This window comes from Streptomyces marokkonensis (assembly GCF_039539045.1).
Taxonomy (GTDB): Bacteria; Actinomycetota; Actinomycetes; order Streptomycetales; family Streptomycetaceae; genus Streptomyces; species Streptomyces marokkonensis.
On record NZ_BAABCQ010000049.1, the window covers coordinates 1 to 44932 of the forward strand.

The window sequence follows — 44932 nt, forward strand, 5'->3', positions numbered from 1 at the left end:
CGTCGACGGCGGAGAACTGCCCGGTGACTCCGATCGCGGCGCGTACGGCCTGGGGATCGGCGGCGAGGTCGTGACCGCCGACGTGCAGGTCGCCGGCGTCGGCGGTGATGAGGGTGGAGAGGATCTTGACGGCGGTGGTCTTGCCGGCGCCGTTCGGGCCGAGCAGGGAGAAGACGGTGCCGGCCGGTACCTCCACGTCGATGCCGTCGAGGACCGTCTTGTCGCCGTAGGCCTTGCGCAGTCCCCTGGCCGCGATGGCGAGTGTGCGCGATGTTCGTGTCGTCATGCCGCAGATGGTGCGGCAGGGCGCATTCAGCGCGGTTTCACCGTGGTTTCAGAGCCCTGAAGCTGCTTCGAGGGGGGTCACTTGCTGGTCGACGACTGAGTGCCGGTACCGGTGGCGGTGTCGGCGCCTGTGTCGGTGCCTGTGCCGGTGCGGGACCACGCGAGTCCCTCCAGATGCTCGACGCCCTGATTGAGCTCGATCAGCAGGTCGAGGAACTGCTGGGTCTGACCGCCCGCCCACCCGGACGCCTCGACGAGCCGCGCGGTCCCCGCGCGGCTGACGGCCCGATCGGCCTGCAGGCGCTCCAGGCCGAGCGCGGTGGGCCGGAACTTGCGTGCCATGCCCCCGTCGGGGTCGAAGATTCGCTCGACGAGGCCGTTGCGGAGCATGGCGCTGACCTGCCGGTTGATGGTGGAGACATCCACCTGGAAGGTGTGCGCCAGCTCCTTGAGCGTGAGCGGTTCACCGGTCTCCAGCCGCGTCAGCAGCACGTAGGCCGAGCGTTCCAGGCTCTGACCGATGCGGGGGCCCCGCGAAGCGACGAAGTGCCGGGACAGCAGCGTCAGTTCCCGTTCCAGATCACTCAGCCGGCGCTCTTGCTCGCTCATGTCCTGGTCCTGTCCCGCCGTCGATTCCCGCTCGCCATCGCGCATGACCGCTGAGTACGAGGAGCCACACCGGATCATGGCTGCGCATGGTGCATATCATGTGAATGATACACATCCTCCATGTGACGTCGTTCTCGTTCGGCCGTGACGGTTACCGAGAGGGCGACGTCGGTGTGGGAGGGGCAGTGAGGGCGGCGAGCAGGAGGTCCGCCGACAGCGCGGGTACGGTCCGGCCGCCGAAGCCCGTGGTCGTGGTCGCCGCGAGCAGGGAGTTGAGCACCGCTTCCTCGACCCCGTCCAGGACGGCTTCGAACAGCGGGCCGAGTTCGGCGTCCGCCACGGGGGCGCCGTCCGGTCGCGTACCGAAGGCGATGGCGTAGTCGCCGCTCCCGTGGCTGTAGGCCGCGCCCGTGCGGGCCAGGGCGAACACCGCGCGCCGTGCGACACGGGTGAGCTGCCGGGCGTCGAGAGGGGCGTCCGTGGCCACCACGATCATGCACGAGCCGGTGTCCGCGGCCGGCACCGCACCGTCGGCCCCGGCGCCCACGGACCACGGAGTCGGGGTGCGGCCGAGCACTCGCAGCGTGCCGCCGAAGTTCGCCTGCACCAGGACGCCGGCCGTGAAGGGTCGGCCCGCCAGGACGGGGGTGCGTGAGGCGGTCCCGATACCGGCCTTGAAACCCAGTGCGACGGTGCCGGTCCCCGCGCCGACGCACCCCTCGGCCACCGTTCCGCCGGATGCCGTGTCGAGGGCCGCCCGGACGTGCTCCTCGTGCACGGGTCGCGCACGGATGTCGGACAGCAGGCCGTCGTTGCACTCGCCCACCACGGGGTTGAGGCTGCGCACCTCCTCGCATCCGGGCCGCTCGAGCACCCAGCCGACGAGGGCGTCCGCGACGCGGAACGCGGACAGGGTGGAGGTGAGCAGGACCGGGGTCTCCAGCGTGCCGAGTTCGGTGATCTGGGTGGTTCCGATGAGTTTGCCGTAGCCGTTGCCGGTGAAGACCCCGGCCGGCAGGGGGGTCCGAGGGCTGACGAGGTCGGGCACGACGGCGGTGACTCCGCTGTGCACGTCGGGCTGCCGGCGAACGGTGGTGTGTCCGACGCGGACGCCCGGCACATCGGTGATCGCGTCGAAGGGCCCGGTGCCGGCCGGTCCGATCACGATGCCGAGATCACGGGCCCGGCGCCGGGTGGTGTCGGGCGGGGACTGGGGATGCGGCTGCGCTTCCATGCGGCCGCACGTTACGCGTCGGGCCGACGACAGATACGGGGAACAGGGCGCCCCGGTGGTGACCGGCGCCGATCGACGGGCCTGGGGGCACGGTCGGCTTCCCGGCCACTCCGCCCGGGCCGTCAGTCCGGCGGTGCGGGACGTGGCGGCGCGAGGCTCCGCTCGAGTTCCTCCACGGCATCCGTCCACAGGTCGGGCAGCCGCTCACCGAGAGGGAGCGCGTGGTCGACCGTGAAGGAGACCTCGGCCCGGTCACCGAAGAAGGCCAGACCCGCGCCGAAGAGGTGGCCCGGTAGGAGCAGCGGCAGCAGGGCGGCTCCCGTGACGCCGGTGGTGCCCAGCGCGCCGCTCTCGGCGAGCGGGACGGACGTGGCCACCATCGCCGTGACCTCCGGGGAAGTGATCTGCCGCATGTACCAGGCCGTGGGCCCGGCGGGCATGAATCTGACCAGGTCGTCGATGGCCTGTCGCCGTGACCTCCGCTTCACGCCGGAGGTCTGCGCGGCCACGAGCTCCAGCCGTCGTGACGGCGAGTCCTCGGACAGGGGGAGCCGCACGGGGACGGCGAAGGTGCGGTTCCCCCAGGTCTGCTCCTCGTCGGGCCGGCGTGCGTCCACGGGCAGCAGCGCCGACACGCGCCGCAGACCGACGCCCGCCTCCCGTGACCACCTGCCCAGAGCACCTGCCAGCGCCGTGAGATGGGCGTCGTGCGCCGAAGCCCCCCGTGGCGTGCCGATGTTCCGCAGCCTCTCCAGGGGCACCCGGGCCCGCAGCAGCCGCCGTCGTCCACTGGGCACGAAGGACGCCGCGGGCCGCCGGCCGGGGACGGGCAGGACGCCGAACGCGAACCTCGCCCCGAGCCCCAGCGCCATGACCGTCCTGCGCAGGTGGTCTCCCCTGCCGTGCGGAGCGGGGGGCGGCCTGCGGGCGGGCTCACCGGTGCCGAGCAGGGTACGGAAGGCGAGGGCGGCGGCGACGCCGTCCTGGCACACGTGGTCGAACCGGTAGCAGACGGCGTACTCGTCGGGCGCCGGACCGTGTACCAGCCACACGCCCCAGGGAGCGTCACGGGGGAGTGGTGCGCCCAGGGCCGCCTCCAGGGGCGACCGGGGCGCGTCCGGGCCGGCCGACACCACTTCGTGGACATGGCGTTCCAGCGTGAAGGTCTCGTCCGGTCGCCACACAGGGGGCCGCGCGGTCCGCTCCAACCGGTAGGTCATCATGGGGAGACGCCGCAGGCGCCCTCCGACGTAGGCCCGGAAATCCTCCAGCCGCGGGGGCCGGCCGTTGAGATACGCGATGCCACCGGTGTCCCAGTGGGCTTCTGGATGGGCCCGCTCCAAACTGAGGTACGCCCGGTCGATGGGGTGGGTACGCACATCCGCGGCCATGGTCATCATGCTTCCGTTCGCTCGAACGGCCTACATCGGGACTGAAAGCACAAGCTAGACGCCGCTCGCGCCGGGAGTCGTGATCTCCGGAGGGCCATTCATCCATTCGGATGAAGAGTTCGAGCGTCAGTTCGTCAACTCTCGTACGGGTGTAATCCCTACGAGGATGAGTATGGGCGGATGTGGTCTCGCCTTCCCCCGCCACCTGTCACTGTGCTCGATGTGCGTGCGGCGCGTCCGAGGGGGAGGGGTCGGGATGTGGGTGGGTGAGTCGGTGGTGCGGAAGCGAATACTTCCGTCCGCTTCCGCGTGGCGTGACCCGGGGGAGCCGCGGTCGTGAACGTCGCCCTCACCGGTGCCACCGGCTTCCTCGGCCTCCGCCTGCTGCGGCGCCTCCTGGAGCGGCACGGATCACTGACCGTGCTCACCCACGCGGCGTCACCGGACGCCCTCGGCCGCATCGCCCGATTCCTCGAGCTGACCGGCGCACCGGAACGACTGACCGCGCGACTCCCCACGACGGTCCGGGTGGTGCCCACCGACCTGGGCCGGCCGCGCATGGGGATCCCGGCGGTGCGGTTCGGGGAGCTGGCCGACAAGCTGGACGCCATCTGGCACAGCGCCGGCTCCATCAACCTGGAAGGCGATCTCCCCTCGCTGCGCCGCGTGAACGTCGAAGGCACGCGGTCCGTCCTGGAGTTGGCCGCCGCCGGACGCCGTCGGCCGGTGGTCTACCACGTCAGCACCGCGTTCGTGGCCGGAGCACGACGCGAGGGTGTCGTCTATGAGGACGAACTCGACGAAGGCTTCGGCTTCGAGAACTCCTACGAGCGGTCCAAGTACGAGGCCGAGGCCCTGGTGCACGCCTGGGCGCGGAGGCACCGCCGACCCGCCGTCGTCCTGCGGCCGAGCATCCTGGTCACCGACCATCCACCGCACCCGGAGCTGCCCCGGCATCCGCTGCAGGTCATGGACCAGCTCGTGCGGGACGCCCTGCGCGCCGCCGGCCTCGCCGGCTCACGCCCCCGCGGCACCGGCCTCCCCGTGGTACGACTGGTCGGCCGACGCTACGGCCACCTGAACGTGATGCCCGTCGAGGACGCGGCAACCGCCATGGCACGCCTGGCCGACCGGGAACCCTCCGGCAGGGTCGACACCTATCACGTCGTCCACGACCACGACGTGCCCGTGTCGGCGGTCACCGAACTCATGGAGCGGCTCGCCCCCCTTCGGGCCCGCCTGGTCGCCAGGAGACCCGACGACGTGTCCGCCCTCGAGGCGTCCATGGACTTCTACCCCGGCATCACGCCGTACCTGAGCCACCTCCGCCGCTACGACGACACCCGGGTGCGCACCCTGCTCGGACCTCCCCGACCGACCGCCCGGGTGGACGTCGACTACCTGCTGTCCGGTCTTCGCCCGACGCTCCCGGAATGTCCGACAGGCGCGCGTGCGACGGGCCCGCACTGAGGGCGGCCCCCGCCCCTGCCTCTCTCCCGCCCCTGACCCCGCCCCCGCCGGGACCCCGCCCTCGTACGCACGCCTTTCCTTGGAGCCCGCCCTTGTCCGTTCCCACCCGGCCCGACACGACCGGCGCGCATCCACCCGACTTCTCACCCGAAGCGGTCACCGCCTGCACCCGGCGGATCCGGGAGCACGTCCACATCGTCACCGACAGCACCCGCCAGGCACTCGGCCTGACGCTCGGCCCCAGGCCGGCCGGCGAGGTCGTCGGCATGCTGCCGCCGCTGTACCCGGAGTGGCTCGGCGGACGCACCTTCTGCGAGGCGCACGGTGTCCGCTTCCCCTACGTGGCGGGCGAGATGGCGAACGGCATCGCGACCACCCGGATGGTCACCGAGATGGCCCGCGCCGACATGCTCGGGTTCTTCGGTGCCGCGGGACTCGGACTTCCGGAGGTCGAGCGTGCCGTGCGCGAGCTGGCCGGCCGGCTCGCGGACAGGACCAACTGGGGTGTGAACCTCATCCACTCGCCGGCCGAACCGGAGCTCGAACTCCGGGTCGCCAAGCTGCTGCTGGACCACCGTGTGCCCTGTGTGTCGCTGTCGGCGTACATGGAACTCACCCCCGCCGCGGTGCTGTGCGCGACCCGCGGACTGCGCCGGGACGGCGACGGACGGATCCGGCGCCCCACCCGGATCCTCGCCAAGATCTCCCGGCCCGAGGTGGCCGAGAAGTTCCTCACGCCCGCGCCGCCCGACCTGCTGCGCCGGCTCGTGGAGCAGAGCGAGCTCAGCGCCGAGGAGGCCGAACTGGCCGCACACCTCCCGGTGGCCGAGGACATCACGGTGGAGGCCGACAGCGGTGGGCACACCGACAACCGGCCGCTGGGCTCGACGCTGCCCCGCGTGCTGGCCCTGCGCGACGACATCACCCGACGCCTCGGCTACCGGCGCCCGGTCGGGATCGGCGCCGCGGGAGGGCTCGGCACGCCCGCCGGGGTGGCGGCCGCGTTCGCGCTCGGGGCCACCTACGTGGTGACGGGGTCGGTGAACCAGACGGCCACGGAGGCCGGTATCTCCGACGACGCCAAGGCCATGCTCGCCCAGGCGGACGTCGCCGACGTGGCCATGGCCCCCGCGGCCGACATGTTCGAGCTGGGCGTCACCCTCCAGGTGCTCCGCCGGGGCAGCATGTTCGCCCCCAGGGCCGCACAGCTGTACGCCGCCTACCGGGCGTACCCGTCACTGGAGGAACTCCCGACCGCGGTACGGACGAAACTGGAACGGGACATCCTGCGGGCCTCCGTCGACGAGGTGTGGGAGAGGACCGAACGGTTCTGGGCGGCTCGCGACCCGGAGCAGATCACCCGGGCGCGCAGCGATCCCAGGCACCGGATGGCGCTGGTCTTCCGCTGGTACCTCGGCAGCTCCAGCCGCTGGGCCATCGAGGGGGACACCACCCGGCGCGCCGACTACCAGATCTGGTGCGGCCCGGCGATGGGCGCGTTCAACCGGTGGACCGCCGGCGGCTTCCTCGCCGAGCGGGCGAACCGCACCGTGGTGCAGATCGCGCTCAACCTCCTCGAAGGCGCGGCGGTCCTCACCCGGGCCCACCAGCTGCGGACCTACGGCGTCCCGGTCCCGGCCCCGGCGTTCGACTACACACCGCGCAGGCTCGCGTGACGGCGGCCCACCCCCCGGACCCGGAAGACGGCGTCCCACGACAGGAGGAACCCGTGACCGCCCCCCACTCCCCGCAGGTCCCCGTCGCCGTGGTCGGCATCGGCGCACTGGCCCCGGGCGCGACGAGTACTACCGAGTTCTGGCGGAACGTCCTCTCCGGCCGGGACATGATCACGGACGTGCCGCCGTCGCGCTGGCTCGTCGAGGACCACTACGACCCCGACCCCGCCACGCCGGACAAGACCTACGCGCGCAGAGGGGCGTTCCTGCCCGAGATCGGCTTCGACCCGCTCGCCCACGGGATCCCGCCGGCCACCCTCCCCGCCACCGACACCAGCCAGTTGCTCGCCCTGATGGTGGCCGACCAGGTCCTCGCCGACGCCGGCGGGCTGTCGGGTGTGGACCGTGAACGGGTCGGCGTCGTCCTCGGAGCGACGTCACTGGAACTGCTGGGCCACATGCAGGGACGGACGCAACGCCCCGTGTGGCTGAAGGCGCTGCGGGAGCACGGTGTCCCCGAGGCCGAGGCCGAGGCCGTGTGCGACACCATCCGGGACCACTACACACCCTGGCAGGAGTCGACCTTCCCCGGGCTGCTGGGCAACGTCGTCGCCGGACGGATCGCCAACAGGTTCGACCTGCACGGCACCAACCACACCACGGACGCCGCGTGCGCCAGTTCCTTCGCCGCGCTCTCGACCGCGGTCGCGGAACTCTCGCTGGGCCGTGCCGACCTGGTCGTCAGCGGTGGTGTCGACACCCTGAACGACATCGGCATGTTCATGTGCTTCTCGAAGACGCCCGCGCTGTCGCCGACCGGGGACTGCCGGCCCTTCTCCGAAGCGGCCGACGGCACGATGCTCGGTGAGGCCGTCGTGATGTACGCGCTCAAGCGGCTGTCCGACGCGGAACGCGACGGAGACCGGATCCACGCGGTGATCCGCGGGATCGGCGCATCGTCCGACGGCAGGGGGACGGCGATCTACGCGCCCCTGCCCGAGGGCCAGGCCCGGGCGCTGCGGCGCGCGTACGAGCAGGCGGGGTACGACCCCGGCACCGTGGAACTGGTCGAGGCCCACGGCACCGGTACCAGGGCCGGAGACGCCGCCGAACTCGCCGCGCTGCGGACCGTGTTCGAGGAGAGCGGACGCTCCCAGCGGCAGTGGTGCGCGATCGGCTCGGTGAAGTCGCAGATCGGCCACACCAAATGCGCCGCGGGCGCCGCCGGCCTGCTCAAGGCGGTCATGGCCCTGCACCACAAGGTTCTGCCGCCGACCATCAAGGTCGAGCGGCCCAACTCCGCCATACGGACGGGTGACAACCCCTTCTACGTCAACACCGAGGCACGCCCCTGGGTGCGCGCGCCCGGCCACCTGCGCCGGGCCTCGGTGTCCAGCTTCGGCTTCGGCGGCAGCAACTTCCACATCGCCCTGGAGGAGTACGTACCGTCCGAAGGGCGGCCGGGCCGCCGCGCGTGGCGCAGCAGGAGCGCGCCCACGGAGCTCGTCCTGTTCAGCGCCCCCTCGCCGGACGCCCTGCTGGAGCGGACCATCGACAGGGGCCGCCCACTCGCCGAGACGGCGCGGGAGAGCCAGGCCGGGTTCAGGCCCACCGACGACGTACGCCTGGCCGTGTCCGCCGCCGACACCGACGACCTGTGCGACAGGTTCGCGCGGGCCGCCGCGGCCATCCGGCAGCGACCGCGCACCGCGTTCTCCGCCCCGGGGACGCACTACGCCACCGGAGCCCCCGCCCTCGGCAAGGTGGCCTTCCTCTTTCCGGGGCAAGGCTCCCAGTACGTCGGTATGGGCGCCGACCTTGCCATGTTCGCGCCCACCGCCCAGGCCGTCTGGGACCGCCTGGGCGGCGCCCGGTACGAGGATCGAGCCCTGCACCGCGTGGTGTTCCCCCCTCCGGCCTTCACCGACGAGGAGCGGAAAGTCCGGGCCGACCAGCTGAACGCCACCGAGTGGGCCCAGCCCGCGCTCGCCGCGCACAGCGTGGCCCTGCTCGAGGTGGTGAGCGGTCTCGGGCTGCGGCCCGACTGCGTAGGCGGCCACAGCTTCGGCGAGCTGGTCGCCCTGCACGCCGCGGGAGCCCTGGACGCCGAATCCCTGGTCGCCCTCGCCCGCACACGGGGGGAGCTGATGCGGGCGGCGGCCGGCACACCCGGGGCCATGCTGGCGGTGTCGGCGGGCCCGGACCAGGTGACGGCCGTCCTCGACGAGGCAGGCGTGAGGAGGGTCTGGCCGGCGAACCACAACGCGCCGGACCAGGTCGTGGTGTCCGGAGAGACGGGGGAGATCGAGGCCGCCGAGCGGGAGTTCCTCGCCAGAGGCCTCTCCTCTCGCCGACTGGACACCTCCCACGCCTTCCACAGTCCGCTGGTCGCCTCCGCGACCGAGCCACTCCTCGGCTTCCTGCGCGGCATGCCGCTCACGGCGCCCGTGACGGACGTGTACGGCAACGCGGACGCGTCGCCGTATCCGAGGGACCCCGACGAGGTGCGCCGCAGGATCGCCGAGCATCTGGCCTCGCCCGTGCTGTTCAACGAGCAGGTCGAAGCGATGTACGCCGCGGGAGTGCGGACGTTCGTCGAGGTCGGCGCGGGGGCCGCACTCACCGGCCTGGTCGGGCGGATTCTCGGTGACCGCGAGCACACGGCGGCCGCCCTGGACCGCCGGGGCCAGAACACAGTCAGCACCCTGCACAGTGCGCTCGGTGAACTCTCCGTGCGCGGCGCGCAGTTGGACTACGCACCCCTCTGGGCGCCGTACGGGCCGTCAGGAACAGCAGCGAAGGAGCGCGAGCCGCGCATGACCGTGCAGATCAGCGGTGCCAATTACGATCAGCCCTATCCCCCCTCGGGCGGGGCGTCCGAACTGCCCCCACCCAATCCGCCGCGGAGCCTGCCGACGCCCGCGCCGGCCCCCGTGTTCGTACCGGCCGCGGAGCCCGTACCGGATCCGGCCGACACCGACACCGACACCGACACCGACACCGACACCGACACGGAAACCAGTACTGATCCCGATGCGGCGCCGGCGCTCCGGGCGGACCCTCACTGGGCGGCCATGGTGGAGAGTGTGCAGCGGCAGGCGGCGGAGGCCCACGTCGCCTGCCACCGCATGCTGGCCGACAGCCATATGGCGTTCCTCAAGATGACGGAGACGACGCTGGCCGCGCTCCTGGGCTCTGGACGCGAGGACGATCCGGCACGGCCCACGCCGCCCCGGTCGTCCACCGTCGCACCGGCACCGCCGACCCCGTTCACGCCTCCCGTTCCCGGTCCCGAGCCCCGGACCACCGCCCCGGCTCCCCACCCCCTGCCCCGGACCTTCGTTCCCCCCACGGCCCCCGGCGTACCGCCCGCTCGCGCACCCGAGTCCGCCGTCCGCTCCGCTCCGGCCCCTTCCGACGCGCCGGCCGCCGCGACCCCGGACCGGTTCGAGGAACTGCTCCTGACCGTGGTGGCCGAACGCACCGGATACCCGGTCTCCATGCTCAACGCGGACATGGAGCTGGCGACGGACCTGGGGATCGACTCGATCAAGCGGGTGGAGATCCTGTCCGCCGTCCGGCAGCGGGTGGGCGACCTGCCCACCGGGGATGTGGCCGAGCTGGGCAGGCTCAGCACCCTGCGCGAGATCGTCGACGCCCTCGCCTCGGCCGCCGCGCCCGTCGCCGAACCGACCGCCCCGACCGAGGCGCCCGTCACGAAGGAGGAACCGGCAAAGCCGGTGGAACTCAGGCGGCTGGCCCTTCGAACGGTGACCGTGCCCGCGCCCGGCCTGGAGATGGCCGGACTCGACGACGGGCCCGTGTCGGTGGTCGGGGGGCCCTCACGGATCGCCGCTCTGGTGGCCGGGAAACTGACCCGTCGCGGCGTCCGGGCGGAGCCCGCGACCCGGGTCCCCGACGGCGCACGCGCTGTCGTCCACCTCGGTGGAATGGCCGACGTCGGCACCCCCGAGGAGGCCGGGCGGATCCTGCGGGAAGCCCTGGGCGCGGCGCGCTCGGTCGCGCCGCGCATGGAGGCGACCGGAGGGGCCTTCGTGACGGTGCAGGACACGGGGGGCGACTTCGGTCTCGACGGCAGAGAGCCCGGTCGCGCATGGCTCGGCGGTCTCGCCGCCCTGGCCAGGACCGCGGCGAGGGAGTGGCCGGCCGCGTCCGTCAAGGCGATCGACTGCGAACGCGGCGGCCGGGACGCCGAAGCCGTCGCCGAGGCGATCGTGGGAGAACTCCTGGAAGGCGGACCGGCTCCGGAGGCCGGCCTGCGCGCGGACGGCACCCGCCTCGTCCCGCGCGCCGTCGCGGCGCCGCTGGAACCGGGCACGCCGACGGGCATCGGCCCGGAGTCGGTGATCGTGGCCACCGGGGGAGCGCGGGGGGTGACCGCGGCCGCCCTCGCGGACCTCGCCCGGACCCACCGGCCCCGTATCGCCCTGCTGGGCCGCACGGAACTGCCGGCCGAGCCCCCCGGGGCGGCCGAGGCCACCGACGAGGCCGCACTCGTGCGGCAACTCGGCGCCCACCGCGCCGACGGCACGAGCCCCGCCGAGATCAGCGCACGGGCGAGGGCGATCCTCGCCGCTCGAGAGGTCCGGGCGACGCTCGCCACGCTGGAGGAGGCCGGCTGCCCGGTCCGATACCTGCCGGTGGACATCAGGGACGGCGAGGCCCTCGCGGCCGGACTGCACGAGGTGCGTGCGGCCTGGGGCCCCGTCACCGGGATCGTGCACGGCGCCGGAGTGCTGGCCGACAAGCGGATCTCCGACAAGACGGACGAGCAGTTCGACCGGGTGATGTCCACCAAGGTCGACGGCCTGCGTACGCTGCTCGCGGCGACGGCCGACGACCCGATCGAGCTGATCTGCCTGTTCTCCTCGGTGGCCGGGGTCTTCGGCAACGCGGGGCAGAGCGACTACGCGATGGCCAACGACGTACTCGACCACGTGGCGTCGGCCGAGCGGGCCAGACGGCCGGACTGCCTGGTGCGCTCCATCGCCTGGGGGCCCTGGCGCGGGGGCATGGTGACCCCGGCGCTGGCCGAGCACTTCGGCCGGTCGGGCATCGAGCTGATCCCCGTGGACCGGGGCGCGGCCGCGTTCACCGCCGAACTCGGCGCCCCGGCCCGTGACACCAGGATCGCGCTGGTCGCCGGCGCCGAAGACGCGACACCGGACGGCGCGGGTGATCCGTCCCCCGCCCGGATCAGGATCACGTCCACCACGCACCCCTACCTGGCCGACCACCGGGTCACCGAGGAGCCGGTACTGCCCGTGGTCATGGCCCTCGAGTGGTTCGTCCGCGCGGCGGGAGCCTGGCGTCCCACAGCCGGCGGGCCGGTCCTGCGCGACGTGCGGGTGCTCGACAAGGTCACCCTGCCCCGGCTGGCACACGAGGGCCACCGGCTCACCGTGCACGGCCGCCGCCGGATCGTCGGCCCCCCGTCCGGCCTGGAGGCCGAACTGCGGGACGAGAACGGGACGTCGCACTTCCGTGCCGTACTGGACTTCGAAGCGGCACCCACGGAAGGGGAGCCGTGGGCGACCGTCCCCGAGCCGACGGGCCCTGCGGACACGACCGACCGTGCCGTGCTCTACGACGGGCGGACCCTCTTCCACGGGCCACGGTTCCAGGCACTGCGTGCCCTGCGGGGCGTCGGGTCCCACGGAGCGGAGGCGACCGTCGTGGGCGTCACCGAGCTGGGCTGGGGCGACGACGCCTGGGCGACCGACCCGGCGGCGGTGGACGGCGCGCTGCAACTCGCCCTGCTGTGGACGGAACACGCCCTGGCGGGCGATTCCCTGCCGATGGCCGTCGCGGAGTGCCGCGTCCACCGGCGCGGCCCCGCTCCGGACAGCCTGCGGTGCGTGGTGCGGGCCCGGAAGGTGCACGACACCGGCGCACGGTGCGACGTGGCCCTCTTCGACCCGGACGGCGCCCTGCGCACGGAACTGCTCGGGGTGGAGCTCGTACGACGTCCCGACTGAACGAGCGTGCCCCGCGCCCCCGTTCATCCGTACGCGTGCGACTCGTGGAGTGAGACAGTATGGGATTCGAACCGATCGCCGTCGTCGGACGGGGCTGTGTACTGCCCGACGCGCTGGACCCGGACACGTTCTGGGACAACATCGCCGCACGCCGTCGCAGCCTGTCGTCGGTCCCCGGGGAGCGGTGGCGGCTGCCGCACCGCTGGGCCATGGGCACCGTCGACGACCACCGCGACCGCACCTGGACCGACATCGGAGGCTACGTCCGGGGTTTCGAGCAGGTCTTCGACCCGACCGGCTTCCTCGTCGTACCGGAACGGATCCTGACACTGGACCCGCTCTTCCACTGGGTACTGCACGGCGCCCGGCAGGCCCTGGCGGAGTCCGGACACCAGGGGCCACGGGAACGCACCGGCCTCGTACTGGGAAACCTCTCCTACCCCACGAGCGCCGGGTCGGCCTACGCGGAACACGTCTGGCTGTCCGCCCAGGAACCGCACGTACGGGACGCCCTGCTGACCGGCACCCGCCGCTTCCGCCCCGACGCGCGCAACCGCTTCTCCGCCGGACTGCCCGCCCACCTCGCCGCGAACGCCCTCGGACTCGGCGCGGGCGCCTTCGCCCTCGACGCCGCCTGCGCCTCCTCGCTGTACGCGATCAAGCTCGCCTGCGACCGACTGCACGACGGCACGGCCGACATGATGCTCGCCGGCGCGGTGAACCGGGTCGACAACCTGTTCCTTCACATGGGGTTCTGCGGCCTGTCGGCGGTGAGCAGGTCCGGTCGCAGCCGCCCCTTCCACCGGGACGCCGACGGTCTGCTGCACGGCGAGGGCGCCGGGTTCGTGGCCCTGATGCGGCTGCCCGACGCACTGGCGGCCGGCGCGTCCGTCCTCGGGGTGATCCGGGGCATCGGGCTGTCCAACGACGGACGCGGCAGCGGCCTGCTCAGCCCGGCCCAGGAGGGGCAGGAACGAGCGATGGCTCTGGCGTACTCCACGGCGGGCATCGCGCCGGAGACGGTCTCGCTCGTCGAGTGCCACGCCACGGGCACCCCGCTCGGAGACGCCGTGGAGGCCCGGAGCATGGCGCGGACCTTCGCGGCGGGACACGACGTCCCCATCGGTTCCGTGAAGTCCAACGTCGGTCACCTGCTGGCGTCGGCGGGGGTGAGCGGGCTGCTCAAAGTGCTCGGCGCGATGCGCGCGGGCCTCCGTCCGGCGACACTCGGAGCCGACCGGCCCCTCGCCGGACTGGAGGGCACACCGCTGCGTGTGCTGAGCGAGCCGGAGCCGTGGCCGGGGTGCCGCAGGGCCGCCGTCAGCGCCTTCGGTTTCGGTGGCACCAACGCCCATCTGGTCGTCGACGCCTGGGAGGGAGACAGGGAGCCGTCCCGCGCGGGCGGAGCCCCCGGCCCGTTCCGAGCGGTCCGGGACGTCACCGCTCCGGGTTCCGCCGCTTCGGGGCCCGACGCCCCGGCGGCGGATTCGGCGATCGCGATCGTGGCCGTCGGGGCGCGAGCCGGCGACGGGGCCGGCACCGAGGACTTCCGTCGCGCCGTCCTCGACGGTGAGCGGTGCGGCCCCACCACGAAGATCGACGTCGCACTGCCGGACCTGTGCTTTCCGCCCGTGTCGCTGGAGAGCACCTCGCCCCATCAGCTCCTGGTGCTGGAAGCCGCCCGTGAGGCCGTGCGGGGGGTGTCGCTGCCCCGTCGGCGGACCATGGTGCTCATCGGGGCGGGAGTGGACCTCGACGTGGCACGCGGCGGCGCGCGCTGGAGACTGCCGCACTGGGTGGAGCGGTCCGGGTTCGACGTCGGCCCCGGCCTCCTCGCGCGCGCCCAGGACGCGTTTGTGCCCTCCATGGGAGCGGAGCGGGTGGTCGGCACCCTTCCCAACCTCGTGGCCAACCGGATCAACACCCAACTCGACCTGGCGGGGCCCGGCTTCGCGGTGTCGGCGGAGGAGGCGTCCGGCCTGGTGGCGCTGCGACTCGCGGCCCGGGCCATCAGGGCCGGCGAGGCCGATGCCGCGCTGGTCGGCGCCACCGATCTCGCCTGCGGAGCGGTGCACCGCACCGCCCTGCGCGAACTCGGCCACGAGACGGAGACCGGGGACGCGGCCGTCGTCCTGGTGCTGAAACCGCTCGCCGCCGCCCGCAGGGACGGCGACACCGTGCTCGCCCTCCTCGACCAGGAGAGCGAGGGAGCGGGTGAGGGCGAGCCGGATCTGCTGGTCGGGGACGCCGAAAGCGAGTCGGAACCGTTGGCCGGAGACGGCGAGACGGCCACGTTCGACCCGGCGTCGCTCTTCGGCCGGGTCCACGCCGCCCAGGGACTGCTGTCCGTCGCGGTCGCCGCGACCGCCCTGCTGCATCGCGCGGTGCCCCGGCCGGGTGAGCCCGCCGAGCCGCGCGCCGACCTGCGCACCGCTGAGGCGGTCGTCACGCCGCTGGAAGCCCCCACCACGCGCGTCCGGTTGCGTGCGGGTGACGTCCGGCCCCGGGTCCGGGGAGCCGTGCCGCGGCTGCACGTGTTCTCCGGGGGCGACCGGCAGGAGGTGCTGGCCGCGCTGGACCGGGGGGCGGAGTCCTGGGACGGTCCCGCCCGCCTGGCTCTCGTCGAGGGCGACGCCGACTTCGACGCGTGCGTGCGGGGCGCCCGGCGCTGGCTCGCCGAGGGAGGGGTCAAACCCGGCGGTGTGGGGTACCGGGACGCGCCGGTGGCCGGGGAGACCGTGTTCGTGTACACCAACGGCTCGGCCGCCTACCCGGGCATGGGACGAGAGCTGCTGCTCGCCCTCCCTTCACTCGGTGAGACCGTTCTGGCCAGGCACGGTGCGGTCGCCGAACCCGTGGACCCCGGGGCCGAGTCCGGGCCGACGACGCTCGACCGCATCCGCGGTGCCGCCCGGCTCGCCACGGTCCACACCGAGCTGTGCCGCGGGCTGCTCGGCCTGCGACCGGACGCCGCCATCGGCTACTCCTCCGGCGAGACCGCCGCCCTGGTGGCCCTGGGGGCCTGGCCGGACGCCGAGGGCCTGTACACGGCCGCCCGGGAGAGCGGCCTGTTCACCGTGGAGCTGACCGGAGAACTCCGCGCGGTACGGCGGGCGTGGGCACGCGCCGGTGTGCGGGGGACCCGGTGGTCCAGCTATCTGGTCACCGCGCCCCTCGAACGGGTCAGGCACGAAATCGCGGAACACCGGGCCGTTCACCTGATGGCGGTCAACGCTCCCGGCATCTGTGTCGTCGGCGGAGAGTCACGGGCCTGCGCCGCTGTCGTGGGCCGACTCGGAGCCGGCAACGCCATCGCGATCGACTACGACCTCGCCGCCCACGCACCGGAGTTGGCCGAGATCCGCGAAGAATGGAGGAACCTCCACCTGCGGCCCACCGCCGAGGTGCCCGGCGTGCGGTTCTACAGCGAGGCCGACCGGCAGGCCTACCTTCCGACGGCCGAGCGGGCCGCCGATGCGATCACCGCCCAGGGCCTCGGCACGATCGATTTCGCCGGCACGGTGGAAAGGGCCTGGGCCGACGGCGTCCGGATCTTCGTGGAGCAGGGGCCGGGTGGACTGTGCACCGGGTGGATCAAACGGGTGCTCGGCGCCCGTGAGCATGTCGCCGTCGCCCTGGACGCTCCGCACGGCAGGGGCCTGCGGCAGCTGTACCTGGCCGTGGCCGAACTCGCGGCAGCCGGTGTGCCCGTACGGGCGGACGCGCTGTCCGCCGCACTGCGGAGCGCTGCGGAGGCGGACGTGCGCACCGGTCGGTCCCTGGAGGTGCGGGTGCTGGGGGAGCCCCGGCTGCCGTCGTCGATCGGCCTGGCCGTGGAGACCCTGCCCGTGGCGCCTCGGCTGGTTCCCGTGCCCATGCCGGAGCCCGGCCAGTGCGTCCCGTCCGGTCGGCACGTCCCGACGGCTGTGCCGGCTACGGCCGCCGCCGTGCCCGGCGTATCCGGTGTGCCCGGCGTACCCGATGTGACCGGTGTGCCCGCCGTGCCCGGTGTACCCGCTGGACCCGCCGTACCCGGCGCGACCGGCGGGCCGGACGCCCTGCCGGCGGACCGGCGCGTTCTGGCCGCCCGGCACGCCCTGCGCGTGGCGGCGATCCACCAGGACGTCATGGCCGGACAGACGCGGCTGCACACGCAGTTCCTGCGGATCACCGAGCGGGCCGTCGCCGCCCTGCGACACGCCCCACCCGTGGCAGTCGCGCCTCTCCCACCGCTACCGGCGGCGCCCCGGCCCGGACCCCGCTTCGACCGGGCCCAGTTGGAACACCTGGCCTCGGGCCGGATCTCCGCCCTCTTCGGGCCCGAGTTCGCCGCACAGGACGCCTACGCGGTGCAGACCCGGATGCCCGAACCACCGATGCTGCTGGCCGACCGCGTCACCGGCATCGACGCCGAACCGGCGGCACTGCTCGCACCCGGCCCGGCGAACCACCGGGGCACCATCTGGACGGAGACCGACGTCCGTCTCGACAGCTGGTACCTCGACTCCACCGGCCGGATGCCCTGCGGCCTGATGGTAGAGGCGGGTCAGGCGGACCTCCTGCTCATCAGCTGGCTGGGCATCGACCTGCTGACCCGTGGCGAGCGGGCCTACCGGCTGCTGGGCTGCGAACTGACGTACCACGGAAGCCCTCCGCGCGCGGGGGAGACGCTGTCGTACGAGATCCACATCGACGGACACGCCGAGCACGACGGCGTCCGGCTGTTCTTCTTCCACTACGACTGCCACGTCGACGGCAGGCTCCGGCTCAGCGTTCGCGACGGCCGGGCGGGGTTCTTCACCCAGGACGAACTCGGCCGGAGCGCCGGAGTGCGGGCGGACTCCGCCGAGAGCCCGCCCGGCCATGACCTCCCCACCGACCCCCCTGCCGTCCGCTGCGAGTACGGCGCCTTCACGGCGGAGCAGGTGCGGGCCTTCACGCAAGGGCGGCCCACGGACTGCTTCGGGCCCGGATGGGAGCGGGCCGCGGCCCACGTCAGGTCACCGCGTACCGACGGGGGAAGGCTCCGGCTGCTGCACGAGGTCACCGCGTTCGACCCGGCAGGCGGGCCGTGGGGCCGCGGCTACCTGCGCGCCGAGACCCCCGTCGCGCGGGACGACTGGTTCTTCGACGGGCACTTCAAGAACGACCCCTGTATGCCGGGGACCCTGATGCTCCAGGGCGGCACGCAGGCGATGGCCTTCTACCTGGCAGCCATGGGCTTCACCATCGACCGGGACGGCTGGCGCTTCGAGCCGGTCGACGACGCCCCCAGCACGGCCGAGTGCCGGGGCCAGGCCACGCCGAACAGCCGACGCATCGTGTATGAGGTGTTCGTGCGCGGGGTGTCGGCCGGACCGGTGCCGACCCTGTACGCCGACGTGCTGGGCACCGTCGACGGGTGCCGGGCCTTCCACGGCCGGCATGTCGGGCTCCGGCTGGTGCCGGACTGGCCACTGGCCCACTGGCGCGAGCTCGCCCCGCCGGCCGGGCAGCCCCGCGGCACCCCGGTACCGGTCGCCTCGCCCGGTGGCCTGGTGGGGCACCGCGAGCCCACGGCGGTGGCAGTGGTGGACGGCTTCGCTTTCGACTACGCCTCGCTGCTGGCGTGCGCGTGGGGCAGGCCCAGTGAGGCGTTCGGCCCGGCCTACGAGCGCTTCGACGGCACTCGGAGGGCCGCACGACTGCCCGGCCCTCCCTACCACTTCATGAGCCGCGTCGTCGCGGTGGAAGGGCCGCCGAACGGGATGCGCGAAGGCAGCGGGGTGACAGCCGAGTACGACGTTCCCGACCAGGCCTGGTTCTTCGAGCAGAACGACGGCGGGACGATGCCCTTCGCCGTCCTCATGGAGATCGCCCTGCAACCGTGCGGCTGGCTGGCCACCTACGTGGGCAGCGCCCTGACCAGCCACGTCGATCTGCTGTTCCGCAACCTCGACGGCTGCGGAACGGTCACCGGTGAGGTAACCCCCGCCACGAGGACCGTGCGCACCCACGCCGAGCTGACCAGTGTCTCGCGCGGCGGCGACATGATCGTCGAGTCGTTCACGGTCCGGTGCGTGGCCGACGGCGAGTGCGTATTCGAACTGTCGACGGTGTTCGGGTTCTTCCCGCACGCGGTCTTCGAACACCAGGAGGGACTCCCGGTCCCGGCGGCCGACCGGGCCCGGCTCACGGCACCGTGCGACCACACGGTCGATCTCACGACGCGTTCCGGGCCCCTCTTCGACGGTCCGGCGCGACTGCCCGGCCCCATGCTGCTGATGCTCGACAGGATTACGGCCTACTGGCCGGACGCGGGCGGCGCGGGTCTCGGCCGGTTGCGGGCGGAGAAGGACGTGGACCCCGGGGAGTGGTTCTTCAAGGCGCACTTCTTCCAGGATCCGGTACAGCCGGGGTCCCTCGGCGTCGAGGCGATGTGCCGCCTGCTCCAGTACTACATGATCGAACGAGAACTCACGGACGGCATCCCGTCTCCCCGGTTCGAGCCGGTGACGCCCGGTCAGGAGATCACGTGGAAGTACCGGGGCCAGATCACCCCGGAGACCCGATTGATCAGGGTGGACATGGAGATCATGGACATCGGTGAGGACGCGCGAAGCCGATGGGCCACCGCCGACGCGACGCTGTGGAGCGACGACACCTGCGTGTACCGCGTTCAGGCGATCGGTATGCGGGTGGTGGGAACGCCGGCCGCCCGCAGCCGGTGGCGGAGCTGACCGGCGCGGGACGGCCCCGCGACTGCCGGGCGCGGGGGCGACCGGGCGAGACAGCGCGCCGACCGCTCGTCCTGCGAGGCCGCTGCTCCGGTTCACGCCAGGTGGAAGACCTCGGAGAGGGGGCGCATGGCGGCATCGGGCGCCCGCCCGTCCAGTTCCTCGAAGAAGTCCGCCATCTCGGCCTGCCAACGCGCGTTCACCTCGGTGGCGTCCATGGCCGCCCGGGCCGCCTCGAAGTCGTCGGTCTCGAGATAGCCGACGAGCAGGCCGTCCTCCCGCAGGAAGAGGGAGTAGTTGCGCCAGCCGGCTTCGGAGAGCGCGGCGAGCATGGCGGCCCACACGTCCTTGTGACGCTCGCGGTATTCGGCGACCCTCCCGGAGCGGACCTTGAGAAGAAAACACACGCGTTGCATCGGATCACCCTGCTGTCGAGCGTGGGGGCCCCGACGGTCGCCGGGGCCCACGACTGATGTACGGATCAGAAGTCGTGCGCGTCGATGTTGCTCTTGTCGAAGACGGTCGGCTCACCCGGGGAGACGACACCGTCCGCACCGATGGTCATGGTGCCGAGAGCTCCGGCGGCGAAGGTCTCGCCCTCCTTGCCGGTGATCCGGCCGGATTCGAGGGCGACCGCGGCGTGGGCGGCGAGTGCGCCGAGCTTGGCCGGCTCCCACAGCTCGAACTCCTCGACGGTGCCGTTCTTGACGTAGGCACGCATGTCGTTCGGGGTGCCGAGCCCCGTCAGCTTGACCTTGCCCTTGTACTTGGAGCCGGACAGGTACTGGGCGGCGGCCTTGATGCCGACGGTCGTGGGCGAGATGACGCCCTTCAGGTTCGGGTACTCCTGCAGCAGGCCCTGGGTCTGCTGGAAGGACTTCTGGGCGTCGTCGTCCCCGTAGGCGACCTTGACGAGCTCGATGTCCTTGTGGGCGGGCTTCTTCAGCTCCTCCTTCATCACGTCGATCCAGGTGTTCTGGTTCGTCGCGGTCTGCGCCGCGGACAGGATCGCGATCTCGCCCTTGCCGCCGATCTGCCGGGACAGCGACTCGACCAGGGTGCGCCCGAGGTCCTCTGCGGAGGCCGGGGAGACGAACACCTGGCGGCAGTCCTTGTTGGTGTCGGAGTCGTAGGTGACGACACTGATGCCGTTGCGCATGGCCTGTTTGAGGGCGGTGCACAGGGCACCGGGGTCCTGCGCGGAGACTGCCATGGCGTCGACCTGCTGCTGGGTGAGGGTGTTGACGTAGCTGACCTGACCGGCGGTGTCGGTTCCGCTGCTCGTGCCGACCTCCTTGAAGGTGGAGCCCAGTTCCTCGAGCGCCTTCTCGCCACCCTTGTCCGCGGTGGTGAAGTAGGGGTTGTTGACCTGTTTGGGCAGGAAGGCGACGGTGAGGCCCTTCTTGGTCTCCGCGTCGGGATCGGCCTTGCCGACTGCCGCGCTGCCGCTGTCCTTGGACGCGTCGTCCTTGGTGGTGCCGCCGCAGGCGGTGGCGCCGAGAGCCAGGGCGGTGGCACCGGCGAGGGCGAGGGTCAGGCGACGTGATCGGGCGGTGCTGCCGAACATGGGAGGTTCCTTTGCCTGGCGGGAGGGAGGGGGAGGGGGCCCTTGCGGCCTGGCGTACCGGCCGGGAGGGCGGAGAACAGCCGGTGAGGACGGACTACGGGGAAGGGGCCGTCAGCGGTGGGGGAGCGCCGTTCTCCCCCTGGCCCGTGCCTGGGAGACCTGGCGGCCGATCCGCGGGGCGAGAACGGAGATCACCAGGAGGACCCCGGTCGCCACGGTCTGGGACTGCGCGGAGACGTTCAGCAGACTCATGACGTTCTGCATCGTGCCGAGCAGGAACACACCGGCGACGGCGCCGCCGAGCGTGCCCTTGCCGCCGTCGAAGTCGATGCCGCCCAGCAGCACCGCGGCGATCACGGACAGCTCCAGCCCGGTGGCGTTGTCGTAGCGGGCGCTGGCGTAGTGCAGCGTCCAGAAGACGCCGGTGAGAGCGGAGACCACACCCGTGGACACGAACATGGCCAGCTTGAGCCGCTTGACCCGGACACCGGCGAAGCGGGCGGCCTCCTCGGAGGCGCCGATGGCGAACAGCGAACGGCCCAAGCGCGTGGCGTGCAGCACGACGACGGCGATCGCCAGCAGGATGACGAAGGGGACGACGGCGTACGGGAGGAACGTGTCCCCGAACCGGCCGGCCCCGAAGTCCAGGTACTGGGCCGGGAAGTCGGTCACGGAGTCGGATCCGAGCACGATCTGCGCGATGCCCCGGTAGGCGCCGAGCGTGCCGATGGTGACGGCCAGCGAAGGAAGCCCGAGCCGGGTGACGAGAAGACCGTTGACCAGGCCGCACACCATGCCGAGCAGGACGCAGAGCAGGATGATCGTCTCGATCGCCACGCCGGCGTTCCACAGCGCGCCCATCACGGCACTGGAGAGACCGGCCGTGGAGGCCACCGAGAGGTCCACCTCGCCACAGACCACGAGCATCGCCATCGGCAGGGCGATCAGGGCGATGGGCAGGGTGTTGCCGATGAGGAACGACACGTTCAGGGCGTTGCCGAAGTTCTCCACGAAGGAGAAGGAACAGATCAGCAGGACGACCAGCAGAACGCCGACCGAGGTGTCCCAGCGCACCGCGCCGCCGAGGCGGGAGAGCACGGGAGACTTGACGGTGGTGTCAGGCATGACGGGCACTCCTCGACTGTGCGGCCTTCTTGCGCAGGGCTCGGGAGACTCTGAGCGCCAGAACCCGGTCGACGGCGATGGCGAGCAGCAGCAGGAAGCCGTTGAGGGCGGTGACCCAGACCGAACTCACGCCGAGGGCGGGGAGCACACCGTTGATGGAGGTCAGCAGTACGGCACCGAGCGCGGCGCCGTACACGGTCCCCGATCCGCCGGTGAAGGCGACGCCGCCGACTACCACGGCGCTCACCACGACGAGTTCGTATCCGTTGCCGGTGTTGGAGTCGACGTTGCCGAACCTGGACAGGTACAGGGCGCCGGCGAGACCGGCGAGCGCCCCGCAGACCACGTAGGCCGTCATGACGCGGGCCCGGACCGGGACACCGGCGAGCCGGGCGGCCTCAGGGTTGGACCCCAGGGCGTACATGTCCCGCCCGCTGCGGTAGTTGCGGAGGTAGTAGGCCACGACGACCAGGACGGCCACGGTGAGCAGTGCGAGGTAGGGCACCGCCCGGATGCCGTCACTGCCGAAGTTTACGAAGCCGTCGGGCAGGGCACTCGCCGTGATCTGCCGGGAACCGACCCAGATCGAGTCGATGCCGCGGATGATGTAGAGGGTGCCCAGAGTCACCACCAGTGCCGGCACCTTGCCCAGACTCACCAGTGCGCCGTTGACCACGCCGAACAGCGCGCCGACCCCCACGGCCAGCAGGACGGCGACGAGCGGGTGGCCGCCGTCCTCGAGGTAAAGCCCCGCTGTGAAGGCGGAGACGCCCAGCACGGAGCCGACCGACAGGTCGACGTTGCGGGTGATCACCACCATTGCCTGGCCGATCGCGACCAGCACGAGAATGGTCGCGTTCAGCAGCAGGTCCCTGATGCCCTGCTGCGACAGGAACTGCGAGTTGGACAGCTGGGTCGCGCCGAGCATCACCACCAGCACGGCGAACACGGCCAGTTCACGGGCCTTGAACATCCTGTCCAGGAGCCGCCGCCCGGTGGCGGATTCCGCCGCGACCTTTGGCCGCACAGGATCGACGGTCGTGGTCATGCCGCCTTCCTCCCCCGGTCGGTGCGGCCGGTCGCGGCTGCCATCACGGTCTCCTCGGTCGCTTCCGCCCGGGGGAACTCCGCGGTCAGCCGGCCCTCGTGCATCACCAGGACGCGGTCTGCCATACCGAGGATCTCCGGCAGGTCGGACGAGATCATCAACACCGCCACGCCGTCTGCGGCGAGCGAGGACAGCAGGCGGTGCACCTCCGCCTTCGTCCCCACGTCGATACCGCGGGTCGGCTCGTCCACGATCAGCACCTGAGGAGCCGTGGCGAGCCATTTGGCCAGTACGACCTTCTGCTGGTTGCCGCCCGACAGCGTCCCCACCACATCGGCCAGTCGCGCGTACTTCACCTGCAGCCTCGTCGCCCAGTCCACGGCGCGGCTGCGCTCGGCCCGCCGGTTCATCAGCCCGGCCCGGGAGGTGTCCGCGAAGCCGGTGAGCCCGATGTTCCGCTCGATGGACATGTCCATCACCAGGCCCTGGGCGCGGCGGTCCTCGGGCACCAGGGCGAGACCGGCGGCCATGGCCAGGCTCGGAGCTCCCGGAGGAAGCTTCCGGCCGCGCACCTCGACCTCGCCGCCGTCGAACCTGTCGACACCGAAGACCGCCCGGGCCACCTCACTGCGGCCCGCCCCGACCAGCCCGGCGAGACCGAGGATCTCGCCGCGCCGGACGTCGAGGGAGACGTCGGCGAACACTCCTTCGCGGGTCAGCCGGCGCACGCTGAGGGCGACCTCGCCGATCCGCGACTCCTGCTTGGGGTAGAGCTCCTCCAGATCACGGCCGACCATGCGGCGCACCAGCCCGTCCGCGTCGAGCTCCGAGAGGGGCTCACTGGCGATCCAGGCACCGTCCCGCAGGGTGGTGACCCGCTGGCACAGCTCGAAGATCTCCTCCAGACGGTGCGATATGAAGAGAATCGCCGCCCCCTGCTCACGCAACGTCCTCACCACCCCGAAGAGCCGGGCCACCTCGCTGCCGGTGAGGGCGGCCGTCGGCTCGTCCATGATCAGCACGCGTGCGTCGAAGGACAGCGCCTTGGCGATCTCCACCAGCTGCTGGTCCGCGATGGAGAGACCGCGGGCCGGCTGCTCCGGGTCGAGGGCGACCCCGAGGCGGGCGAAGAGACCGGCAGCGGCCGACGCGACCGTGCGGTGGTCCACCCTGCCCAGGGAACGCCGGGGCTGCCGTCCGATGAAGATGTTCTCCGCGACGGACAGGTCGGGGAAGAGCGTCGGCTCCTGGTAGATCACGGCGATCCCCGCGTCGCGGGCGTCCGCCGGACTGTGGAAGCCCACCGTCTCGCCGTCGAGGAGGACCGTTCCGGTGTCCGGACGGTGCACGCCCGCGAGGGTCTTGATCAGGGTGGACTTGCCGGCGCCGTTCTCGCCCGCCAGGGCATGGGCCTCGCCCGGGTACAGCCGCAGTGAAACGCCACGCAGAGCTCGGACGGCACCGAAGGACTTGCTCACTCCCTCCAGGGCGAGCACCGGGGTGGTCTCCGGTTCGGGATGAGTCATGAGTTCTCCCCAAGTACGTGTGCCGAGCGGAAACCCCTGCTGTGAAATGTTTCAATGCGATTGCCGGGAAGCTAGCTTCAGCCCGTCCGGGGCGTCAAGGGTCCGAGACGCAAGTCGTTGCCCGGATGTGCGACGGGGCGGCAGGCGACATATGGGCCGAGTGCCGTGAGGACCCTTGACGGCAGGTGTGCCACGGGTTAGTTTCGGCGCCAGTCTGAATCGATTCATACAAGCAGGTTCCTCAAGTCCCCCGCGACGGGGCAGCTTGCGCATCCAGAGGTGGACATGCCTGACATCACTGCCGTGAGAACCGCACTCGCCGACCAGCGGGTCGAGACGCCTTCCTGGGGCTACGGCAACTCCGGCACGCGTTTCAAGGTGTTCGCACAGCCCGGCGTGCCGAGGACACCGCGCGAGAAGCTGGACGACGCGGCCAAGGTGCACGAGTTCACCGGCGTCACCCCCCGGGTGGCGCTGCACATTCCCTGGGACAAGGTCGACGACTACGCGGCCCTGGCCGCGTACGCGAAGGAGCGGGGCCTGGAACTGGGCACCATCAACTCCAACGTCTTCCAGGACGACGACTACAAGTTGGGCAGTGTCTGCCATCCCGACGCCGCCGTGCGGCGCAAGGCGCTGGCCCACCTGCTGGAGTGCGTCGACATCATGGACGCCACCGGCTCCCGCGACCTGAAACTGTGGTTCGCCGACGGTACCAACTACCCGGGCCAGGACGACATCGCGGCCCGCCAGGACCGACTCGCCGAGGCCCTCCAGGTCGTCTACGAGCGCCTGGGCGAGGACCAGCGGATGCTCCTGGAGTACAAGTTCTTCGAGCCGGCGTTCTACACGACCGACGTCCCCGACTGGGGCACCGCCTACGCGCACTGCCTGAAGCTCGGTGACAAGGCCCAGGTCGTCGTGGACACCGGCCACCACGCGCCGGGCACCAACATCGAGTTCATCGTGGCCGTCCTGCTCCGCGAGGCGAAGCTCGGAGGGTTCGACTTCAACTCCCGCTTCTACGCCGACGACGACCTGATGGTCGGCGCCGCCGACCCCTTCCAGCTCTTCCGGATCCTCCACGAGGTCATCAAGAACGGTGGCCTGGACCCCGCCGCAGGCGTGGCCTTCATGCTCGACCAGTGCCACAACATCGAGGCGAAGATCCCGGCGATCATCCGTTCGGTGATGAACGTGCAGGAAGCCACCGCCAAGGCCCTGCTGATCGACGACGAGGCGCTGACCGCTGCCCAGAAGGACGGCGACGTCCTGGCCGCCAACGCCGTCCTGATGGACGCGTACAACACCGACGTGCGGCCGCTGCTGGCCGAGGTCCGCGAGGAGAGGGGCCTGAACCCCGACCCGATCGCCGCCTACCGCGCCGGCGGCTGGCAGGAGCGGATCACCGCCGAACGCGTGGGCGGCGAACAGGCCGGCTGGGGCGCGTAGCACCACCCCGGGACGCCGCCCGGCCGGGGCGCGTACGCCACCAAGGCGCGCCACCCGGCCTCGGGCACCCTCCGTCGTCAACCCCTCCCGAAGGAAAGAACACCATGGCCTCCGCCATCCACCCCCAGGTCGCCGAACTCCTGGCGCGCTCGCACCGGCTGGGATCGGATCCGCGCAACACCAACTACGCGGGCGGGAACACGTCCGCCAAGGGCACCGCCGTCGACCCCGTCACCGGTGGCGAGCTGGAACTGCTGTGGGTCAAGGGCTCCGGCGGCGACCTGGGCACGCTGAAGGCCGAAGGACTGGCCGCGCTGCGCCTGGACCGGCTGCACGCGCTGAAGGGCGTCTACCCGGGTGTCGAGCGCGAGGACGAGATGGTCGCCGCGTTCGACTACTGCCTGCACGGCAAGGGCGGCGCCGCGCCGTCCATCGACACCGCCATGCACGGCCTGATCGACGCGGCCCACGTGGACCATCTGCACCCCGACTCCGGTATCGCGCTGGCCTGCGCGGCGGAAGGCGAGAAGCTGACCGCCGAGTGCTTCGGCGACAAGGTCGTGTGGGTGCCGTGGCGTCGGCCCGGATTCCAGCTCGGCCTGGACATCGCCGCGATCAAGGAGGCCAACCCGCAGGCCGTCGGCTGCGTCCTGGGCGGCCACGGTGTCACCGCGTGGGGCGCCACCTCCGAGGAGTGCGAGGCCAACTCGCGCTACGTCATCCGCACCGCCGAGGCGTTCCTCGCCGAGAAGGGCCGCCCGGAGCCGTTCGGCCCGGTGCGGGACGGCTACGCGCCGCTGCCCGACGAGGAGCGGCGCGCCCGTGCCGCCGCGCTCGCCCCGTACGTCCGCGCGATCGCATCCGCCGACCTGCCCCAGGTCGGCCACTTCACGGACTCCGAGACGGTGCTGGACTTCCTCTCCCGCACGGAGCACCGGCGTCTCGCGGCCCTGGGCACGTCCTGCCCCGACCACTTCCTGCGCACCAAGGTCCGGCCGCTGATCCTGGATTTGCCTGCCGGGGCACCGCTGGAGGAGGCGATCGCCCGGCTCGCCGAGCTGCACACCGAGTACCGCGCCGAGTACCGGGCGTACTACGAGCGGCACGCCGTCCCCGGCTCGCCGGCCATGCGCGGCGCCGACCCCGCGATCGTCCTGGTACCGGGGGTGGGCATGTTCTCCTTCGGCAAGGACAAGCAGACCGCCCGGGTCGCCGGCGAGTTCTACGTCAACGCGATCAACGTGATGCGCGGCGCCGAGGCCGTCTCCTCCTACAGCCCCATCGAGGAGTCGGAGAAGTTCCGCATCGAGTACTGGGAGCTGGAGGAGGCCAAGCTGCGACGGATGCCCGCGCCCAAGCCGCTGGCCACCCGGGTCGCCTTCGTCACGGGTGCCGGCTCCGGCATCGGCAGGGCCATCGCCCACCGGCTCGTCGCCGAGGGCGCCTGCGTCGTGGTCGCCGACCTCGACGCGACGAACGCGGTGGCCGTCGCCGAGGAACTCGGCGGGCCGGACCGCGCCGTCGCCGTGACCGTGGACGTCACCAGCGAGGAGCAGATCGCCGCCGCGTTCGTCGAGGCCGTTCTCGCCTTCGGCGGCGTCGACCTCGTCGTCAACAACGCCGGCATCTCCGTCTCCAAGCCGCTGCTGGAGACGACGGCCAAGGACTGGGACCTCCAGCACGACATCATGGCCCGCGGCTCCTTCCTGGTCTCCCGCGAGGGCGCCCGGGTGATGACCGCGCAGAAGCTCGGCGGCGACATCGTCTACATCGCTTCCAAGAACGGTGTCTTCGCGGGCCCCAACAACATCGCCTACGGAGCGACCAAGGCCGACCAGGCACACCAGGTGCGGCTGCTGGCGGCCGAACTCGGAGAGCACGGCATCCGCGTCAACGGCGTCAACCCCGACGGCGTGGTGCGCGGTTCCGGCATCTTCGCCGGCGGCTGGGGCGCCAAGCGGGCCGCCGTGTACGGCGTGGCGGAGGAGAAGCTCGGCGAGTACTACGCCCAGCGCACGCTGCTCAAGCGCGAGGTGCTGCCCGAGCACGTGGCGAACGCGGTCTACGCCCTCACCGGCGGCGACCTGACCCACACCACGGGGCTGCACGTCCCGGTGGACGCGGGTGTCGCCGCGGCCTTCCTGCGCTGACCCGCACACCCGCCCGATCGCCGCCGCGACTCGCGCGGCGGCAACCGGGCGCGGCACGGACCGGCGCCCCGGCCCTCATCGCCCAGCTCTCCAACGCCTCCGGGTCCCTTCGCCTCATCACTCCTCGCCGCGCACAGCGGAGGTAACACCACGTGACCACCACCCCGGCCTCCTCGGCCTTCCCCTCGGCGTTCGCCGCGGTCGACCTCGGGGCCACCAGCGGACGGGTGATCCTCGGCCGGGTCGGGCCAGACGACCTCGACCTGACCGAGGCCCACCGGTTCCCCAACACGCCCGTACGCCTGCCCGACGGTCTGCACTGGAACCCGCTCGCGCTCTTCCAGGGAACCGTCGACGGACTGCGGGAGGCCGCCCGGGCCGGCTCGGTCGTCTCCATCGGCGTGGACACGTGGGCGGTGGACTACGGGCTCCTCGACGCGGACGGCGTACTTCTCGGCACCCCGTACCACTACCGGGACAGTCGTACCGACGACGCCGCCCAGCAGGTCTGGCCCCGCGTCGGGCCCGAGGAGCTGTACCGGATCACCGGGCTGCAGCATCTGCCGTTCAACACCGTCTTCCAGCTCGCCTCGGCGGCCGGCACCAGCCAGCTCGACGCTGCCCGCACTCTGCTCCTGATACCGGACCTGCTGGTCCACTGGCTGACCGGAACCATCGGGGCGGAGGCGACCAACGCCTCCACCACGGGCCTCTTCGACGCCCGCACGGGTACCTGGTCCGGCGAACTCCTCGAACGGCTCTCCATCGACCCGGCTCTGCTGCCGCCCCTGCGCCGCCCCGGCGACCCGGCCGGAACCCTCCTGCCGCACGTCGCCGTTCACACCGGTCTCGACGCGAGCACCCCGGTCGTCACCGTCGCCTCGCACGACACCGCCTCCGCCGTCGCCGCCGTCCCGGCCACCGGACCGCACTTCGCCTACATCTCGTGCGGCACCTGGTCCCTGGCCGGCCTCGAACTGGACGCCCCGGTGCTGACCGAGGACTCCCGGGCCGCGAACTTCACCAACGAACTCGGCGTGGACGGCACCGTCCGCTACCTCCGCAACATCATGGGCATGTGGCTGCTGGAGGAGTGCCGCCGGACCTGGGAGGCGCAGGGCCTGCCCACACACATCCCCGTACTCCTGGCCGAGGCCGCCCGGTCCAGGGCGTTCGGCGCGCTCGTCGACCCGGACGACCCAGAGTTCCTCACCCCGGGCGACATGCCGGAACGGGTCCGCGAGTACTGCCGCCGTACGGACCAGCCCGTCCCCGGCAGTCAGGGGGCTGTCGTCCGCTGCATCCTGGAAAGCCTCGCCCTGGCCCACCGCCGCACCCTGCGGCAGGCGGCCGAACTCGCCGGCCGCGACATCACCCGCATCCACCTCGTCGGCGGCGGCTCCCGCAACGACCTGCTCTGCCAGCTCACCGCCGACGCCACGGGGTTGCCCGTCATCGCCGGGCCCACCGAAGCCACCGCCCTCGGCAACATCCTCGTCCAGGCCCGAGCGGCAGGGCTGGTGACCGACCTGGCGGAGATGCGCCGGCTCGTCGCCTCCACCCAGCACCTCAGGCGCTACACCCCAGTTGGTGACAGCGCTGCTTGGGACGCGGCTGCCGCCCGGCTCGCCCCTGCCCGAACGGAGCCCTGATACGCGTAGCGCCCCCGGCCGACGAGTACTGCGCCTCGCGGAGATCCGGCCTCCCCCGGCTGCCCGTCACGGCGAGCCCGTGCGGCGGCCCGGCGGTGAAGGAGCCCCGTCCGAGGAGTCAGCGCCCTTGTGATCGCTGTTCCCGAGCGTTCTGGCCTTCGAGCCGCTCGATGCCGTGGTTGAACTCGACCAGCAGCGTGAGGAACTGCTGTGTCCGCTCGCTGCTCCATTCCGCCGCTTCGAGGAGCCGGGCGGCTCCCGCGCGGCTGATGGCCCGGTCCGCCTCCAGGCGCTCCAAGCCGGTCGGGGTGGGCCGGATCCTGCGCGCGATGCCTCCGGCGGGGTCCGGGATGCGCTCCACGAGGCCCTGACGGAGCATGGCGCTGATCTGTCGGTTGATGGTGGACACGTCAGCCTGGAAGGTGTGGGCCAGCTCCTTGAGCGTGAGCGGCTCTCCCGTCTCCAGCCGGGTGAGCAGGACGTAGGCGGAACGGTCCAGACTCTGACCGATCCGCGGGCGGCGCGAGGCGATGAAATGCCGGGACAACAGGGTCAGCTCACGTTCAAGGGCGCCCAGGCGACGCTCCTCCGCGCTCGACTCCCTCATCTGCTCGGCCGTCCTTCCTCGATGGTTCACGTCATCAGTGCTCATGGTCGCACCCCATCCGAGTCCGGCTCGTTGTGCATGATGAACTATGTATGTAGCATACATATCGCGGCTCATCGAGTGTCGTGGGCGCGGCAGAAGGTATCCCCGAGGCATGGAGACCCACATGAGCGCGGAACTGGCGACAGCTGTCCGCGGCGGGCCTGGCGCCGGCGTCGAGCGGCCTGGGCATGACGGCCTTCGCGCCGCTCTCCGCTCGACACGGCGCTCGCGTGACGCTGCTGACCGGTCTGTGTGTGATCGGTGCCGGCTACGGGTGGGGCTGCTGCTCATGGCGGAGGTCTGGCAGATCATCGTGATGTCGATGATCGATCCCGCGTCTTCCCCGGCCCGCCGCCGGTTCGGAGGCCGCGGCGGTCCCGGCCGGCGCCTCCCGCCGAACCACCAGACACCTCCACACTGCGAAGGAAGTACCCCCATGGAACGCCTCAAGGGCAAGGTCGCCGTCATCACCGGCGCGGGCAGCGGCATCGGCCGTGCCGCGGCGGAACTCATGGGTGCGGAAGGTGCCCGGATCGTGGTCGCCGACTACGACACCGCGGCCGCCGAGGAGTCCGCCGCGCTCATCGAGGAGTCGGGCGGGCGTGCACTGCCCGTCACGGTGGACGTCACCGACGAGGGCTCCATCGCGGACATGGTCAACGCGACCGTCCGGGAGTTCGGCGCCCTGAACGTGCTCTGCAACCACGTGGGCGGCACCAATCCGCGTACCGACCTGGACCTGCTGCGCCTGGACATGGACGAGTTCCATCGTGCGGTCGCCCGCAATGTGACCAGCACCCTCCTGGGCACCCGGCACGCCATCCCGCACATGCTGCGCGCGGGGGGCGGATCGATCATCAACACGGCGTCCGTCGCAGCCCTGGTCGGCGACGTCCTGCAGACCTCCTACGGTGCCGTCAAGGCCGCGGTGGTCAGCATCACCAAGTCCGTCGCCGTCCAGTACGGGCCCCAGAACGTACGCTGCAACGCCGTCGCCCCCGGGGCCGTCCTGACCCCCGCGTTGGAGAACAACCTGCCGCGAGGCGTCATCGAGGATCTCAAGAAGGGCAACGCGCTGCCCCGCCTCGGCTCGCCCGAGGACATCGGCCACACCATGGTGTTCCTCGCCTCCGACGAGTCCCGCTACCTCACAGGCCAGCTGCTGGTCGTCGACGGGGGCATGACCATGCAGTCGTCCGCGGCCCCCGGGCGACGGGCTCAGCTCCCCGGCTGAGCCGCGGGCCCGGGAGCGCCACGTCACCGCACGCCAGTGTTGTGTATTGTGCATAGCGAGTGCATCATGCACATGGAATCGGGGTGCTCGAGGGCTCTCCTCGCCGTATTTCGGCCCGGCTCCCGTCGCTCACCCCGCCATCCCGCTGCGCGGGACCGCCTGCGTCGCAGGCACACACGAAAGGAATCACTTCATGACTTCTCTCAGCCTGCAGGGCAAGTCGGCCATCGTCACCGGAGGCGCCTCGGGCATCGGCGGCGCCATCACGAAGGTCTTCGTCGCGCGCGGAGCCCGGGTAGTGGTCGTCGACCTTCAGGAGGAGGCCGGTGAGGTGCTGAGCCGTGAACTGGGTGACGCCGTGGTCTTCCTGAAGGGTGACGTCTCCGACCGGGCAGTCGCCGACTCGGCCGTGGCCGCCGCCGTCGAGCACTTCGGTTCCCTCGACGTGCTGGTGAACAACGCCAGTGTGTCCCGGCAGAAGCCGTTCGAGGAGCAGACGGACGACGACTGGGACCTCGCGATGAACACCGGTCTGTACGCCACCCGCAACTTCATGCTCGCCGCCCTGCCGGAACTGAGGAAGACCGGCAACGCCTCCGTCATCAACTTCGGTTCCGGCGCGGGTCTGAACGGTCAGCCGAACCAGGCCTCCTACGCGGCGGCGAAAGAGGCCATCCGCGGCCTGAGCCGGGTGGCCGCCAACGAGTGGGCCCCGCACAACATCCGGGTCAACGTGGTCTGCCCGATGGCTCTGACCGCCGGCGTGGCCCAGTGGGCCGAGGCCCGTCCCGAGCAGTACGCCCAGTCCGCGGCCATGGTGCCCCTCGGCAGGTTCGGCGACCCCGACCGGGACGTCGCTCCCATCGTCGCCTTCCTCGCCGGCGACGACGCGCAGTACATGACCGGGCAGACCGTCATGGCCGACGGCGGCTCGGTCAAGCTTCGCTGACCCGTCCTACCGGCGGCCCGGCAGGCCGGGGCGTCGTTGCGTTCGAAACCTGCCGAGACGCCCGGAGGCCGCAGGCATCAAGAGGACGCCTCGGAGGACGATTCCGGGTGCGCGACCCAGCGGTTCGGTGTGGAGTTGTCGGATGTGCTGCACCCGGCATGACTCACCGGTCCCCCGGGCAGGGGAGACGTTTGTTCCGTACCGGACGCCTCGGGGGGAGTCTCCGTGACCACAGACGGAAAAGACGCCACTGCCTCACCGGAGGGAGCGGACGACACTCCTCTGCGGCGGGCCATCGGCCCCAAACTGCTCATCCTGTTCGTGATCGGCGACATCCTCGGCACCGGCATCTACGCGACCACCGGGCAGGTCGCCGGCAAGGTGGGCGGTGCGCTGTGGCTGCCGTTCGTCATCGGGTTCGTCGTGGCGATCCTGACAGCGGCCTCGTACGTCGAGCTCGTCGGCAAGTACCCGAAGGCGGCCGGGGCCGCGCTGTACACCCAGAAGGCGTTCCAGGTACCGTTCCTCACCTTCATCGTCGCCTTCATGGTCATGTGTTCGGGCCTGTCCTCGGCGAGCGCGGCAGCGCGCGCCTTCAGCGGCGACTACCTCGCCGAGTTCACGGACTTCTTCCCGCCCACCCTCGTCGCGATCCTGTTCGTTCTCGCCCTCGCGGCCCTCAATCTGCGCGGCGTGTCCGAGTCGGTGAAGACCAACGTGGTCCTCACCGTGGTCGAACTGACCGGCCTGTTCGTCATCCTCGCCGTCGGCGCCTGGGCGGTCCTCACCGGTGACGGCGACCCCTCCCGGCTCGGCGAGTTCCAGGCAGGGGGCACCGGCTACGCGCTGCTCACCAGCGTGCTGGGGGCGACGGCCCTGGGCTTCTTCGCCTTCGTGGGCTTCGAGGACTCCGTCAACATGGCCGAGGAGACCCAGGACCCGGTGCGTACGTTCCCGCGCGCCATCTTCATCGGCGTCGCCGTCACCGGGACCATCTACGTCCTGGTCGCCCTGGTCTCCTCGCTGCTCGTCGACTACCGCGTACTGGAGGGCTCCAGCGGCCCGCTGCTGGAGGTCGTCAAGGCCGGGGGGCTGGACTTCCCGCCGAAGCTGTTCGCACTGATCGCCCTGTTCGCGGTCACGAACTCGGCACTGATCAACATCATGATGGCGTCCCGGCTCTGCTACGGCATGGCGAACGAACGCATCCTGCCGCGCGCGCTGGGCCGTGTCCTCCCCCGGCGCCGCACCCCGGTCGTCGGCATCGTCTTCGTCTCGCTTCTCGCCATCGGCCTGGTCTCGACCGGGGAGATCGCGGGCCTCGGCGACACCACGGCCTTCCTGCTCCTGTGCGTCTTCGCCGTGGTCAACGTGTCCGTACTGGTCCTGCGCCGCGACCGGGTCGAGCACCAGCACTTCCGTACGCCGACCGCTCTGCCGGTACTGGGCGCGGTCACCTCCCTGATTCTGGCCGGCCCCCTGTCCGACCGGCCCGCGCACGTCTACATCCGGGCAGGGGTCCTCCTGGCCATCGGAATCGGGCTGTGGGTGCTGAACAGGACGGTGATGAAGGCACGCGGCGAGGCGTGAGCCCTCTCATCGACGTCCTGCCCGTCACCCACGCGTACGGACGCCCTTACCATCATGGCCGCGAGGGCGCGCTCAGCGAGCGACCCGGGGGATGCGCCTCTCCCAGGTGCGGTGGAAGACGACGTCCTCGCCTTCACGGCACACCACCTCGTTCGACGTGACGAAGTCATCGGCGTCGCAGGTGATCTCCGACCGGGTCTCGACCCGTACGTCCCAGGCACGCTCCGGGCGGCGCAGACGGACGGACCAGTCGGACCTGGTCCGCGCCGACAGCGGGTCGTCCTCCCGGATGGTGTAGGTCTCCAGCGCGTCCTCGGAGAACTCCAGGCCGTCCGGGTACACGCGGGTCCCGCCGTAGCGCGGATCCACCTCCAGCCGCCACTCGCCCTGGGCCACGTCACGCACCACCAGACGCTCCGGGCGCTGCTCCTCCTCCGATGTCGCCGGCACGGCCACGCGCAACGGCTCGGACTGCTCGGCGGGCTCGAAGCGGACACCGGTGTCCTCGGGGTGATCACCGGCGTCGCGAACAGGCAGTTCGAGTGCGGAGCCGGCCGGTTCCAGAACGAAGCCGTCGGAGCCCGCCTGCGGCCAGAGCCACGGCCAGTACGCGGAGGAGACGGCGAGACGGACGCGGTGTCCGGCCGGGAAGGTGTGGCCGATGCCGTTGAGCTGGAAGGTCACCGTCTCCGTGGCCCCGAGGGGCCAGGGCACGTTGCGGTCCCGGCCCCGGCGCGCCGCGAGGTTGAGGGCGCCGCGGGTCACCAGGGTCGAGGATCCGTCCGGCGCGACGTCGCAGAGCCGGGCGACGGCCTGCCCGTACGGTACGTCCATCCGAAGGCGCAGGGTCACCTCGGGGCGTCCGAGGATCTCGAGGGGGCCGTCGGTGACGGGAAAGTCGAAGCACGCCGAGCGGGCGTCCTCCTCGCGCTGGTCGGGCGGCAGGTCGGCGTCGTTGCCGAAGGGGAAGAACCGTCCGGCGTCGACACCGGTGTGCTGGGAGGAGCGTACGACGACCGGATCGCCCCCGAGAGCATGGGTGGCGGGAGTGGTGTACGGCGACGGCCAGGCCGGGTCGCCGACCCAGCGGCCCGGCAGTTCGGGGTAGACGGTGGCCGGCGGGTGCGACTCGCTGATCCAGGAGCGGAGCAGCGGTTCGTCCATGACGCCGGTGTCCTCGCCCTTCAGGTGGTGGTCCCACCAGCGCAGCGTCTCCTGGAGGAAGCCGATCGGCGGGCCCGGTGGCAGACCGCGGTCCGGGTACTGGTGGGACCAGGGGCCGATCAGACCCCGGACCCGCTCGTTCGGGAGGTGTTCCACGAGCCGGAGAACGGTGTCGCGGTACGGGTCGTGCCAGCCGCCCACGGCGAGGACGGCGGCGTCGATGGCGGAGTAGTCCTCGCAGACGCTGCCGTGCTTCCAGTAGTCGTCGCGGAGCTGGTGGGCGAGCCAGGTGTGGATGAACGGGTCGACGGCCTCCAGCCGCCGCAGCCACATCTCCCGCCACTCCGGCCCGGCGTACTCCGGGTCCGGCGGACGGCAGACGAACGCGAGCATGGTGGCGGCCCAGGCGTGCATGTCGACGCCGAGGACCGAGCCGCCCATGTAGTGCACGTCGTTGTCGTACCGGTCGTCCGCCGAACAGACGGTGACGACGGCCTTCAGCGGTTCGGGGGCGAGCGCGGCGATCTGGAGCGAGTTGAAGCCGCCCCAGGAGATTCCGAACATGCCCACCTTGCCGTTGCACCAGGGCTGCGCGGCCAGCCACTCGACGACCGCGACGCCGTCGGCCAGCTCGGTGGCGTCGTACTCGTCGCCCGGCAGGCCCTCGCTGTTGCCGTGCCCGCGTACGTCGACGCGGACGGAGGCGTAGCCGTGGCCCGCGTACCAGGGGTGGCGCTGGCTGTCGCGGGGCGCGGTCCAGTCGCTGAGGCGGTACGGCAGGTACTCCAGCAGGGCGGGGACCGGCTCGTCGGTGAGCGGCCGCCAGATCCGCGCGTAGAGCCGGGTGCCGTCCGGCAGCGGGATGCGGATGTCGTCGTGGGTCGTCTCGTACGGGAAGTCTGTGCGAATGCGCATGGGCGGTACCTTCCGGCGGGCCGGTGCTCAGTGGACGGGGTGCATCGTGCGCCGCAGCCACGGCGCGAGGGCTACGACGACCAGGCCGAGGACCACGGCGATGGCGCCGTTGACGCCGAAGTACATGGGGTGGGACACGTCGTCGTAGATCTTCACGACTTGGGCCTGGATTCCGTTGGCGAGGGCCAGGGAGAGGAACCACAGGGCCATGGTCTGGCTGGAGAACGCCTTCGGCGCCAGCTTGCTGCTGGCCGAGAGACCCGAGGTCTCCAGGAGTACGTCGCCGAGGCCGAGCAGCAGGTAGGAGCCGATGATCCACCAGACGGCCATCCGGTAGTCGGTGCCGTCGTGGCCCGCGGTGGGAATCGCCATCAGCAGAAACGACAGACCGCCGAGAACGACCCCGAACGCGATCTTGTTCGAGGCGTGCGGCTGGCGTCGGCCCATCCGCACCCAGACTGCGGCGACCACGGGGGCCAGCGCCACCTCGAAGGCCCCGAGCGCGGAGGCGTACCAGCTGGAGGGGAAGTCGAAACCGAGGATGCTGGTGTCGGCGTTCGTCGAGGCGAGCAGCATCATCGTGGAGTACGCCTGGAAGAGGATGAAGTTGAAGACCACCGAGGCGAGGAAGAGGACGATGTAGGGCCGCAGCCGCCCGCGTTCCTCCGTGGTGACCCGGGGGCTGGTGAACATGATCCAGAAGTAGACGACCGGCGCGATCACCGAGACGACCGTGAGGACGTCCACGAACCGGTCCATGGTGAGCCAGCCGACGCCCGCGAGCACGCCGCACAGCGCGGCGAAGGCCAGGCTTCCGGTGACCATGAGCCACACGGCCCGTCGCATGGCCGCCGGGGCCAGTGCGAACTCGGCGGTGTGCTTGCGTCCGGCGAGGTGCCGCCGTCCGGTGACGTACTGGACGAGTCCCAGCGTCATCCCGAAGGCGGCCGCGGAGAAGCCCCAGTGCCAGCCCTGGTGCTCGCCGAGCCAGCCGGTGATCAGCGGCCCGGCGAAGGCGCCGATGTTGATGCCCATGTAGTACAGGGCGAAGCCGGCGTCGCGGCGGTCGTCGGCGGTGCGGTAGAGCTTGCCGACCATGGCGGCCACATTGGGTTTGAGCAGACCGGTGCCCGCGCTGATCAGGCCCAGGCCCACCCAGGTCATGGCGGCGGTGGGGACGGCCATGGAGTAGTGGCCGAGGGCGATGAGGACGCCACCCCACAGGACCGCCCGGTAGGAGCCCAGGATGCGGTCGGCGAGCCATCCGCCCGCGACGGAGACCAGGTAGACGAGGGTGCCGTAGGCGGCCGACACGGAGGCGGCGGTGCCCGGGTCCATACCCAGGCCCTCGTTCGCCACCGAGTCGGCGAAGTAGAGGACCAGGATCGCCTGCATGCCCAGGAACGAGAAACGCTCCCAGACCTCCAGGGCGGACAGCGTGAGCAGGCCCTTCGGCTGCCCGAAGAAGGCGCGGTCGTCCCGCGCCGGAGGCTGCTCGTCGTCGGCTGTCTCGGGTTGAGCACGGTCTGTCATAGGTCCAGTCGCCGGTCGGGGATGGCTGGACTGCCGCACAGCGCAAACGGCGTACACGGTGCCTGCCGGCACCGTTGCGCGACGCTCACCACGAGATGACAGGCAGTCCCACGTCGCAGGTCAGGAGATCAGGGATCACCCGTACTTCGCAACTGCGTACGCCGCTGTCCAGCGCACACATGACCCGTGGTAGGTCGCGAACGGCGGCGTCGCTCGAACGGCTCGGGGCCTCGGGGAAGGCGGTGCCATGACGCCTCCGGCTCGGACGCCGACTTCCGCTGCGCGATCGGTCCAGGAAAGGGGCACCACCGGCCGGTCCCCGCGGGCACAATGCCCGGCTCGGCTTGCTGTACTCCAAGTAACAAGAACAGAGTTGATCTCCGCACCTCACGCGATTACCTGAGGTAGCCCACCCCCCCCATGTGCCCGTGGTTCTGACACCCGGACGACCAACAGGAAGTCGAATGAATCCGTCGTACGACCCCCTCGAGCTGGCGCGCGAAGACTACGAACACCATCTGCGGACTTGCCGTCAATGCGAGGCGGACGGTGCCAGGTGCCCCGCGGCCAAACACCTGAGACGTCTGTACAACAACCTTCTCAGATCGGCGCAACCACGAACGTCCCGCCCAGGCCTCGCGGGCCGGCCGGCGAGCGGTGGTTCGGCCGGGTGACGCGGGGGCCGGTCCGGCCAGGCCGTTCCTGAGGCGGGCGGCCGGGTGGCACCGTAGGGGGCGGTGACAGTCCGTAGGCGGCAGCGGCTTCGTCGGGCGTGCCCGTGCCGGCTGCGCCGTTCACCACCGGATGCCCTGTTTCCTTCTCCGCCTCCTGCCGTTCCGGGGCAGCGAGGGCGCAGTCGCCGCCGGCAGGGGCAACCCCTCACCGACTGGTTTCCCGGCATGCCCCCGCCCGCACCTGAGAATCGGCCGGCCTGCGGTGAAGGCCCACTGCCGCGACCTCGGCATCCCCTACGCCGAGACCCGCCTCGTCGACTCCTACCGGCGGGCCCTTTTGCCGGACGGCTCCGCGTGTCCGACGCCGTTCCGTCGCACATAGGCTGGTGCTCATGACCTCAGTGAAGGAGGGACGCCCGCGCGCGCTGTTCGCGGGGGCTTCGCGCCGGTGGGTACGGCTGCTGCCCTGGGGCGTGGCGTTCGTGCTGTGCGTCGCCCTGCTGCCCACCACCATCCGGGTGCTCAGCGTCGACTACGGACTGAACGGAGGCGTCGCGAGCGCCCTGGCGGTCGTGCAGTCGGCACCACTGCTGCTCGCCGTCCTCCGTCCGCTGCAGGCCTGGTACGTGGTCTTCGTCGCGGACGTGGCCGGGGCTCTCGCCCTGCTCGCCGTCGACTTCGAGGAACGGCTCCTGTGGCCGTACCCGCCGATGGAGATCGTCGGGTACGTCGGCCTCTGCCTCGCCCTCGGCCTGCGCGAGCGGCGCCGGACCCTGCTGCTGGTGTGGCTGGCGACGGCGGGCGCGGGAATCGGCCTGGAGTCCGTCGTGCCCGACGGTACGAACAGCAACAGCACGGTGCTCACCATGCTCAGCGGTGTCACCCTCGTGTGCGCCGGTGCGCTTCGCGAGCGGCACGAGGTGCAACGCAGGCTGGCCGAACAGGAGACGATCAGCGAGGCCGAGCGCGACCGGCGGACGCTGCTGGAGGAACGCGCCCGGATCGCGCGCGAGCTGCACGACGTGGTGGCGCACCACATGTCCGTCATCACGGTGCAGGCGGACACCGCGGAGTACCGCCTCGACCGACTGCCGCCAAAGGTGCGGGAGGAGTTCACGTCCATCGCGGCGACCGCCCGCGCCTCGCTCGGCGAGATGCGCAGGCTCCTCGGAGTCCTGCGCAACGAGGACGCGCACGGAGAGCTCGCACCCCAGCCGGGGCTGACGCAGATCGCGCAGTTGGCGGAAGCGACAGCGAGGGCCGGCGGACCGGTGGAGTTCACCCCCTGTGACGCCGACGTGCCCGAGGCGGTGGGCCTGTCCGCGTACCGCATCGTCCAGGAGGCCCTCGCGAACGTCGTCCGGCACGCACCGGGCGCACGGACGCAGGTGTCGCTCTCGGTGCCGGAGTCCGTTTCGCCAAAGGACGCGCGGCTCACCGTCCTGGTGGCCAACGGCCCGCCGCCACAGACGCCCGCCGCACCGCTCGAGGTGGGCGGCACCGGGCACGGTCTCGTCGGTATGCGTGAGCGGGTACGGCTCGCGGGCGGCACCCTCGACGCGGGGCCGCTGCCGGACGGCGGCTTCCGGGTCGTCGCGCAACTCCCACTGAGTGAAAAGGATCCAACGTGACGACGCGTGTCATCATCGTCGACGACCAGGCCATGGTGCGAGCGGGTTTCGCCGCGCTGCTGGCCGCCCAGAGTGACATCGACGTGGTGGGCGAGGCCCCCGACGGCGCGCAGGGCGTCGAGCTGAGCCGGCGCACCCATCCCGACGTCGTGCTGATGGACGTCCGCATGCCCGAGATGGACGGCCTGGAGGCCGCGCGCCGCCTTCTGACGCCGCCGCCGGGTGTGACGCACCGGCCGCGCGTCCTGATGCTCACCACCTTCGACGTCGACGACTACGTCTACGAGGCGCTGCGGGCGGGCGCGAGCGGATTCCTGCTCAAGGACGCGCCGCCGGCCGACCTCATCGCGGCGGTACGCGTCGTGGCCTCGGGCGACGCTCTGCTCGCCCCTTCCGTGACCCGCCGCCTCATCGCGGACTTCGCCAAGCAGCGGCCCGTCGCCCGGGGCAAGCCGGCGCTGCGTCTCAAGGGCCTGACCGAGCGCGAGACCGAGGTCCTCACGCTGGTGGCTCGCGGCCGGTCGAACGGGGAGATCGCGACGACGCTGGTGCTGGCCGAGCAGACGGTGAAGACGCACGTGAGCCGCGTCCTCACCAAGCTCGACCTGCGCGACCGCGCCCAGGCTGTGGTCTTCGCGTACGAATCGGGGCTGGTGGCCGCGGGCGAATAGCAGCCCCCCGTCGCGGGGCGGCCGGTAAGGACGGAGCCCCGGCCCGCACCGAAGCACGGGCCGGGGCTCCGAGCCACCGCGGGCGCGGCGCGCGGGGGGTGCTTCGCCCCGTTGCAGCCCTGTGGGCCGGGCCCGGGGCGTGGCACCGGCGAGGCAGCGGCTCGGCCGGGCGGGCGCCCGCGCCGTCCGGGGCCGTGCGATGCGCCACCCACCCCTCTTGCACACGAGTCCACGGCCCGCCGCGCCGGACGGCGGGCACCACCCGCCGGGGAGGGCCGGGGTCCTCCCCTCCTCCACCCCCTACCGCGGTAGCACCTCCACATTGGCTCCCGGGTATGACGCCCGGCGCGCAGCCGTCCACGCACTCTTCACCCGTCACAGAAGTGCACGTATGAGGGAGACGGGACATGAGGCTACGCAGAGGCAAGCGGCAGAAGGCGGACAACCGGCCCGAGGCGGACGACCGGCCGAAGGCGGACGACCGTCCCGAGGACCAGGCCGCCACGCCCGGTCTCGCCGTCGAGCTGCGCGGCGTCCGGCGGCAGTACGGCCGCGGGGCGGCCACCGTACACGCCCTAGCGGGTATCGACCTCGCCCTCCCGCGCGGCACGTTCACCGCCGTCATGGGCCCCTCCGGGTCCGGCAAGTCCACGTTTCTGCAGTGCGCCGCCGGCCTCGACCGGCCGTCGGCCGGCTCCGTGCGCCTCGGCGGTACGGAGATCACCGCCATGCACGAGAACGAGCTCACCGAGCTGCGCCGCAGCCGTCTGGGCTTCGTCTTCCAGGCCTTCAACCTGCTGCCCTCCCTCACCGTGGAGCAGAACGTACTGCTGCCCATGCGCCTGGCCGGGAAGCGCCAGGACCGGCGCCGGGCGCAGGCGGTGCTCGCCCGGGTCGGGCTCGACGGCAAGGCGAAGCGCCGGCCCGGCGAGCTCTCCGGCGGCCAGCAGCAACGCGTGGCCATCGCACGCGCCCTGGTCACCAGCCCGGACGTGATCTTCGCCGACGAGCCCACCGGCGCCCTCGACACGGGCACCGCCACCGAGGTCCTCGGACTGCTCCGGCACGCGGTGGACACCCTCGGCGCCACCGTCGTCATGGTCACCCACGACCCGGCCGCGGCCGCCTGGGCCGACCGCGTGCTGTTTCTCGCCGACGGCGCCTTCTCCGACCACCTCGAGTACGGTTCGGCCGAGCAGATCGCGGCACGGATGGCCGTGCTCACCTCCCGTACCTCCCGCCCGGGCGCGATGGCGGGTGCAGCGGCATGAGGCGCCCCAACGGACTCGCCCGTGAGGCCGTCCGCTTCAAGCCCGCCTCCTTCGCGGGAACCTTCCTCGCGCTGCTGATGGCCGCACTGATCGTCTCGGCCTGCGGAATCCTGCTCGAGACCAGTCTGCGCGCGTCGGTGCCGCCGCAGCGGTACGCGCAGGCGCCCGTCGTCGCGGCGGCGGACCAGTACGAGTACGTCGTCACGGGCAGCGGCGAAGACCGCGAGAAGGAGGCGGTCCCGCTGCCGGACATCGCACGGGTGGACGCCGGGCTGGTGGCGAAGGCCGCGCAGGCGCCGGGTGCGGCCGCCGCCGTCCCGGACTTCACCTTCCCGGTGCGCGCGGCGGACGACGGCGCGGACTTGGGCGCACGCGAACTCCCCGTTCCGGGCGGGGTGCTCACCGCGCACGGATGGGGCTCGCACACCTTCACCGGCACCGCGCTGACCACCGGCTCCGCGCCCCGCGAGGATGAAGTCGTGCTCGACGCGGGCACGGCCCGCGCCGCGAAGGTCGCTGTCGGCGACACCGTCGCGCTGCGGACCGCCGCCGGGCAGCAGGACTTCCGCGTCGCGGGCGTCGCCGAGGCCGAAGCCGCGGACACCGCCCGGACCACGAGTGTCGCGGGCGCCGTCGCATGGTTCGCCGACGCCCAGGCCCCCACGCTCGCCGGACACCCCGGCAAGGTGGACGCCATCGTCGTGCTGGCGAAGCACGGCACTGATGCCGATGCCCTGGCCGGCTCGGTGAAGAAGGCCCTGACCGGCTCCGGCGCCCAGGTGGCCACCGGCGACGACCGCGGCGCCGTCGAAGACCCGGGCCTCGGCCACGCCAAGCAGACGCTCTTCGGAATCGGCGGCTCCTTCGGCGGCATCGCCGCCATCGTCGCGGTCTTCACCGCCGCCGGAACCGTCGCGCTGTCGGTCGGCCAGCGAGCCCGCGAATTCGCGCTGCTGCGCGCCGTCGGGGCCACCCCGCGGCAGATCCGCCGCGCGGTCGCCTCCGAAGCACTGCTCGTCGCTCCGCTCGCCGGGATCGCCGGGTGCCTGCCCGGCATCGGGCTCGCGCACTGGTGGTTCGGGCAGTTGCAGGACCGCGGTGCCGTCCCACAAGCCGTGGACCTGCACGTCTCCGGACTCCCGCTGCTCGCTGCCGTCGGCGTGGGGCTGCTCACCGCGCTCGGTGCCGGATGGATGGCCGGGTGCCGACCCGCGAAGATCAAGCCCGGACAGGCGTTGTCGGAGGCGTCGGTGGAGCGGCTGCGGCCCGGCCTGGTCCGTACCGTCCTCGGCGTCGGCGCCCTTGTCTCGGGGGCGATCCTCACCGGCGTGTCCGCCGGCTCCGCGGGGGACGACGCGGCCGGCGCCGCCCTCGGCGTCGTCATGTGCTTCATGCTGGCCGTCGGGCTGCTGGGCCCGCTGGTGGCGCGGCTGTGCGCCGGCCTGTTCGGCCTCCCGCTGCGCGGCGCGGGCCCGGCGGCCGAGCTCGCGGCCGCCAACTCCCGCACCAACGCCCGCCGCCTCGCCTCCGCGATCACCCCGATCACCCTCGCCATGGCCTTCGCCTCCACGCTCGTCTTCATGCACACCAGCGAGACCCACGCCGCCGACAAGCAGCTGCGCGCGGGCATCACCGCGGACCACGTGGTCACCGACCCGGCGGGGCTCCCGGTGGACGCGGCGGCGCGCGCCGCCCGCGCGCCGGGCGTGGAGGCGGCCGTCGGCCTGCTGGACACACAGGTGCTGGTGCCGGTGGGCTCCGGCGAGTTCAAGTCGCTGCAGGGCGCGGCGACCCAGGGCGTCACCGGCTCCGGCGCCGAGCTCGCGAAGGTGCAGGACCTGGACGTACGAGAAGGCAGCCTCGACCAGCTCGGCAAGGGCCGTATCGCCATCGGCAGGACCCTGGCGAACTCGGCGGACGCCGGCGTCGGCGACCGGCTTCCGCTCTACCTCCCCGACGGTACCGAGGTCCGCCCCGAAATCGTCGCGGTCTACGGCCGCGGCCTCGGCCTGGCCACGGTGACCATGGACCGGGCGTCTCTCACCGGGCACATCACCTCGGGCTTCGGCAGCACCCTGCTCGTACGGGGCGGCTCGGAGCAGTCGCTCACCGCCCTGGGCAAGGTCACCGACGCCTCCGGCTACGCCACCGAGCAGAACCTCGACGCGAAGCTGGGCGCCTGGATGAACAACACCATGGCCGCGGTCCTCGGCGGATTCGCCGCCGTCGCCGCGGTCAACACCCTGGTGATGACGGTCCTGGACCGCCGTCGCGAGCTCGGCACGCTGCGCCTCGTCGGCTCCACCCGGCGTCAGGTACTGACGATGCTGCGCTGGGAGGGCCTGCTGGTCTCCACGGTGGGCATGGTCCTCGGCTCCGCGATCGCCGCGGCCACGCTGATCCCCATGATGAGCGGCACGACCGGCGAGGCGCCGTACGTGCCCCCGCTGATGTACGGATCCTTCGCGGCCGTCGCCACCGGCCTGGCCCTGCTCGCGGTCACGCTGCCGGCCCGAGCGGCACTGCGCCGCTGGTCGTAGCCCCCTACGTACGGGGCGTGTGCCGGCACACACCGGCTCACGCCCGTACGACCTCTCGGATCGCGGGCACATCGCGCCCCGGTCACCCGGCCCGTACCCGGCGAGGCGGCACCGCCACGCGTACGGCCTCCCGTCCCGCCATTCGCCCGGTAATGACCGAAAGGACTTCCCAATCGTGATGTCAACCCGCTTCTGCGACGGGAGGTGAACC

At 71.9% G+C, this 44932-nt stretch carries 26 protein-coding genes; 14 read left to right on the forward strand and 12 right to left on the reverse strand.

Annotation, left to right across the window (positions count from 1 at the left end):
• The 4 genes from ABEA26_RS14775 to ABEA26_RS14790 form a co-directional block, all read right to left on the reverse strand.
• On the reverse strand, window positions 1–286 hold a 286-nt coding region (locus ABEA26_RS14775; RefSeq protein ID WP_345592639.1), incomplete at its 3' end, for an ATP-binding cassette domain-containing protein.
• A gap of 77 nt (window positions 287–363) precedes the next feature.
• Window positions 364–894: a MarR family winged helix-turn-helix transcriptional regulator gene (locus ABEA26_RS14780; RefSeq protein WP_345592640.1), complete on the reverse strand. Its 531-nt coding sequence runs from the start codon at window positions 892–894 to the stop codon at window positions 364–366.
• 151 nt (window positions 895–1045) lie between these two features.
• Entirely contained in the window at window positions 1046–2128 is a 1083-nt protein-coding gene (locus ABEA26_RS14785) for a P1 family peptidase (RefSeq protein WP_345592641.1), read from the reverse strand.
• A 122-nt stretch (window positions 2129–2250) separates the two neighbouring features.
• The gene (locus tag ABEA26_RS14790) at window positions 2251–3519 is read right to left on the reverse strand and encodes a wax ester/triacylglycerol synthase domain-containing protein (protein WP_345592642.1); all 1269 of its coding nucleotides are present in this window, start codon (window positions 3517–3519) and stop codon (window positions 2251–2253) included.
• 336 nt (window positions 3520–3855) lie between these two features.
• On the opposite strand from ABEA26_RS14790, the gene ABEA26_RS14795 reads away from it, so the two are divergent.
• The 4 genes from ABEA26_RS14795 to ABEA26_RS14810 all read left to right on the forward strand — a co-directional run bounded on the left by ABEA26_RS14795 (window position 3856) and on the right by ABEA26_RS14810 (window position 19383).
• A complete protein-coding gene (locus ABEA26_RS14795) occupies window positions 3856–4989 on the forward strand; it encodes an SDR family oxidoreductase (protein WP_345592643.1) in 1134 nt (377 codons plus the stop codon).
• Window positions 4990–5081: 92 nt separating this feature from the next.
• Window positions 5082–6665 (forward strand): PfaD family polyunsaturated fatty acid/polyketide biosynthesis protein, encoded by a 1584-nt coding sequence (locus ABEA26_RS14800; RefSeq protein WP_345592644.1) that lies wholly within the window; start codon window positions 5082–5084, stop codon window positions 6663–6665.
• A 53-nt stretch (window positions 6666–6718) separates the two neighbouring features.
• Window positions 6719–12664 (forward strand): SDR family NAD(P)-dependent oxidoreductase, encoded by a 5946-nt coding sequence (locus ABEA26_RS14805; protein WP_345592645.1) that lies wholly within the window; start codon window positions 6719–6721, stop codon window positions 12662–12664.
• Between the two features lie 59 nt (window positions 12665–12723).
• Window positions 12724–19383 (forward strand): beta-ketoacyl synthase N-terminal-like domain-containing protein, encoded by a 6660-nt coding sequence (locus ABEA26_RS14810; RefSeq protein WP_345592646.1) that lies wholly within the window; start codon window positions 12724–12726, stop codon window positions 19381–19383.
• A gap of 92 nt (window positions 19384–19475) precedes the next feature.
• Here the strand turns inward: ABEA26_RS14810 and ABEA26_RS14815 are convergent, their stop codons facing one another.
• From ABEA26_RS14815 to ABEA26_RS14835, 5 genes are all read right to left on the reverse strand, one after another.
• On the reverse strand, window positions 19476–19796 hold the full coding sequence (locus tag ABEA26_RS14815) for an L-rhamnose mutarotase (protein ID WP_345592647.1): 321 nt from the start codon (window positions 19794–19796) through the stop codon (window positions 19476–19478).
• A 65-nt stretch (window positions 19797–19861) separates the two neighbouring features.
• Window positions 19862–20947, reverse strand: a complete 1086-nt coding sequence (rhaS, locus tag ABEA26_RS14820) for a rhamnose ABC transporter substrate-binding protein (protein WP_345592648.1) — start codon at window positions 20945–20947, stop codon at window positions 19862–19864.
• A gap of 111 nt (window positions 20948–21058) precedes the next feature.
• Window positions 21059–22072, reverse strand: coding sequence for an ABC transporter permease (locus ABEA26_RS14825; protein ID WP_345592649.1), 1014 nt, complete (start codon window positions 22070–22072; stop codon window positions 21059–21061).
• Window positions 22065–23120 (reverse strand): ABC transporter permease, encoded by a 1056-nt coding sequence (locus ABEA26_RS14830; RefSeq protein ID WP_345592650.1) that lies wholly within the window; start codon window positions 23118–23120, stop codon window positions 22065–22067. Before ABEA26_RS14830 ends, ABEA26_RS14825 begins: the two co-directional genes overlap by 8 nt.
• Window positions 23117–24646 (reverse strand): sugar ABC transporter ATP-binding protein, encoded by a 1530-nt coding sequence (locus ABEA26_RS14835; protein WP_345592651.1) that lies wholly within the window; start codon window positions 24644–24646, stop codon window positions 23117–23119. The genes ABEA26_RS14830 and ABEA26_RS14835 overlap by 4 nt, the downstream gene beginning before the upstream one ends.
• 285 nt (window positions 24647–24931) lie before the next feature.
• Between ABEA26_RS14835 and rhaI the strand changes: the two genes are divergently transcribed.
• The 3 genes from rhaI to ABEA26_RS14850 all read left to right on the forward strand — a co-directional run bounded on the left by rhaI (window position 24932) and on the right by ABEA26_RS14850 (window position 29900).
• Window positions 24932–26098, forward strand: coding sequence for an L-rhamnose isomerase (gene rhaI, locus ABEA26_RS14840; protein WP_345592652.1), 1167 nt, complete (start codon window positions 24932–24934; stop codon window positions 26096–26098).
• Window positions 26099–26202: 104 nt separating this feature from the next.
• The gene (locus ABEA26_RS14845) at window positions 26203–28248 is read left to right on the forward strand and encodes a bifunctional aldolase/short-chain dehydrogenase (RefSeq protein ID WP_345592653.1); all 2046 of its coding nucleotides are present in this window, start codon (window positions 26203–26205) and stop codon (window positions 28246–28248) included.
• A gap of 152 nt (window positions 28249–28400) precedes the next feature.
• The gene (locus ABEA26_RS14850) at window positions 28401–29900 is read left to right on the forward strand and encodes a rhamnulokinase (RefSeq protein WP_345592654.1); all 1500 of its coding nucleotides are present in this window, start codon (window positions 28401–28403) and stop codon (window positions 29898–29900) included.
• Between the two features lie 118 nt (window positions 29901–30018).
• Here the strand turns inward: ABEA26_RS14850 and ABEA26_RS14855 are convergent, their stop codons facing one another.
• The gene (locus ABEA26_RS14855) at window positions 30019–30552 is read right to left on the reverse strand and encodes a MarR family winged helix-turn-helix transcriptional regulator (protein WP_345592655.1); all 534 of its coding nucleotides are present in this window, start codon (window positions 30550–30552) and stop codon (window positions 30019–30021) included.
• A 433-nt stretch (window positions 30553–30985) separates the two neighbouring features.
• On the opposite strand from ABEA26_RS14855, the gene ABEA26_RS14860 reads away from it, so the two are divergent.
• The 3 genes from ABEA26_RS14860 to ABEA26_RS14870 all read left to right on the forward strand — a co-directional run bounded on the left by ABEA26_RS14860 (window position 30986) and on the right by ABEA26_RS14870 (window position 34322).
• Window positions 30986–31783: an SDR family NAD(P)-dependent oxidoreductase gene (locus ABEA26_RS14860; RefSeq protein WP_345592656.1), complete on the forward strand. Its 798-nt coding sequence runs from the start codon at window positions 30986–30988 to the stop codon at window positions 31781–31783.
• A 193-nt stretch (window positions 31784–31976) separates the two neighbouring features.
• On the forward strand, window positions 31977–32732 hold the full coding sequence (locus ABEA26_RS14865; RefSeq protein ID WP_345592657.1) for an SDR family NAD(P)-dependent oxidoreductase: 756 nt from the start codon (window positions 31977–31979) through the stop codon (window positions 32730–32732).
• Between the two features lie 225 nt (window positions 32733–32957).
• A complete protein-coding gene (locus tag ABEA26_RS14870) occupies window positions 32958–34322 on the forward strand; it encodes an APC family permease (protein WP_345592658.1) in 1365 nt (454 codons plus the stop codon).
• Window positions 34323–34394: 72 nt separating this feature from the next.
• Here the strand turns inward: ABEA26_RS14870 and ABEA26_RS14875 are convergent, their stop codons facing one another.
• Window positions 34395–36401, reverse strand: coding sequence for a CocE/NonD family hydrolase (locus tag ABEA26_RS14875; protein ID WP_345592659.1), 2007 nt, complete (start codon window positions 36399–36401; stop codon window positions 34395–34397).
• Window positions 36402–36428: 27 nt separating this feature from the next.
• On the reverse strand, window positions 36429–37934 hold the full coding sequence (locus ABEA26_RS14880; RefSeq protein WP_345592660.1) for a peptide MFS transporter: 1506 nt from the start codon (window positions 37932–37934) through the stop codon (window positions 36429–36431).
• A gap of 1066 nt (window positions 37935–39000) precedes the next feature.
• On the opposite strand from ABEA26_RS14880, the gene ABEA26_RS14885 reads away from it, so the two are divergent.
• From ABEA26_RS14885 to ABEA26_RS14900, 4 genes are all read left to right on the forward strand, one after another.
• A complete protein-coding gene (locus ABEA26_RS14885) occupies window positions 39001–40239 on the forward strand; it encodes a sensor histidine kinase (protein WP_345592661.1) in 1239 nt (412 codons plus the stop codon).
• Window positions 40236–40910 carry a response regulator gene (locus tag ABEA26_RS14890; RefSeq protein WP_345592662.1) on the forward strand — a complete coding sequence of 225 codons (675 nt, stop codon included), beginning with the start codon at window positions 40236–40238 and terminating at the stop codon, window positions 40908–40910. Before ABEA26_RS14885 ends, ABEA26_RS14890 begins: the two co-directional genes overlap by 4 nt.
• A gap of 407 nt (window positions 40911–41317) precedes the next feature.
• Window positions 41318–42181, forward strand: a complete 864-nt coding sequence (locus ABEA26_RS14895) for an ABC transporter ATP-binding protein (RefSeq protein ID WP_345592663.1) — start codon at window positions 41318–41320, stop codon at window positions 42179–42181.
• Window positions 42178–44721, forward strand: coding sequence for an FtsX-like permease family protein (locus tag ABEA26_RS14900; RefSeq protein ID WP_345592664.1), 2544 nt, complete (start codon window positions 42178–42180; stop codon window positions 44719–44721). The genes ABEA26_RS14895 and ABEA26_RS14900 overlap by 4 nt, the downstream gene beginning before the upstream one ends.
• Window positions 44722–44932: the final 211 nt, after the last annotated feature.

Coding starts and splice junctions, on each gene's coding strand:
- ABEA26_RS14875 (WP_345592659.1), bottom strand. CDS start 36,401: ATGCGCATTCGCACAGACTTCCCGTACGAGACGACCCACGACGACATC.
- ABEA26_RS14785 (WP_345592641.1), bottom strand. CDS start 2,128: ATGGAAGCGCAGCCGCATCCCCAGTCCCCGCCCGACACCACCCGGCGC.
- ABEA26_RS14845 (WP_345592653.1), top strand. CDS start 26,203: ATGGCCTCCGCCATCCACCCCCAGGTCGCCGAACTCCTGGCGCGCTCG.
- ABEA26_RS14810 (WP_345592646.1), top strand. CDS start 12,724: ATGGGATTCGAACCGATCGCCGTCGTCGGACGGGGCTGTGTACTGCCC.
- ABEA26_RS14790 (WP_345592642.1), bottom strand. CDS start 3,519: ATGGCCGCGGATGTGCGTACCCACCCCATCGACCGGGCGTACCTCAGT.
- ABEA26_RS14830 (WP_345592650.1), bottom strand. CDS start 23,120: ATGACCACGACCGTCGATCCTGTGCGGCCAAAGGTCGCGGCGGAATCC.
- rhaS (WP_345592648.1), bottom strand. CDS start 20,947: ATGTTCGGCAGCACCGCCCGATCACGTCGCCTGACCCTCGCCCTCGCC.
- ABEA26_RS14860 (WP_345592656.1), top strand. CDS start 30,986: ATGGAACGCCTCAAGGGCAAGGTCGCCGTCATCACCGGCGCGGGCAGC.
- ABEA26_RS14885 (WP_345592661.1), top strand. CDS start 39,001: ATGACCTCAGTGAAGGAGGGACGCCCGCGCGCGCTGTTCGCGGGGGCT.
- ABEA26_RS14815 (WP_345592647.1), bottom strand. CDS start 19,796: ATGCAACGCGTGTGTTTTCTTCTCAAGGTCCGCTCCGGGAGGGTCGCC.
- ABEA26_RS14880 (WP_345592660.1), bottom strand. CDS start 37,934: ATGACAGACCGTGCTCAACCCGAGACAGCCGACGACGAGCAGCCTCCG.
- ABEA26_RS14895 (WP_345592663.1), top strand. CDS start 41,318: ATGAGGCTACGCAGAGGCAAGCGGCAGAAGGCGGACAACCGGCCCGAG.
- rhaI (WP_345592652.1), top strand. CDS start 24,932: ATGCCTGACATCACTGCCGTGAGAACCGCACTCGCCGACCAGCGGGTC.
- ABEA26_RS14900 (WP_345592664.1), top strand. CDS start 42,178: ATGAGGCGCCCCAACGGACTCGCCCGTGAGGCCGTCCGCTTCAAGCCC.
- ABEA26_RS14855 (WP_345592655.1), bottom strand. CDS start 30,552: ATGAGCACTGATGACGTGAACCATCGAGGAAGGACGGCCGAGCAGATG.
- ABEA26_RS14780 (WP_345592640.1), bottom strand. CDS start 894: ATGAGCGAGCAAGAGCGCCGGCTGAGTGATCTGGAACGGGAACTGACG.
- ABEA26_RS14835 (WP_345592651.1), bottom strand. CDS start 24,646: ATGACTCATCCCGAACCGGAGACCACCCCGGTGCTCGCCCTGGAGGGA.
- ABEA26_RS14825 (WP_345592649.1), bottom strand. CDS start 22,072: ATGCCTGACACCACCGTCAAGTCTCCCGTGCTCTCCCGCCTCGGCGGC.
- ABEA26_RS14865 (WP_345592657.1), top strand. CDS start 31,977: ATGACTTCTCTCAGCCTGCAGGGCAAGTCGGCCATCGTCACCGGAGGC.